Below are 45524 nucleotides of genomic sequence, written 5' to 3'. Positions count from 1 at the left end.
AGCAACTCCTTGACTAATATAAAGGTTTACAGAAAACAGACTAATAACTGCAGGCTTTTTTCGTGATAGTATAGCGCGACAGACAGGGCATCTAAAGTTATCTGCATGCGGGGCTTTTGGCAAGTAAAATAATGTTGCATGGTCGGATGAATGCGGTTTGACTTGTTATGCCTGCAAACTCTATAATCCCATGTCTTTTGCCCCGGCTGTTTCCGTTCGAGAGACGCTTACCGGCTGCAAAACCATTGTTATTCCTGGAGTTGGTGAAATGAAAAGAACTTTTCAGCCTAGTAATCTGAAGCGCAAGCGCACTCATGGTTTCCGCGCACGTATGAAAACTGTCGGCGGCCGTCGTGTTATTAATGCCCGTAGAGCCAAAGGCCGCGCAAAACTTTCTGTTTAATTCTCTCTGTTCTCAGAGGGTGCATGACTTGGCCACTTTCAGCCGAGCCATGAAAATGAATAGCCCGGGAGATTTTACCCGGGTTTTTCGTCAGGGTAAGCGCACTGGTGGCGGTGGTCTGACGATTCTAAGCGTTGAAAACTCTGTCGGGCATCCCCGACTGGGACTGGCTATCGCAAAGAAGCATCTTAAACTGGCCAGTCAACGTAATCGGGTAAAGCGAATCATCCGGGAATCTTTCCGGCAGCATCAATCAGCTTTATCCAATATCGATATTGTGGTGTTATCACGTCCTGATATTAGTCAGCGGGATTCGTCGCAATTATGGGCAGCATTGGAGCGACATTGGTTAACCGTGGTGGCACAATGGCAAACATCCTAATCGCTTTTGTTCGCGCGTATCGCTTTTTATTAAGCCCGTTCATGGGCATGCACTGTCGCTTTCAACCTACTTGCTCCCAATATATGATTGAGGCCATTCAAACGCATGGCTCGCTTCGTGGTGTGTGGCTCGGTTTACGCCGAATCTCATGCTGTCATCCTTGGCACGCCGGCGGCGTGGATCCTGTTCCTGAACTAAAGACAAAAAAACACAATGGATAACCTCAGAACTCTGTTTATTTTTGGCCTGTTAATTGTTTCTCTGTTGTTGTGGGAAGCCTGGCAAAATGACTATGTGCGCCCGCAACAGGTTGCAACGCAAAATAACGCAGACCAGCCTGTTTCAGAAAACGCCCAGTCGCAGGATGATTTACCCGAGTTACCAACAGATACTGCAGATGGCTTGCCTGCAATGCCGGAAAGCGAACAAGCCACAGCGACTTCAGCTAATCAGCTCCGTGTAAAAACCGATGTAATTGAAGCGACAATTGATTTACGTGGGGCGGATATCCGTGAACTGGCATTATTACAATATCCTGTTGATGTAGATTTGCCTGATGAGCCAGTACAGCTTTTAAATGACAGTCGTAAGAATTTCTTTGTTACTCAATCAGGTTTACGAGCCGAAGGCTCGGCACCGACACATTATGAAACCTATACTGCGGAAAAATCCGAATATGTTATGGGGGAGAATGAAAATAGTCTGAGCGTTCCGATGCGTTGGGAATCTGATAACGGGCTGACCGTGATTAAAACCTATACTTTTACCCGTGACAGTTACCTGGTAGATGTCACTTATCAGATAGAAAACCAGTCTGGCGAACGTTTTGCTGCTTATCCCTATGCACAATTTAATCGTAATCAACCTGAAGATGATAGTTTCATGATCTATACCTATACGGGTGCTGTTTTTTCCAGTCCGGGTAATGAATACGAAAAAGTGGATTTTGGTGAACTGGAAAAAAATGATTTTCGTCGTGATGTGAATGGTGGCTGGGCGGCGATGATTCAACATTATTTCGTGGCAGCCTTAATTCCTGCTGAACCATTACAGGAAATCAGTCTTTACGGTAAAGCGATAAACAACACTAATTATACGGCCGGTATCCGTTTTCCTGCGGTAGTCGCCGAAAATGGTGAGCAAGCTCAGGCCTCTTATCAGATTTACCTTGGTCCGAAAGAACATCAACGTCTTGAGCCAATTGCAGATAATCTGGATTTGACCGTTGATTACGGTATTCTGACCATTATTTCCAAGCCGTTATTTATCGTCATGGAATGGCTACATAAATTAACGGGCAACTGGGGCTGGTCCATTGTATTACTGACCATTCTGATCAAACTGGCGTTTTATAAACTGTCAGCAGCCAGTTACCGTTCGATGGCGTCAATGCGTAAATTGACACCCAAGCTGGCCACACTGAAAGAACGCTACGGTGATGATAAGCAAAAATTCAATCAGGCAATGATGGATTTGTATCGCACCGAGAAAATTAATCCGCTGGGTGGTTGTTTGCCGATTCTGGTGCAGATGCCGGTCTTTTTGGCTTTCTATTGGGTCTTAGTGGAAAGTATTGAACTGCGTCAAGCCGATTTCATCCTGTGGATTAATGATTTGACGGCAATGGATCCCTATTTTGTCTTACCAGTGCTGTTTGGTTTATCGATGTGGTTCCAGCAAAAGCTGAATCCGATGCCTCAGGATCCGGCGCAGGCGATGATGATGAAGATCTTTCCGATTGTCTTTACCGTCTTTTTTGCTTTCTTCCCGGCAGGTCTGGTGCTTTACTGGGTGGTCAACAACCTTCTATCAATAGCTCAGCAGTGGTATATCACTCGTAAAATGGGTGCGTTGTAACCCTTTCAGCAGGATAAGCAGAACTCCACTGTTTACAGCTGAGTAAACAGAGTTATTTATGACAGAGCATTACACCGACACTATCGTAGCCATTGCCACTGCGCCCGGCCGCGGTGGTGTCGGTGTTGTGCGTTTATCCGGCCCTGAAAGTGCTCAGATAGCCGAGCAAATCTGCGGCAAACTGGCACAAACCCGTCAGGCAAAATTCACCCACTTTCGAGCAGCCGATAAAGAAATTATCGACAGTGGCATTGCGTTGTATTTTGCCGGACCCGCCTCGTTTACCGGTGAAGATGTCATCGAGTTGCAGGGGCATGGCAGTCCATTGGTGATGGCTAGACTATGTCAGCGAGCAGTTGAACTGGGTGCCAGAATGGCTAGGCCCGGAGAGTTTTCTGAACGCGCATTTCTCAATGGCAAGATGGATCTGGCACAGGCTGAAGCCGTTGCAGATTTAATTGAAAGCTCAACCGAACTGGCTGCTCGTAGTGCAATGCGTTCGTTGCAGGGGGAATTTTCCAAAAAGGTTAATGACTTCTTGCAAGAACTGACCTATTTAAGAATGTTTGTTGAAGCCTCCATTGATTTTGCCGATGAAGAAATCGATTTCCTCGGTGAAGCTCAGGTGGATAAACAATTACAGCAACTACTGGCAACCCTGGCAGGTATTCAAGGCAGTGCCCGACAAGGCCGCTTATTACGCGAGGGCATCAGTGTGGTGTTGGCCGGACAGCCCAATGCTGGCAAATCCAGTCTGCATAATCGGCTGGCGGGCCATGATGCAGCTATTGTGACTGAAGTAGCCGGTACAACTCGTGATGTATTACGAGAGCAAATTCATTTGGGCGGTTTGCCACTGCGTATTTCCGATACTGCCGGCCTGCATGATGCCACCAGTGATATCGTTGAGCTTGAAGGTATCCGCAGAACGCAGAACGAATTGGCACAAGCTGATCATATTCTGCTATTAATTGATGATAAGCTTGGCATGACGGAACAGGATACAAAAATCCTTTCTGCTTTACCGAGCGATAAATCATTTACCTTGATTCGAAATAAGATCGACCAAAGCGGCCATGCTGCTGAAATAACGAATGAAAATGGCATATCAGTGATCTATCTATCCGCAAAAAGTGGCGAAGGGATGGATTTGCTGACACATCATTTATGCGAGGTAGTAGGTTTTCATCCGGAAGAAGAAGGGGTGTTTATGGCGCGTCGTCGACATCTGGATGCTTTGCAGCGCGCTCAACAAGCCATTGAAGCAGGCTATGACTGTCTGACAGGTATGGGCGCGGGTGAATTACTCGCGGAAGAACTGCGTATTGCTCAGTCTGCTCTGGGAGAGATTACCGGGACATTCACGACTGAAGACTTACTAGACCGCATCTTCTCCAGTTTTTGTATTGGTAAATGATCTTTTTGCAGGCATGTCATGTTCCCAAATCAAGACACCCAAATCAGTGATTTGCATGAAGTACGGCATCAACATATCCTCAAATTAGTTCAGCAAAGCGGGGTCAAACAGCTTTTGGACTTAGGCTGTGGCTCAGGTACTTTTCTGTGGCAGCTGTTAAATGAAACGCAGATTGAGCAGGTTATTGGTGTTGAACAATCCAGCTTATCTATTCTGCAGGCGCGTGAAAAACTGGCAGCATACCTTCAGCAAACTCCATCCAGAATAAGGTTAATTAACGCATCATATGCTGAACCGCATCCAGAGCTTTATGGTTTTCCGCTGGCAGTGATGATTGAGACCATTGAGCATATTGAGCCGAGACTGTTATCCAAGGTTGAACAAAATGTTTTTGCAGTGATGCGTCCAAAACAAATCATACTGACAACACCTAACTACGAATACAATCCGCTATACGGGCTATATCCCGGACAGTTTCGGGATCCGGATCATCAGTTTGAATGGACTCGGCAGAAATTTCAGCAATGGGCCAGAGGCGTTGCTGCCCGTCATAATTATGAAGTACATTTTTCAGGAATTGGGCAGGCAGATCTGCAATTAGGTTCACCCACCCAGATGGCAGTATTTCACTAGGGCTTGTTGATCTTTCATCTCACAATAGAGGCGGAGATGAAACCTAGGTCTGAAACTCAACTGTCATGGAATTGCCACTCAAATGCCATAGTCTGAGAAGCATGATATCGTCTTGCGTTACAATGTTTAACCATTCCCTTAGGCAAACCCAAACTAAATAGGAGCCAGCATGCTACGCCTATACAAAATTGCTCATGGCTTAATTAAGGAAATCAAAGTTGAAGGCGAGGTATTGGGGCATCATTTAAAAGAAGCCGACTGGATTGATGCGTTGGAGCCCGATGATGATGAACGCGCATTACTCGCGACTTTGTTCAGCGATGAAGTACCCGATGTCGATGATGTAGAAGAAATTGAGGCCTCGGCTCGGTGCTTTACCGATCAGGATGGTCTGCATGTGCATTCATTATTTCTGGGTTACTCAGAAGGGCGACATCACACGGTTTCGGTCGCGTTTATTTTGCAGCCGGATAGACTTATTGCCATTCGTGATGGTGAATTAAGTGATTTTCGATTATTACGAATGCGAGCTCGCCGTGGGCAGGTGAGTTGTGAGACACCAACGGATTTACTGATCACCCTGTTGGAACAAAAAGTCGAAAATCATGCCGATAATCTCGAAGATATCCATCGCCAGCTAGAACGGGTCAGCCATCTGGTTTTAGAAGATGAAAGTGCTGATCTGGAAGATGCCATCAGTCAGTTAGCGCGTTTGGAAGACAGTAACGGAAAGATCCGTTTATGTTTAATGGATACCCAACGTGATATTTCTTTTTTGTTGCGTCACTTACGAGAGCCGGGTGCATCACGGGAAACCTTATATGAGATATTGCGAGATTTGGAGACATTGATGTCGCATACGACATTTTTATTCGATAAGATAAATTTCTTGATGGATTCCACTCAGGGGTTTATCAATATCCAACAGGCACAGATCATTAAAACGTTCTCGATTGCCGCGGTGGTGTTTCTACCACCAACATTGATTGCCAGCATTTATGGAATGAACTTTAAATATATGCCGGAGCTGGATTGGAGCTTCGGTTATCCATTTGCTATTGGTCTGATGGTGGCAGCAGGCATGGCGCCCTACCTTTATTTCAAACGTAAAGGCTGGTTGTAAAATCTTCATAGGAGTAACACAGATGAGTCGACATTTTGATAAAGCAGAAGGTTTGAGTGAAACGCATGATCCGGCCACACATGATTATGTGTTTAACCAAACAATGTTCCGCATTAAGGATCCAAAACGTACCCTGAAGTTTTATTCTGAAGTGATGGGTATGACACTTATCAAACGTTTTGATTTTCCGGAAATGCAGTTCACCTTATATTTCATGGCGGCTATTTCACCGGAGCAGCGGCAGGATTGGTCGGACGATAATGATGAGCGCATCAAACAAACCTTTGCCCGTCCAGCTATGCTTGAATTAACCCATAACTGGGGAGATGAAGACAAAGATGAGGTGGCTTATCATAACGGTAATAGTGAACCACGGGGCTTTGGTCATATTGGCTTTGCCGTTCCCGACATTGATGCTGCCTGCGCGCGCTTTGAGGAGTTTGGCGTTCCATTTGTCAAACGCCCTAATGATGGCAAGATGAAAGGTATCGCGTTTATTCAGGATCCAGATGGCTACTGGATAGAAATATTTACTCCTGATCGTCAGCCGAATTTGCTGAAAGATCACCTTGCTTAAGTTCTTCAGTTTTAGTTGAGCCGCTTCCAAGTGGTGGGCTGGCAAAAACCTGGATTCTATCAGGCAGCTTTTTAGCCTCGTACATTGCCTCATCGGCATATCGCACCAGTTGCATGGCATTACTGCCATGCAACGGATATACCGCGATACCAATACTGACGCCGATATGCAGGATTTTGCCGTCCACTTCATATGGCAGTCTCAGACACTCGCAGATTTTTTCGGAGGTCTGCTGAGCATTGGCAACATGATGAATATTTTGCAGTAAAACGACAAATTCATCACCGCCAATACGTCCGACAATATCTGCCCCACGTAAACATTGTCGAATACGGTTGGCAACCTGTTGCAGTAGTAAATCACCGATAGCGTGTCCATGCCTATCATTGACCGGCTTAAATTTATCCAAATCCAGAAATAATACTGCGAGGGCCTGTTTCTCACGCTCACTTAATACAATGGCTTGATTTAGATGCTCGGTAAAGCTGGCACGATTGGGGAGGCCGGTCAGGGTGTCGTGATGCGCCATATGCGACATACGCTGCATCATCAGTTTATGTTCAGAGATATCTCTGGCAATTCCGGTAAAGGAATCCACCTCGCCATTATTATCAAATAACGGTGCGGTATTACTGCGATGCCAGCACCAATGCCCATTAAAATGTTTTATCCGGTACTCAATACCACTGTGTTTCTGTCGACTGAGACGTACTTGCTGCAAAAAATTGTGGCAGGCCGAGACATCATCGGGATGAACAAATTGATCAAAATGTCGACCGATAACGTCACTAATTGGATGACCAAGGATTTCGGTCCAATTGGGTGATACATAGGTAAGCAGGCCATCCAGCGACAATGAATAGATAATGTCATTGGCATTTTCAACAAAGGCCCTGAACTTTGACTCGCTTTCGTTCAGAGCTGTCTCGTAGCTTTTACGTTGCGTAATGTCATTACCATAGCCGGTCCAGACAATAGTGCCATCAGCTTCACGTATGGGAGTGTCATAGGCTTCAATCCAGATGGTATGGCCATTTTTAAGGACCATGCGAAATTCACTATGCCAGGCACTGGCGGTTTCAGCAGATTGAATGCTTTCATTGATGACCCGTTGATAATCATCCGGGTGAATCATTTTCAATAATACAGAGGCATCTTCAGCAACCTGTTGCTGGGTTACACCAAATAAAGCTTCTAATCGGGAGCTGGTGTAGGTGTATTGGAATTTACCGTCAGGGGTTAAACAAAGCTGATAAATAAAGCCGGGTAGATAAGATGAAACAGCACGTAAATGATTGAGCAACTCATTATCTGTTGAAGTGGACCGGCTCTGTTTGCCGTCGGGCGGGGAGTGCATCATGCCTAGTTAACACCATTTATTTTTTATTTAATAATAGGCTGATGCATTTACCCATTCAAGTATTTATGTGGCATAGCGCACAGAGGTTCAGTATTTCCAGGTTGCAGGAGGCTCACTTTTCAAATGATCTATAAATACTCTGGTGCGCCTTGATAAATGTCCATAGGGATACATTAACCAGATCGGCAAACTGGGACCATGCCAGTCCTCCAGGCAACGTTGCAATTTGACGGTGTGCTGACTTATGCTCAATTCAGCTAACCAGTTCGGATAAAGTCCCAACCCTTTACCTCTAGCAATGGCATCAGCCTGCATGATGAATTGATCGGCTGAGATCTGGGATTGCTGTGGGGGTAATTGAAATGGTTTTTTATGAGGATGTTTTAATAGAATATTCTGTGTCGAGTGCTCCAGAGTATCAACCCATTTATGTTCAGTCAGTTGATGCGGGTGAAGGATTTCTCCTGCCTGTTGCAGATATTCCGGGCTGGCATAAATACCCTGTGAAAGCTGACCCAGACATTCATGGCGAAGCCCATTCTCTGTTACGGGGCCCAGCCACAAAATGACTGATTCACCAACGGTGGCCTGAGGCAGGTTGAATCCGGTACGCATTTTAAGATGCAATTTTGGATGCTGCGTCATCAGCATTTCTACTTTCTCGCTAAGCCAGCGGCAGCTGAAAGCATTATGAAAGGTGAAATCAAGCGTGCCACTTACCTCAAGTTGCAGAGCATCCAGTGCTAACTGACTTTGCTGGGCAAGATCGATAAATTGCTGACAATACTCGGCAAATATCTGGCCTGCCTGAGTTGGGATAAGTCGATTGGATTCCCGTCGAAGTAATTGCTGACCAACACGTTGTTCCAGTTGGCTGATACGTCTGCTTAACGTGGATTTAGGAATAGCCAGTTGTTCTGCGGTAAACGTTAAACTGCCAGACCGAATGATTTCAACAAAGGCTGTCACCGCTCTCATATCTGGCAAAACTGCACGATCATTCATATGTAAGCCTGTTCAGGTTTATGCAACGTTATGTTTATGATTCAATACTTTTCATTACAAATAATAAGCATTATCATTTGCATTAAAGGTTTGGATTGTAATTGATTAAGTGAATGATCGCCAGGGATTGTATATTTTCATCTTCGAATAAGTCCCAGGCTGATGCGAAATTCACTTGGTTTAAGCATAAAGGGAGCTTGGTTAAGAAAGCATTAACAATAGGGTCTGCTGATCTGTTATAGCTGTCTCTGAAAGATAAACAGACCCTAGGCGCCTTATCTGAAGGTTTGAATGGTTCCCCAATTTATTGTTTGTTTGCCCTTTCCCGATGTTACTGCAAAGTGCATCGGGTTTTTTTTGTCTCTAAATCGTTGTGGATTTTTTATTCATCTCGTTTTCATACTTTTCGTTAAGTTAATGAAAACCTAAAGCAGTGATGAAAAAGAAAGCACAACTAATTTCATCAGCTGGGTGTTTTCAGGTCATTATTATGGATTTCACCTTTGTCATTGAGCATATCGTCATGCTCCTGCATTTTCCATGGCAAAATGCCTGGCGATATATGAATGAAATGCATGTATTTCTCGAATTGATTTAGAATGTCATCAATGACTTCCTGCTGATCAAAGTTAAACACATCATAGGCCGCGCCACCCTCCGCATAAAGACTTCTGCACGGTAATAGCGCTTGTCACCATCTTCACTTCTTGCCATTTGTGGATAAGCAAAGGTGGGCATGGCATAGCCACGCATACGAATTTCATAGATGAAATCCAGTTCTTCTTCTCGAACCACTTCTATATACGCGCGATGCTGGGTGTCATCAAAAAATACAATAACCGGCCAACCTTTCTCTTGCAAAACCGTTTCAACTTTCTGCATGGCCGGATGAGCCGTCGTTTTGATAAATTCTGCCACTTGTTGATAATCCGGATAGTGAATCAACCCTGCCAAACGTTTCTTCCAGTTACCCGGCCGGTGTTGCGAGCTATGCATGAAGGCTGACAAACTGGCTTCACGATGACCTTCAATCGCTAAAGCACGCCACATTCCAATCGCTGCCAGCACCATAATGATGGCAAACGGCAGGGCACTGGTAATACTCATGGTTTGCAAGGCACTTAAGCCACCGGCAATTAGCAGTGCAGCCGCCACCAGACCTTCCAGAGATGCCCAGAAAACCCGTTGCCATACTGGCGTGTTACTGGCGCCACCAGACGCTAAGGAGTCAATGACCAGCGACCCTGAGTCGGAAGAAGTAACAAAGAACGTCATAATCAGAATAACGGTAATAAATGACACTATTGATGTTAGAGGTAATCGTTCATATAGCTTGAACAAGGCAATCGCAGTGTCATTCTGCACTTCCGTAATGAGTGCGGTATACCCCTGATTCATAATCATATTGAGGGCCGTATCCCCAAAAATGGAAAACCAGATAAAGGTAAAAATGGTCGGCACCAGCAGCACGCCAAAGACGAACTGCCGAATGGTGCGACCTCGGCTTATTTTGGCAATAAACAGTCCGACAAACGGTGCCCAGGCAATGGTCCAGCCAAAGATAAATAAAGTCCAGTTACCTATCCAGTCACTCCGGGTATAAGCCTGCAGATTGAAGGTCCGCTCAACAATATTGTTCAGGTAACTGCCAGTGTTTTGTAAAAATGTTTCCAGAATGAAAATACTCGGTCCAGCCAGAAACACAAACAGCATTAATGCAACGGCCAGAACCATGTTGAGAATGGATAACCTTTTAACACCTTTATCAAGTCCAGCCACCACGGATAGAATAGCCAGTAAAGTGATACCGGTTATGGTCACAACCTGAACAAAGGTACTGACCGGGATGCTGGGCCATAAATAATTCATACCAGCATTGATCTGGGCAACGGACAGGCCAAGCGTTGTAGCAATGCCGAATAGGGTCCCTAAGATAGCAATAACATCCACAGTATGGCCGATTGGACCATAGATTCGCTCGCCGATAAGCGGGTAAAGGGCAGAGCGCATTGATAACGGCAAGCCATGGCGAAAGGCAAAATAAGCTAAAACCAGACCGGTTAGACCGTATATGGCCCAGATATGAAAGCCCCAATGGAAAAAGGCAATTTGCATGGCTTGTTTAGCCGCATCAACCGTTTCGGGGGCTCCTTGAGGTGGCGAGGCATAATGCAATACCGGTTCGGCCACCCCGAAGAATAACAAAGCAATCCCGTAGCCAGCTGAAAACAACATCGCAAACCATGCAGGAAAGCTGTATTGCGGTTCGGCATGATCGGGGCCTAATTTGGTTTTTCCCCAACTTGAAATGGCCACGGTTACGATAAAAACAAGAAAGAAAGCCACTGCCAGCATGTAAAACCAGCCAAAGGTTTTGGTCAGATAACTGAGTGTCGCAGCAAAGGCTTCGCCCGCTAATTCTGGATTGCTGATTGTGCCTATTACTAACAGTAACGTAATAATAACGGCAGGAAAAAACACAGGAACCAGAATAGTAGAGGGGATCTTTGAATCAGCTTGCATGCTCAAACTCCGATTTTGATTCGAATGAATCATTAGCGTCATGCAATATTAACGTGAATGGTTTGACCAGATGCTGACAATGCGAAGTGAGAGATAGACGCTTACATCATCGGCATATTGCATGCCGGGTGGTGTTGGGGAAAATCACCGTACAAACCGAATACAGTTTGTACGGTGAAGTATTCGTCTAGCCTTTAGGACCGAGAAAGAACCAAATAATAAATCCTATTACCGGGAAGAACAGTAATATCAAAATCCATAACACTTTGGCTAAGGTACCGGCACCACTTTTCGCTACTTTGAGAATGGCCCAGATAACAATAATCAGCCAGATTAAACCTAATATGCCACCGACTTCTAGATCCATTTTGTCGCTCCTTTGCTAGTTCAGATAAAAATTTAATTCCGTCTTAGCATAACGATAAATCAATTGTTAAACCAACTCTTTTCATGGCGTTGCCGGTTCAATCACCTCGCCGGAGTATGCTTTTAGGCCTCCACCCAATGCTTTATAAAGTGTTAACTGGTTACGTAAACGTGCCAGCCGGGTATCAATTTGAGCTAACTGGGCATCAATATGACTGCGCTGCGCATCCAGAACTTCCAGATAGCTGTCCACCCCGGCATCGTAACGGATTTGAGCTAATTCCAGGCTGCGATTGGTTGCTTTGGTTAAATCCTGTTGAGCATCCAGCTGGGCATCCAGGGTTTCTCTTGCCTGCATTTCATCAAGCACCTCTTTGAATGCCCGCTGAATGGTTTCCTGATAGCGGGCAATATTGATGTCTTTTTCTAACTCAGCGACATCCAGGTTTGCATCATTCACACCCCAATCAAGTAAAGGAACTGATAGCTGTGGAGAAATCTGCCACAAACGATTACCGCTATCACTCAGATCAGAAGGGGTTGAGCCACCAATACCAATGGCGGTTGTCAAACTGATACGTGGAAAAAAGCTGCTCTTGCAGCACCAATATTGGCATTGGCAGCTTTAATCTGATGTTCGGCCTGCATCACATCCGGTCTGGCCAACAACACTTCAGAAGACAGATTCACCGGTAAGTCCTGCAATAACGGATCATCATCTTCCCAATCAGCCTGCCAATGCTGACGATCCAGTCTTTGTCCAACTAACAACTCCAGCGCGGTAAAGTTTTGATTGGCTTGCTGCTGAAAACTCGACTCGGCAATACGCGCTTCATGTAATGCTGTTTCAGCTTGTCTTAACGCAAGTTCTGATGCCAGACCAGACTCAAAGCGTTTGTTGATCAGTTCATAACTTTCTTCCCGGGCTTCGCGTGTGGAGCTGGAAAATTCCAGCTGGGCAACGGTGGCCTGCCAGCTGAACCAGGCATCGGCCACTTCAGAAACTAATGTCAGCTGAATACTTCTACGGCTGGCCTCACTGGCAAGAAACTGTTCCAGAGCGGCTTGCTGCAAACTGTCAATCCGACCAAAAAAGTCGATTTCCCAGGCCGAGATTCCAACACCAATCTGGTATTCCTCATAAATTCCACCGCCACCAACAGTCTGGGTGCCGGAGCTAACGCCTTCAGGTACGCGTTGACGAGTGGCGCTTGCAGTGCCATCGACTGCTGGCAAAAGTTCGGCACGTTGGATTTTGTACTGTGCACGCAATTGCTCTACCTGCAACACCGTGGCCCGAAGGTTACGGTTATTTTCCAGTGATAATGCAATCAGTTGTTGCAGCTGCTCGTCTTGGTAAAATTCCTGCCAGCCTGTATCAGCAGCTAACGAGGCATTAACGACAGCGTCACTGTCTTCCAGCATCACTGGATTCGCAGGACGTTGATAATCGGGAATCATCGAGCAGGCGCTGAGCACTGCTGATAATGTCATTACAGAAATCAGTTTCAATTTGGCATTCATGCCGATTCTCCTTGAGAAACCTGCTGTTTAGCAGGTGTTTTACCAGTAATTTTTTGTGCCAATGTAAAGATCACTACAAAGAACACAGGAATAAAAAATATTGCCAGGCTTGTTGCTGCCAGCATGCCGCCAAATACGCCGGTACCAATCGCATTTTGTGCACCACTGCCTGCACCGCTTGCTAACATCAGCGGAGTCACCCCCAGCATGAAAGTAAGTGCTGTCATGGCAATTGGGCGCAGACGCATTCTGATGGCTTCCAGTGTCGCCTCCGATAGCGACTTACCCTCTTCATAAAGGGATTTAGCAAATTCGACGATTAAAATGGCATTTCGAGCCGATAAACCTATGGTGGTTAATAGGCCAACCTGAAAGTAGATGTCATTGGACATTCCTCTGCTTAAGGCAAACAGCACAGCTCCAAGTACACCCAGCGGAACCACCAGCATGACAGAGAAAGGTACCGACCAGCTTTCATATAAAGCGGCTAAAAACAGAAATACCACCAGAATCGATAACGCATATAAAAGTGGTGCCTGGGCCCCGGATGCACGTTCCTGTAAAGACAGGGCTGTCCATTCATAGCCAAAGCCCTCAGGTAATTGATCAACTAGTTCTTCCATGGCTTGCATGGCTTCACCTGAGCTTAATCCTGCGGCGGCTTGTCCCTGAATGTTCATCGCAGGAACACCATTGTAGCGTTCAAGGCGTGGTGACCCGTATATCCATCGCGAATCACTGATGGCTGATAAAGGCACCATCTCTCCACTAATATTACGCACATACCAGTCTCCTACATCTTCGGGCATCATGCGAAACGGGGCATCACCCTGTACATAGACTCTTTTGACACGACCTTTGTCAATAAAATCATTTACATAAGTGGACCCCCACGCTGTTCCAAAAGTGCTATTGATATCATCCAGCGAGACACCAAAAGCCATGGCTTTTTGATGATTAATATCAATTTTGAATTGGGGGCGATCCTGCAAACCGCTGTGCCTCACCTGATTTAAACGTGGATCCTGATTAGCTTGCATTAACAGAGTGTCTCGGGCTTTGACCAGTTCTTCATGACCCATGCCACCTAAATCCTGCAACATCATATTAAAGCCACTGGCATTACCCAGCTCACGGATGGGAGGAGGGGCAATAGCAAAAGCCACCGCATCCTTAAACTGACTGAAATAGCCCGAAGCACGATTGGCAATTGCCTGAGCACTTTGTTCTGGCGCTGTGCGCTGATCCCAACTTTTTAAATTAACAAAAATCAGACCACTATTCTGCCCGCGACCACTAAAGCTATAGCCGATAACAGAAAACACTGATTCGACGTTATCACCTTCCTGTTCAAGGTAATAATCTTCAATGCGATTCATCACTTCAATAGAACGCTGTTTCGAGGCGTTGACCGGTAACTGCATTTCAGTAAATAAAATGCCCTGATCTTCATCTGGGAAAAAGGACGAAGGCAACTGGGTAAATAAGTAGGCCAGACCTGCCACAATCAATAGGTAAATCAGCATGACGCGTGCAGAACGTTTGATCAGATAGCCAACGGCACTCTGAGTTCCCTTGCTGGTTTTTTCAAAGCTGCGATTAAACCAGCCAAAAAAGCCACGTTTTTTGGCTGGGTCGTGTTTAGCATCTTTTAATAATGAAGCACATAGAGCTGGGGTGAGCGTTAACGCGATCAAAAGTGATAAAGCCATTGCCGCAACAACGGTAATGGAAAATTGCCGATAAATGACCCCGGTTGAACCCGGGAAAAAAGCCATTGGAATAAACACGGCAGAAACCGTTAACACAATACCGACCAAAGCTCCGGTAATCTGATCCATGGACTTACGCGTGGCTTCTTTGGGTGATAATCCATCTTCATGAATAACACGTTCGACGTTTTCCACCACCACGATGGCATCATCGACCAACAGCCCGATGGCCAGCACCATGGCAAACATGGTCAGCATATTAATGGAAAAGCCAAACGCGAAAAGGATGCCAAACGTTCCCAAAATAACCACTGGTACGGCAACCGCCGGGATCAGCGTGGCCCGAAAATTCTGTAAGAACAGATACATGACCAGGAATACCAGAATCATGGCTTCAACCAGAGTCTTGACTACCCCTTCAATGGATATTTTGACAAAAGGGGTGGTGTCATAAGGGTATGTGACTTCCAGGCCTTCAGGGAAAAACGGTTCAAGTTCCGATATTCGGTCACGGATCATTTGAGAGGTTTCCAGCGCATTTGCACCCGACGCTAGTGTAATGCCCAGACCAGCAGCCGATTGTTTGTTGTATTCGGTTTCAAATTGAAAGTTTTCACCACCCAGTGACACATTGGCTACGTCTTTAATGCGGATTTCCGATCCATCCTGGTTGACCCGTAGCAGGATATTTTCAAATTCACTAACCGTTTCCATCCGGGTTTCAACCACGATGCTGGCGGCAATCTGCTGTCCTTCAACGGCTGGTGTTCCACCAATCTCACCCGCTGCAATCTGGACGTTCTGCTCGCGAATCGCGTTAACGACATCTTCTGTGGTTAATTTATAGTTGGCCAGATTGTTGGCATTTAGCCAGATCCGCATCGCATATTGCGAACCGAACAAATTAATTTGCCCAACTCCATTTACCCGGCTGACAGGGTCCTGAATATTGGCCGCCACATAGTCGGCAATATCATAGCGATCCATTTTTCCATTATTGGAAACAAAGCCCAATACCATTAAAAAACCGGTACTGGATTTAGTGATCCGAATCCCTTGCTGCTGAACATCCTGAGGCAATAAAGGCATGGCCGCCTGCAGTTTATTTTGCACTTGAACCTGAGCAATATCCGGATCAGTATCTGCCTGGAAAGTGACCGTAATCTGGCCAACACCACTGGAATCACTGGTGGAGTTGATATATTGCAGATCATCCAGTCCCGTCAGGTTTTGCTCGATTACCTGAATTACTGAATCTTCGACTACTTTGGCTGAGGCGCCAGGGTAGGCGGTACGGATTTCAATCGCTGTTGGGGCTATGCCGGGATATTGTGCTATCGGCAGCTGAAAAATCGACAGCAAGCCAGCCAGCATGATTAATATCGCAATAACCCATGCAAATATCGGATGATCAATAAAAAAGCGGGCCATGATTACTCCTGAGCTTGCTGGAGGGAGTTTTCAGTATCAATCTCAATCTCCACGGCTGAATCGACAGCAATTTTTTGCAAACCTTCCACAACTACTTTTTCTCCACCGGAGAGCCCGTCAGAGACCAGCCATTTATGACCAATGGAGTGTCTGACTGCTATTGGCCGTTGTTCAACAATATTGTCATCGTTTACCAACATTACGCTTGCGGTTCCCTCGCGAGAAAACATCACGGCTTTGTGGGGAACCAAAATGGCGTCAGGCATGGTTCCTTCATTGATTTCAGTTTTCACATACATGCCTGGTAACAGCAGGCCATCCGGATTGGGGAATTTAGCCCTCATCACCAGACTGCCAGTATCTTCATTAACATTAACTTCAGAGAATTGCAGTTCACCTTGATGTTGATAGGTTGAGCCATCTTCCAGCGTTAATTTAACTTGCGCGGTATCTTCTTCTGAAACTCTCCCGGAGAGTAATTGCCGGCGTAAACGAAGCACCTCTTTTGATGCCTGCGATATATCGACATAAATCGGGTCGGTCTGCGTGATGGTGGTTAAAGGTGATTCCTGTTGGGCCGTGACCAGGGCACCTTCGGTCATAGTCGACCGACCGATGCGACCATCTATAGGAGCATTTACCTTGGTATACCGTAAATTTATTTCAGCAGTTTGAATATTCGCCTGCGCCACGGAAACTTCTGCCTGTGCCTGTAAATACGCTGCCTGGGCATCATCATAATCTTGCTGACTGATGGCTTTGTTATCAATCAGTCCTCTAAATCGTTCTGCACGGGCTTTAGTTGATTGAATATTGGCACGGGCTCGGGCCAGTTCTGCTTTAGCCATTTGTAAAGCGGCTTGAAAAGGGGCTTCATCGATTTGATACAACTGTTGACCGGCTTTAACGTCAGCGCCTTCTTCAAACAGTCGGTTTTGAATAATGCCATTTACCTGGGGTCTGACTTCAGCCTGACGGAAAGCTACCGTTCTTGCCGGTAATTCCGTTTTGATCGTGACCGTTTGTGGAATCAGGCTCACCACATCCACTTTCGGAGCAGCTTGCTGTGTATTTTGCTGAGTATCTTGAGAGTCGGAGGATTGGCATGCTGCCATATTGAGCGTCAATAAACTTATCAGCATCAATTTTTTAACAGATAAAAAATGGCGTGGCATTTACTACTCCTGATTGTCTTGTCCGTCAGTATCATCATTCTGTGAAGGTGAGCAGGCGATCGCATCCCAGCTGGCATCAATAATATTAGTCAGGGCATCGTTATCAACTTTGATAACGTCGATTAAATGTTGGCGGGCGAGAAACAGATAGGGTTCAAAACTCAGACTGATCAGAATATCGTCGGATAAGTTTTTAATTTGTTGTGTTGCCCGTCCCTTTTCAAACAAATCCTTAAGCGGTTGCAGCCCATCCCAGGCATGACTACGCTGGCTACGTAAAATATCCGGCGGCAGATGATCAAATTGTGCCTTGCTGTGCGTGATGCAGGGATTTTCGATGCAAAAGCGCCAGAGATTGCAGCACATTCTTCGATATTGTTGTTTGAGTGGTTGCTGCTGATCATGGCCCTCCAGTGTTGCTTTGATAAAGTCATCAATTATGTGGGTATTGAGCTCACGGATCAGTTCATCCCGATCTTTGAAATAAAGATAAATGGTGCCAGTGGCAACACCAGCCTCTTCGGCAAGTTGTTTAATCGAAAAACCATGAAAACCGTAGTTGGAGAGCAACTTTAAGGTGGCACAGAAAATAGCTTCACGTTTATCGGCAGTGCTTTTGGCTGGAGACATAGTTGACTTATTATGAATGAACGTTCATTCATAATATACATGCACTAGGTTAAGGTAAAGTTAAAAAAACGGAAAAAATTATTTTGAATGTTCACTTGCTGTTATGCTTCATAGCCGCCAGCATTGGTGGATATGAAAGATAAACAAGCACCTGAACTTATTTTGTCAATCGATTGTATATCGGCTGTAAAAGTTGCTTTTCTCCATCCAGGACTAATGCATGTTCAGCACGCTGTTGGATAAGTTTGAGATGACGAGAAACTTCTGATCCAAAAACGGCGGGTGAATTATCAGCTAATGCTGCAAGCACTATCTGTAAACGAAGTTGAACTTCGATCATTCCGGCGCCATCTCGACCGATGGGCAAAAATATATCATCAAACAAATCCCCAAGGTTCAGTTCAGGAATCCAGACATTTGGATAAAGCAGTTTGTCTTCAATTTCATCAATTTTATAGTCTTTCCAATGAATCAGAATACGAATGGATCGGTTCAGAATATCAATTGCAGTACCGTGATCATTGACTGCTGGTGAGAGCGCCCGAGAAGCTATTTCGGCTAATACCATTAGACCAAATCTGGGATCCTGAGAAAAAGATCGTTCATCGCCCAAGGTTATTGATGCAACTATTGCCGACTTGGCCTCTTCAGAGTACTTACCTTTAAACCAGGCTTTGGGTTTAGCTGGATGCACAAATTCACCTGGAAGAACCATCACACCAATTTCGGCATCATGATATTTGGCACATTGCTGAAGAGCCCCAACATCAATATGTCTTACATAACCGATAATATCGCAAAATATCGTGGTGGTATCCTCTGGAATTTTATCTTTGTTTTCAAGTCTGCGTCCACCTAACGTCGGATGTTCAACTCTTTGCCGAATAGTCTCCAATGCCGATTTTTCTACTCTACCAGAGGTTTCCCCAAGACGGCCTAATTGCGACAAATGCTCTATCCAGCGCAATATGGTCACCACTATTAGGATAATGACACCAATCGTAACGGAAAACAGAATCAGCCTGCCATTATCATTATATATGTCCGTACTTAAGGCGATAATTCCAACCAAACTGAAAAGGAAGGAACCAATGAATGTTGCCAGTACATTTTGTGTCGTGGTGTCTTGTTGAACCAGTTTAGTGGCTCGGGGAGTCGCACCATTACTGGCTGCAGAATAAGCTGCCACCATAACGCTTAGGGAAAAGGTGGTTACCGCCAACATGCTGGAAGCGAGAATATTCAGGATCTGACCAACTGCATCGGCACCAATATTAAGTGGCAGAGGGCTATTGATAATACTCTGGGCAGGAATGGCGATCAGCGCTGTCACGACAGCAAGCACAGCAAACAAAGCAGCACGAATCCATAAGGTTCGGGTCAGTTGAGACAGCAACCATCGCCACTTGGATATCATCGTAGTGCTTCCCTTATCTCGTGCGAATAAATTATGCCAGTCAAATTAAGGGCAATAAAAAACCGCTATATCATCTACCAATATAGCGGTTTAATGGTGCTCTTTGGAAGGCAGATTATGGAGAAAATGATGATCCGCAACCACATGTAGTGGTCGCATTTGGATTACGAATCACAAATTGCGAACCTTCAACACCATCAGTGTAATCAATTTCCGCGCCTACAAGGTATTGATAGCTGGCCGGATCAATAAGCAAAGTCACACCGGATTTTTCGACTTCGGTATCACCTTCACTGACTTCTTCTTCAAATGTAAAACCATATTGAAACCCGGAGCAACCACCGCCAGTGATAAATACGCGCAGTTTTAATTGATCATTACCTTCTTCGGCAATGAGTTCGCTGACTTTTGACGCAGCCGAATCGGTGAATAGAACTGGACTTGGCATTTCGCTCGTCATGATTTACTCCGTTGATATCTAAGATTGTTCATTTATTATCCAATTCTGACTAAAATAGTCAAGTATTAGGGTCTCTTTATCTTTAAGCGCTACCAATTATTGAGGCCGTTTTTCAGTCAAAACAGAAGCGGCTCTAGAATATCAACAGCCCCTAGGTCTGTTGTTCAAGATTTAAATTGGGATCAGTTTGGGAATGTTCAAGGCTCAAGTCGGTTTCTTCCGCTTCGCCGACATGAATCAATTGTCCGTTGACTTCACTGCCAACTGCCACTTCCAGCAACTTATAAAAAACATTGCCATTGATACGTGCTTTATTAGCCAGTTCAATTTGTTCAACTGCATATAAATTGCCTTTGACATCACCATTGATAATTTGAAATGGCACCCGGACTTCGCCTTCTATGCGGCCTTTTTCACTCAGCGTTAATAATGCGGGCTCACCTTCATCAGCAGTAATATTACCAGTGATTACACCATCTATTCGTAAGCCACCGCTAAAGTGAATATCGCCTTTAAAATGGGTGTTCTCACCAATTAATGTGTCAATACGGGCGGCCTTACGCCGTTTATTTTTTTGCTGCTGAACATGAATTACCTCATTGCCCGACGGGTGTTTCTGTTTGCCAATCAAAGCTGCGTGAAATTAGTATTTTGTCTTTCTGGCGCAAACTGACGCTGATTTGTTCAGGATCTGACAATTCACCAAGGTTGAAGACACCCTCAATAACCTGAACATGACGCAGATTAAGTGGATGCTCGGTGATGTTGAGATCGATCGCTTTGGCTTCGTCGCCTTCACCTTCAGTATTTTGCAATCGGATAATCACCTCACCGGTAATCGGTTCGCTGATATTTTTACCCTGGGTAATGACCAGCCGATAGCGAACCTGATCTGAGTTCTCGGTTTCTGGCCGTAACTGCAAATCGCGGATTTGCAGTTCACTGGTACTGTTACCCTGGGTAATATTTTGATAAAAAAGCAATTCTTTATTTAACTCAATTACTTTCTTTTGCAGTTGTTGCAATCGATTCTGTAATTGCTGGGCTGTTGCCTGATGCATGGCCTGAACTTGTTCCTGGTTTTGCAGCAGCTCCGACTGTTGTATCAGCTCGGTTTTCATTGCAGCAATCTGTTCCTTCATTTGCTGATTTTGCTCGATCAGCTGGGCTGTATTGCCGCTGTCACGATTAAACCAGTACCACTGGAGAAGTCCACTGATAACGATAGCTATTATTAACCAGACAACAAAGCGCAGCGGGCGCTTTGGTTTTATAACGTAACTATCGAGAGGTGAGCTCATCAGGGTAGAGTTGCTATGTGGTTAATGCCAAGACGCTCATCAAGACCGAACATGATATTCATATTTTGTATCGCCTGTCCTGATGCGCCTTTAACCAGATTATCAATAACTGATAACACCACAACAGTATCAGCATTTTCAGGTTGATGTACGGCTATTCTGCAAACATTGGCACCGCGTACACTCCTGGTTTCAGGATGAGAACCTGCGGGCATTACATCAACAAAGGGTTCATCAGCAAAACGTTGCTCAAATAAGCTTTGTAGATCAGTTGATTTGAGTAGCTGGCTATACAAAGTGGCATGGATACCACGAATCATCGGTGTGAGATGAGGTACAAACGTCAGACCCACTTCAGTGCCATGAATCTGATTCAGACCCTGACGTATTTCAGGTAAATGACGATGACCGGCAACGGCATAGGCCTTCATATTCTCGCTGGCTTCAGTCAGCATAGTGCCAAAACTGGCTTTGCGTCCGGCACCGCTGACACCTGATTTCGCATCAGCAATCAAATGTTGTGGATCAATCAGGCCTGCTTCCAGTAAAGGCATATAGCCTAACTGCACAGCAGTCGGATAACACCCGGCAACAGCCACTAACTGTGCTTCGCGAATGGCTTCACGATTGAGCTCTGGCAATCCATAGACGGCCAGTTCTGCTAAATGTGGGCAGGTATGGGGAGTGTTATACCATTTCTCCCACAACGGGATATCCTTCAGTCGAAAGTCAGCTGATAAATCAATCACTCTAACGCCACGATCGATTAACGATGGCACACTGGCCATAGCAACGGTATGAGGGGTGGCAAAGAAAACCACATCACAGGCTGCTAATGCATCGTCATCAGGAACGGTAAAGCACAAATCAACATGGCCGCGAAGGTTAGGATACAAATCACTCACCGGCATACCCGCTTCGCTGCGTGAAGTGATGATCTCCAAAGAGACCTCGGGATGAATGGCTAATAAACGAAGCAGTTCAACACCGGTATATCCCGTGCCACCAACAATTCCTACTTTAATCATACGTATTCTTTGTAATGAGTCAGGTTCCACATCATAAAAGAGCTGCGGCGAAATCTAAAGCTTTACCTGATTAAACTGCTGCTCTAATTCGTATTTGCGGTTCAGGAAAAACAGACTCGAATAAGGTGCCTTAGGCACAAACTGTAATTTATCAATGAAATAAATCGCAGGTTTATGACCCGTATAGTGTTGAAATAATTCAGCCAGAAGCGGAATGAGCTGCGGATCACCGAGATCGGTTTTAACGGTTTGTGACTTCAGGCTTAATGCCAGTTGAGCACCGGTAATCTGCCAAATAACCGAGAACGTTGCTGACTCTGGTCTTGAGGGTTGGATCGGGTTTATTTGCCAACGCTGTTGCTGTCTTAAAAGTTGATAACAATCGCATTGCACTACCGCATCACCCACGCTATTACGAATAAACAGTTTCAACTGGGCAAGGATCTGCGCTTCCGTTAATGATGGATAGCTAAATTGCTGCAGACGTCCGAGTTCATCAATGACATAGATCTCTGTGGTTTCTGTCAGGCGATAGGCAAACAAACTTACTGTCTGCGGTTGTTGATATAGCAGCATCGAATTGAGCAGATTGTCACTATCAAGGTAGCTATCCACGCGGGTCGGCAGGTAATGTTTTTGTTCCTCTGCAAGAGCATGCTTGAGGTCTTTTTCTGCTGCAAACTGTTTTATTTGCAGTTGATCATCTTGCCATTGCAGCTGAGATAGATGGTCTCCCAGCAACATCAGGTAACGTCCTTGCCTTGAATGATATTGATAATGGGTCAATACGGCGTCAAATAATTGCTGCAAACGGGTATTAATCGCCTGACCAAAAAAGCCGGTGGCGCACCAGCATGAAATATGGCTGCTCAGTTGTGCGGTTGGCTGCCATTTAAGTACCTGACTGAGTGCTTTAGTGACCACATTATCGCCATCAAAACGGTAGTGATGCCATTGTCCCCAACTGGTATAGATCAACAGATCCAGACTGCTGACAAGATTCTGTCTGTTTGAGGTATAACTTAAGGGATCATTGTTCAGACTGGCCATCTGTATCGGACCACTTTGCTGGATATCATTACCGGTCGTTTGCAGATTGGCAAACAGCATTAAACGCTCCGCTTTAGCCGGTTGCAGGAATACTTCCTTACTCACGACGCTCTGATGCAACGGTAATGATGATTTCAACAAGTTTTGGGTCAGTTCAAGTACCAGATTAATGTTTATCTGCTGCTTTTGATCTGCCACTCTTAACCAGCTACGTGTGGTCAGAATGTGATTGCGAATGGCCCACACCAGAAGATATGTCAGCGATTTATGCTGTTTCAGGCCAATCTGTTTCGCGTCATTAAGCGGTATTGAGCTGAGTTTCCATTCCATTTGATCAGTGAACCGGTAAAGGTAAAGTTGCTCCGGCCCATCTGTCATTTGTAGCGCAACTGGTAACTGTTCAATAATTGACTCAGTAGTATCCAGCGATAGCGCGAGTGCTTGTTCCAGCACATTGAGCTGACTCGCATCGCTGCCCGGATGCTGTCTGGCAAACTGCTGCAGATCTGAGGCAAATCCATTTAGTTTTTGGCTAAGACTCGACCACCATTGATGACGTTGGGGATAATCCCAGTTCGAACGGCTATCTTCTTTTTTTAACGTTTCGGCCGACCAGTTCCAGTCTTTATAAATGCTTTGCAGGCTATGGCGGCGCCAGGCAAACTGGGGATGTTTTACCTGTTGGGATAAGCGTTCTCCACACAAAACATAAAAAGCCTGCCTTGCTAGTTGTTTCTCATCATTCGCTGCATTTCTTTCTATTTCGGTCAGTTTGAGACTGGCAGGTTCTACTTGCAGACTATCGGTTTCGCCATGTTCGACCTTTTCTTTATAGCGGTCAGACAAATGCACAATCTCAGGAAATAATTTCAATTGAGACTGTATAAAGATTAAATCCAGTAATGCTGTTACATCGCCATCTATAGCTTTGCTAAACATCTGGCAGGCCTGATTAAACAGGTGCTCAGGATGGGGGTAGCGATCAAAACCAAAATTCAGCAAACTGATTTGGGTTAAGCCTCTTTGCGACAATAACCTTTCAGCAATTTGCAAATATGTCTGATGTTCTTCACTGGTAATTAACCACCAAAGCGGGGCGCTGCCGGCAATACACAGACCCTGTAAATAAAATGCTTCTCTTTCGGCACTTGAAATAGTCTCGTTTTGGCACTGTGTTTCATCCAGTAATCGAAATCGCAACTCAATGCCCAGCGTTGCCGCCCACTGAACAATACCTTCAACTTTGTTTTGCAAAATAGCCAGTTGATCAGGTTTTAAGGTGGCATGATGCACCAGCCATAGATCAAAGCTGGCAGGGTCAGGATAGCGGATTTGTCCTGCGGGATTAAGCAAATAGATACCGCGTAATGCATAACGTCTTAATGCTTTGCGGCGATGACTGAAATTTCGATTCAGATTGATAGCACTGTTGAGCGCTTCGCTATCAGGTTGATAATCCATAATGCCAGCCGGGCAGTCATCACTGACATACCCCGGCAGCAGTTTATGGTTGATATGAAATAATAATGGCAACAGGCGATAGAACATCGCCTGTTTGTGTGGTGCCAGCTCTATTAAACGGCTGATTCGGGCGCGGTTATGTGCCTGAAATACACGTAGAGCCTGGGCGCGATCCACAAGTCACTCAAACTTAGTGGCGGAAATGCCGCATGCCGGTAAAGACCATTGCAATACCATGCTCATCCGCTGCAGCAATGACTTCGTCATCGCGCATCGAACCACCCGGTTGGATTACCGCACTGATACCTGCTTCGGCAGCCGCATCAAGACCATCACGGAACGGGAAGAAGGCATCGGATGCCATTACTGCGCCCGGAACAGTCAAGCCTGCATCATTGGCTTTAATTCCAGCAATGCGACTGCTGACCACACGGCTCATCTGGCCGGCGCCAATTCCAACCGTCTGCTGATTTTTGGCATAGACAATCGCATTAGATTTCACAAATTTGGCTACACGCCAGGCAAATAGCAGATCAGCCAGTTGTTCTTGGGTAGGCTGCAGTTTAGTGACAACGTTTAATTCGGCTTCGCTGACAATCTGGATATCACGGTCCTGCACCAGTAACCCACCTGTCACACGTTTGAAATCAAAATCAGTGGCAGGAGTCGTCGGGAAATCACCACTGCACAGCAAACGCACATTGGCTTTGCCAGCGACAACGGCTTTGGCGGCATCACTGATTTTCGGTGCGATAATCACTTCAACAAACTGACGGTCAATAATGGCTTGTGCGGTTTTTCCATCCAGTTCACGGTTAAAGGCGATAATGCCGCCAAAAGCCGAAGTCGGATCGGTTTGATAGGCCAGATCATAGGCTGTCAGCAAATCATCTGCTGTGGCGACACCACAGGGATTGGCATGTTTAACAATGACACAGGCCGGTTTATCGTTAAAGACTTTGACACATTCCAGCGCGGCATCAGTATCGGCGATGTTGTTATAGGACAATTCCTTGCCCTGTAACTGGTTAGCAGCACCGATTGAACCGGTTTCAGCTTGCTTCTCCACATAAAAAGCAGCTTTTTGATGTGGATTTTCCCCATAACGCATCGCTTGTTTGAGGTGGAACTGACTGTTAAAGGTGCGTGGGAATGCGGCTTTGCTTTTATCAGCCTGAATGGTGCCAAGATAATTGGCAATCGCACCATCGTAGTGTGCTGTATGTTCAAAGGTTTTCAGTGCCAGATCAAAACGGGTGTGATCATCCGTTCCACCCTGCGATTGAATCTGTTCAATGACTCGCGAGTAATCAGCCGGATCGACAACAACCGTCACATCAGCATGATTTTTTGCTGCTGCACGCAACATGGTCGGGCCGCCAATATCAATATTTTCTATAGCGTCTTCCAGCGGGCAGTCTTCACGCGCCACGGTGGCTTCAAACGGATATAAATTTACGACTACCAAATCAATTGGAGCGATGTCATGTTGCTGCATGATGTCGTCATCCTTGCCCCGACGACCCAGCAGGCCACCATGAATTTTCGGATGCAGGGTTTTAATGCGGCCATCCATCATTTCCGGAAAACCGGTGTGCTCGGAGACTTCTTTGACGTTCAGGCCGGCTTCGCTAAGTAATTTAGCCGTACCGCCGGTGGAGAGTAGTTCAACGTTCAGATCTTGCAGTTGTTTGGCAAATTCAACAATGCCGGTTTTGTCAGAAACACTCAACAGTGCGCGTTTAATCGAGTTCATCAGGATTCCAGATTGGGATTCAGGCTTGTTTACAAGCCGTATTGCTTGAGTTTTTTCGTAGCGTGCCGCGGTTAATGCCCAGAATTTCAGCAGCGCGACTTTGATTGCCTTGGGTATGGGCCAAGGCGGCTTGTAACAGAGGTACTTCAACCTCGGTCATCAGCATTTCATATAAATTAGCAGGGGAGTGGCCGTCCAGTTGTTCAAAGTAGGTTTTCAGTGCATTGGTGACACATTGATTTAAGGGCGCGTGTTGTTGTTCCGCGGTTACGCCCAGATCAATACAGTCAGCAAATTCGTCGTTCAATGCTTTATTCATGCGGCCAGTGAATCCTTGTCAGCGAGTTGCGCAAAAAATGCATCTGTAAAAGCCAGCTGTTGTTCAGCTTTCTCCAGTGTATTCATTTGTTGGCGAAAGGCATTGCCATTGCGTAACCCTTTGCTGTACCAAGCAATATGCTTGCGTGCCATGCGCACACCGGAATATTCACCATAGAAATCGTACAGCGTGTTGAGGTGACAAATCAAGATTTGTTGCACTTCTGTTACAGAGGGTTCGGCCAAATTCTCACCGGTTTGCAGAAAATGATTTATTTGCTGGAATATCCAAGGGTTGCCTTGGGCAGCCCGACCAATCATCAAACCATCAGCACCGGTTTGCTGTAAAACCAACAAGGCTTTTTCTGGCGTTTCGATGTCACCATTGGCAATGACAGGAATAGCGATACGGGATTTGATTTCAGCAATGGTGTCGTATTCGGCATCACCTTTATAGGCATCGGCACGGGTTCGGCCATGTACTGCCAGAGCCTGAATTCCAGCATCTTCGGCAATTCGGGCAATCCTAACGCCATTACGATTATCACGATCCCAACCGGTACGGATTTTTAATGTCACCGGAACTTCAACGGCATTCACGACAGCTTCCAGAATCTCGCCGACCAGCTTTTCATGTTGCAGCAATGCTGAACCGGCCATCACATTACAGACTTTTTTCGCCGGGCAACCCATATTGATGTCAATAATATGTGCGCCTTCCGCCACATTATGACGTGCAGCTTCAGCCATCATCTGTGGATCAGCGCCGGCAATCTGTACACTGCGCGGTTCTGGTTCACCTTCATGATTGGCCCGTAACAGTGATTTTTTACTGGCCCATAACGCTTTATTGGCAGTGATCATTTCTGAAACCGCCATTCCTGCGCCGAGTTTTCGACACAATTGGCGAAAAGGACGATCGGTGACCCCGGCCATCGGTGCCAGAAACAGATTATTTGGCAAGGTATAAGGACCGATAGATAGCGCTTTATCAGCCATGACGAACTCCGCTTAAACGCACCCATTCTTCCAGCACAACCGCGTTATCCATCTCAAACTCTGCCTGGTAATGCTGGCTAACGGTATCGGCCTGCACATCCAAAATCCCCGATAGCACCAGTTGTGTGTCAGGTCGGGTTAATTCTACAAAGCGTGGCATCAGTTCCATTAAAGGACCCGCCAGAATATTGGCTAGCAGTAAATCACATTCAACCGTTGGGCAATGCTGTGGCAGGTAGGTCTCGATGATCACACCATTACGTTGTGCGTTGGCCTGAGTTGCTTCCAATGCCTGTGGATCAGTGTCAACACCAATCACTTTATTGGCGCCTAACAAGGCGGCGGCTATAGCTAGGATGCCACTGCCACAACCATAATCAATTACGGTTTTACCGGTTAAATCGGCTTTATCCAGCCATTGCAGACATAAAGCTGTTGTTGGATGTGTTCCCGTACCGAAGGCCAGCCCCGGATCCAGTAGAATATTGACGGCGTTGGGCTGTGGCGGTTCATGCCAGCTGGGCACGATCCATAATTTCTCACCGAAACAGATGGGTTTGAAATTTTCCATCCATTCGCGTTCCCAGTCTTTATCTTCAACGGCTTCAATACGATGGTCAGGCAACTCGCCAATCTGGGAGCGAAGGGCAGTCAGCAGTGCTTCTGTGTCTGTCTCGGCATCAAATAGGGCAATGACCGACGTCGCAGACCATAAAGGCGTTTCACCAATAGTTGGTTCGTAGATAGGCTGATCAGCGTTATCCTGAAAGGTAACAGCGGCTGCACCGCATTCAGACAGAGCATCGGATAATGACTCTGCCTGCTGCGGTGAGCTGGTAAAAATAAGTTGGATCCAGGCCATAACGAACGGACTTAAAGTCCGAGTTTCTTTTCAAGGTAGTGGATATTGGTACCACCGGTCTGGAAATGCGTGTCATCCATAATGTCACGTTGCAGTTCAACGTTAGTTTTAATGCCTTCAATACCAATTTCTTTCAATGCAGTACGCATCCGCGCAATGGCTGATTCACGGGTATTACCATAGGCAATGAGTTTGCCAATCAACGAGTCATAATTAGGTGGAACCTTATAGCCACTGTACAGATGTGAATCCATACGAATACCGGCACCGCCCGGAGCATGATAATGGGTGACCAGACCAGGACTTGGCATAAAAGTACGTGGATCTTCAGCGTTAATTCGGCATTCAATGGCATGACCACGGATGATGATGTCTTCCTGGCTGAACGATAATGGCATGCCAGAAGCAATACGAATCTGTTCGGCAACCAAATCAATACCGGTGACCCGTTCAGTGACTGGATGCTCTACCTGGATGCGGGTGTTCATCTCGATGAAATAGAACTCACCGTCCTGATAAAGAAATTCAAAGGTACCCGCACCGCGATAGCCAATGCGGACACAGGCATCGGCACAGACTTTACCCATGCGAGCACGCATTTCAGGGGTAATACCCGGAGCCGGTGCTTCTTCGACTACTTTCTGATGACGACGCTGCATTGAGCAGTCCCGTTCACCTAAATGCACTGCATTGCCATGCTCATCGGCCAGCACCTGAAACTCGATATGACGTGGGTTTTCCAGGAATTTCTCCATGTAAACCATATCATTACTGAAAGCAGATTTTGCTTCACTCTTGGTCAGGGAAATAGCATTGAGAAGATGCGCTTCACTATGCACTTCACGCATACCACGTCCACCACCGCCGCCAGCGGCTTTGATGATAATCGGATAACCAATTTCACGTGCCAGACGCAGATTGGTCTGGTCATCGTTACCCAGCGGGCCGTCTGAACCGGGAACACAAGGTACGCCAGCTGCTTTCATCGCTTTGATGGCTTCAACCTTGTCACCCATCATCCGAATGGTCTCAGAACGCGGACCGATAAAGATAAAGCCGCTTTGTTCAACACGCTCAGCAAAGTCTGCATTTTCAGACAGGAAGCCATATCCGGGATGGATAGCCGTTGCATCGGTAATCTCGGCGGCACTGATCAACGCGGGGACATTCAGGTAGCTGAGGTTTGATGCCGCTGGACCAATGCAGACACTTTCATCAGCCAGTAATACATGTTTCAAATCACGATCCACATCTGAGTGAACAGCAACTGTTTTAATGCCTAATTCCCAGCATGCTCTGAGAATACGCAAAGCAATCTCGCCACGATTAGCGATGACAATTTTATCAATCATGTTGTTTTATCCGCAGTTTTTGGTTTGCTATAACAGCCGAAGCTGGCAGCAAAATTATTCGATAACGATTAATGGTTCGTCATACTCAACCGGGTGACCATCTTCAACCAGGATGGCTTTAACAATACCGCTGCGATCCGCTTCAATCTGATTGAACATTTTCATCGCTTCAATAATGCAAATCACATCGCCAGTTGATACCTGCTGTCCTACTTCCACGAAAGCTGCCGCATCGGGTGATGGAGAACCGTAAAATGTACCAACCATGGGTGAGCGCACAGCATTGGCTTCGTTAGAGGATTTTGTTGCCGCTGCAGCCGTCGCGTTGGTTGCGGCTTCACTGGCAAATGACGGTGTGCTCTGTGCAGCAGGTGCGGGTTGTGGTGCCGCAAAATATTGTTGTTGTGGATAAGCGGAACTGGCGCGGCTGATACGAACAGATTCTTCACCTTCAGAAATTTCGATTTCAGCAACATCCGATTCCTGAATCAAATCAATCAATTTTTTTATTTTACGAATATCCATGATTTAGCCTTAAGGGTTGAGTTGTTTAGTGGCAGCTTGTAATGCCAATTCATATCCCTGAGCACCGAGACCACAAATCACACCAACAGCCAAATCTGAAAAGAAGGACTGTTGCCGGAATGCTTCACGACGATGCACATTGGAAAGATGTATTTCTATAAAAGGTATTGCGACCGCAGCTAATGCATCACGAATGGCTACGCTGGTGTGAGTAAAAGCTGCGGGATTAATTAAAATAAAATCATATTGCTGACGTGCTGATTGTATAGCCGAGACCAATTCATGTTCGGCATTGCTTTGCAGTGAATCAAGTTGATGGCCATCAGCCTGAGCTAACTCAGCCAGGCGGGTATTGATATCGTCTAACGTAGTGGCACCATAAATTTCAGGCTCTCGCTGACCCAACAAATTCAGATTGGGGCCATGCAATACTAGAAATTTCGCCATAATAACAACACACCAACACTGGAAATATAAGCCGAGATTTTGCACCAGCTAACGCTTTATTGTCCAGCTTTTTAACTAAAAATCCGGCTTTTTGTCGCTAATTTCGTCGAAATAGAGAAGTTCTTGCAGTTTTAATTATCTGGACTGAAAATCCGCCAGATGAGCGTTCAACTGGGCGGCTGAGACGTGTCCGACCAGACGATGTTCAGCCGATTCCTTTGCATTTTCGTCAAAAAACAACATGCTGGGTGGACCAAATACCCGCAATGATTTTAACAATGTTTGATGCGCATCCGTATTGTCTGTGAGATCCACTTTCAGCAAAGTAAAATTCTGCAACGTGTTGATGACGTCTGCATCACGGAAAGTCGTTTGTTCCATGTTTTTGCAATCGGTACACCAGTCGGCATAAAAATCGAGCATCACCGGCTTATTACTTTGCTCCAGCTGAGACTGCAGTTCTTCCAGTGAGTTGACATAGGTAAATTGCAGAGCGGGTTGGGGGGCTGTTGTGCCGGGCGAAAGGCTTAATTTATGCAAAGGCTGCAAAATGGATTGTCCGCCGCTGGCACTGCCAATGAGCATTAATGCACCCGTGATAAGTGATAACAGTCCCAGACCTTTCCAGAATTTTTGCCAGCCAGTTGCTTCAATCGGCAGATTGTTGAGGGCACCCAGATACACGGCAGTCATCACCAGCAGGGCGCCACTCATAAACAGAATGGCCCAACCCGGCAGAATGCGATCCAGCATCCATATCGCCAAAGCGAGCAGCATCACACCGAAAAAAGCCTTGATATTTTCCATCCAGCGTCCGGCTTTGGGCAGCAGGGTTCCGGCTGAGGTGCCAATAATCAGTAATGGAATTCCCATGCCGATACTCATCGCAAATAATGCTGCCCCCCTAGCACTGGGTCAGCGTGCTGACTGATAAATAACAAGGCACCTGCTAATGGTGGAGCCAGGCAGGGCCCGACAATTAATCCTGATAGCAGCCCCATCAATGCCACGCCGGCTAGTGTACCGCCCTGCTGACGGTGGCTGAGTTGATGCAACCGTTGTTGCAGAGCATGTGGCAACTGCAATTCATAAAAGCCAAACATCGATAACGCCAGTAATAGCAAAATGCCAACAAAGCCTGATATTACCCACGGATTTTGCAACATGGCTTGGAGATTGCCGCCGAGTAAACCAGTCAATACACCAGCGACTGTATAAGTGACAGACATGGCCAGTACATAAGTAAGTGACAGAATAAACGCCCGGCGGGTCGTAATATGCTCACCCTGGCCGACAATAATGCCGGACAAAATCGGAATCATCGGGAAAACGCAGGGGGTAAAGGCCAGTAATAAGCCGAGCCCCAAAAAACCAAACAGAATTTGCAACAGATTGTCATTTTGCAGACGCTGTGAAATTTCATCCTGCTGACTTACCGGCGTTGAAGATAGTAGTGAGGCCGGGGCCGGGGTTTGTGTCTCAGTGGTTGCAGTCTTGCTTACTACGGTTGTTGCCGGTAACTCCAGATCGAAGGTTTTGCGTGTAGGGGGGTAACAGATGCCAAACGTTTCAGAGCAGCCCTGATAATGGGCCGTTAATGTGATGCTGGTCGGTTCGGACTGAGTACGTATCAGCGGCAGCTTGATCTGCACATCGCTTATATACACCTCGGATAAACCAAAATATGCATCATTTTTCATATGCCCGCTGGGCAAAGTAAATTCACCCAACTGTACAGAGTCATCCCCGATTATTTCGAAGCGAATTTTATTCTGATACAGATAATTTCCTTCCATTATCTGCCAGCCTGCCAATATCGTTTCGGGATCAGTTACTACCGCTTCAAAGTCAAAGGCTTCATCAACTTCAGGAGGAGAGTCTGCACTGTCGAAACCAAATTTCTCCAACAGGCTCGGGCGCGCCTGTGCGGAAAAACTGCTGAGCAGCATGAGCAGGATTAAAAATTGTTTCATTACATTATCGCCACTGATTCATTACATTTAGAGACCATTCTAGCAGTCGAACGTTACACGGGTGAGTGCAACAGGATGTCATGTTGTCTTTAAACTGTAATAATTGGCTTCTTTTTGGCGAAACACAGGTGTCTTGTGGAAATCAAAACCATTCATAAACTTGAAAAACAGGCCTACAAAAAAAGCCATGCCGAATTAGCCCGAATAGGCTTCGCCCTATTTTTCCTCGCTGGCATTCTTGCTTACAGTTTTGCTACCTCCGGTGGTGTTCCCAATAACCTGTTTCTAGCCATTGCCGCCGTGTTCGGTGGTTATATGGCGATGAATATCGGTGCCAACGATGTAGCCAATAACGTTGGTCCGGCGGTCGGCTCCAAGGCGCTGACCATGGGCGGCGCAATTATGATCGCAATGATTTTTGAGGCAGCCGGTGCCTTTATCGCCGGTGGCGAAGTGGTGTCGACTATTAAAGGCGGCATTATTGATATCAAGCAATTTGGTACCGATACCGAAACCTTTGTCTGGGCCATGATGGCTGCATTATTAGCAGCGGCTTTATGGCTTAATCTGGCAACCGTCGCCGGAGCGCCTGTATCAACTACTCACTCAATAGTGGGGGGTAATGGGCGGTGGTATGGCTGCAGCCGGTTTCAATATTGTTGATTGGAACACCATGGGCGCCATTGTCAGTTCCTGGATTATTTCGCCATTGATGGGAGGCATTATTGCGGCCTCTTTTTTATTGGCTATCAAAAAAACCATCATTTTTCGCGACGACAAAATTCAGGCTTCCTATCGCTGGGTACCGATTTATGTTTCGGTGATGGCCTGGGCTTTTTCCACTTATCTGGTGCTCAAAGGGCTTAAGCAAGTATGGGGTCAATTTATAAATACGCTGAATGGACTGCCAATTGTCGATTTAGCTCCGCAAGCCAAGCCCAGTTTTTTGGTTGCTGCATTGATTGGTTTGTTGATTGGGATGCTGGTGTTCTGGATCGTTAAAAAGTCTCTGGCCAGTAACCTGCAATACATGAAAAATGATCGTGCCAGTGTCAATGCACAATTCACTATTCCATTAATCTTCGCAGCGGCCTTGTTAAGTTTTGCCCATGGTGCGAATGACGTGGCAAATGCCATCGGTCCTCTGGCCGCAATAAATGACGCTATTATGTCAGGTGGTATCACCGATAAAGCTGGTATTCCGCTTTGGGTCATGGCTGTGGGGGCGCTAGGTATTGCTATTGGTTTGGGCCTGTATGGTCCAAGACTGATTCGTACCGTAGGCGGTGAAATTACCGAGCTGGATCAGATGCGAGCCTATTCAATCGCTATGGCTGCTGCTTTGACCGTCATCATTGCCAGTCAGCTCGGTTTGCCGGTCAGTACAACGCATATTGCGATTGGTGGGGTATTCGGGGTTGGATTCCTGCGTGAATGGCTGGATGAATCAAATAAAATCGAACGCCAGATTGATCGCGAAAAAGCCGAAATCAAAGATGATAAAAAGATGCTCAATGCACTACGCGGGGAATTGAAAAAGCTGGAGAAAAAACCCTCCAAAACCGTGGATGAATATCAACGTATTACCGAGCTTTATCGGCTGATTGAAGAGGAAGAGTCCGCGCTGAAAAAAGCCAAAAAAGTCCTCAAAAAAGAAAAGAAAAACCTGTTCGTTAAACGCGATATGGTGAAAAAGATTGTCACAGCTTGGGTGGTAACCGTTCCAGCAGCGGCAACCTTGTCAGCCTGCATCTTCTTTATGATAAAAGGCATCATGCTGTAATCAAATCTTCATTAAACTGACATATTATTTTCAGCTTATTTGTCAGGATGATTTGAACATGCTGAATAAACTTAAAGCATTGCCCATTGCGATTCAGCAATATCTGGTAGTGACTTTCAGCTACTGGGCGTTTACCGTGTCCGACGGTGCATTACGCATGTTGGTTGTATTGTTTTTCCATCAACTGGGTTACAGCCCGCTTGAAGTGGCAATGCTGTTTGTTCTGTATGAGTTCTTCGGCATAGTGACAAACCTGGTCGGTGGCTGGCTGGCCGCCAGATTAGGGTTAAACGTCACTATGCATCTGGGCTTGTTATTACAGGTCATTGCATTGGCAATGCTGCTGGTGGATCCGCAGTGGCTCACCGTGGCTTATGTCATGGTCGCGCAGGCGCTCTCCGGTATTGCCAAAGATTTGAATAAAATGAGCGCCAAATCCAGTATCAAAATGCTGGTGGCTGATAATGCGCAATCAACCTTATTTAAATGGATATCCATCCTTACCGGCTCCAAAAATGCCCTGAAAGGGGTTGGCTTCTTTGTCGGTGCGGCCCTGCTTTCCTGGATCGGTTTTCGTGGCGCCATACTGGCTATGGCGGTTGTGCTTCTGGTAGTGTTGATTTTCAGCATCGTCATGTTGCAACGCGACTTGGGTAAAGCCAAAAACAAACCAAAATTCAGTGATATCTGGTCAAAAAGTCCGCCGGTTAATCATTTATCGTTGGCACGGTTCTTTTTGTTTGGTTCTCGAGATATCTGGTTTGTGGTGGCCTTGCCGGTGTTTTTGCATGCCCAATTACAGTGGTCACCTATTTATGTCGGTGGCTTGCTGGCGGCTTGGGTAATTGCTTACGGTATTGTGCAAGCGCTTGCGCCTAAACTGACTGGCTTTTCCAGGCAAAACGCTCCTGATGGCTATCATGTCTGGCTATGGTCCTTACCCCTCTTTGTGTTGCCGTTATTGATTGCCGCCTCGGTATATTTTGAATGGGCTGTCATACCGGCTTTAACTGTCGGCTTGTTAATTTATGGCGCTATCTTTGCGATCAATTCTGCAATCCATTCCTATCTTATCGTGTCATATGCTGATGCGGCTGGGGTGTCGCTGGATGTCGGTTTTTATTACATGGCTAATGCGGCTGGAAGATTGTTTGGTACATTATTATCTGGCTGGGTCTATCAGGTTTCCGGGTTAGCAGCATGTCTGGTCATTTCTGCCTTAATGATTCTGTCCGCCAGTTTTATTTCAAAAATGTTACCGCGCAAAGACCAGACTGTATAAAGCTTTCAGCGTTGTTATCAAATTGTCATATTTAGCCGTTAAGCTTTACTCTTAGAAAAATAGTTCAGGAAAAAATCGGATATGAGCATATCAGTATTACTGGTTGAAGATGACGCCGCCATTCGTGACATGATTAATTTCAGTCTGCGTCAGGCGGGATTTACCTGCGAAGCAGTCAAGGATGGCGAAACGGGTCTGGATTGGTTAAAAAATCAACAGCCAGACATGATTTTGCTGGATTGGATGTTACCTGGAATTGATGGCATCGAGTTTATCCGCCGTCTGCGTGCCAATGAGTTTTTAGCATCCATTCCCGTGATCATGCTTACCGCTAAGGGTGAAAGTGAAGATATGGTGAAAGGTCTGAGCGTCGGTGCTGATGACTATATAAATAAACCGTTTTCCCCACCTGAATTAATTGCACGAATTAAAGCGGTTTTACGTCGTTGTCGTCCGATGGAAGATGACGAAGCACAGAAACTGCAGATGGGTGAACTGGTCATGGATACCAAAAGTCACCGGGTATCGGTGAATGGTGAACGCATTGAATTGGGACCGACCGAATTCCGTTTACTACACTTTTTTATGAAAAACCCAGAACGCGCTTATAACCGTTCCCAGCTGCTGGATTTTGTCTGGGGCGATACCGTATATATAGAGGAGCGCACAGTGGATGTGCATATTCGTCGTCTGCGTAAGGCGCTGGAACCCAGCGGCCATGACAACCTGGTACAAACCGTTCGCGGTGTCGGTTACCGTTTTTCTGCTGAATAGCAGGATCGTCTGATGCAATGGGATTATTGGCGTTTACTGACGGTGCTCAGCCTGGCCGGTTTTATTGGATTGGTCTTAGGTCATATGTTGGCCTTCATGTTTGTTGCCGCGCTTATATACATCTTCTGGATGCAGAGTAAATGGAACCAGTTGCAGGCATGGCTGGATAAACCTAAGAAAAACAGTTCTCCGCAAGCCGAAGGGGTTATTGATGACGTGTGTCGGCAGATAGAACAGATGCGCGCACAAAACAGCAACCGTAAAAAAAGCTCACCGGTTATTTAAAACGTTTCCAATCGGCCACTGCGGCTTTACCTGATGCGGTGGTGGTAATGGGCGAGTTTGGCCAGGTCAGTTGGGCCAATACCTCAGCCATGACGTTATTGGGAATCAACTGGCCGCATGACAATGGCGTCAGAGTCAATAATCTGGTTCGCGACCCGGCATTCCAAAAATTACTGGAACTTGATGGTGATGCCGAGGAATCGGTTATAGCCGTTTCACCGATGAATGATCGCATTCAGCTTGAATTCAAAGTCGTTCGGTATGCCAGCAAGGACAGGTTGCTGATCGCCAGAGATATCACCCAGACACAGAAACTGCAGCGTATGCGGCGTGATTTTGTGGCCAATGTATCGCATGAATTGCGTACACCATTGACGGTTTTACGGGGGTATCTGGAAACCTTGACCACGGAAAGTGATCAAGAGCTCTGGCAACAGGCATTACCGGTAATGCAGCAACAAAGCCAGCGAATGCATCTGATGATCAAGGATCTGCTGGCGTTATCCCAATTGGAAACCGGTGAAAAGCCGCTGCAACACCGACCTACAGATATCTGCAAGTTGCTGCATAGCGTTGTTGAGGATGCCAAGCGATTGGAACATTTTCATCAGCATCAGATCAACCTGCACTGCCTGAGCGAAAAATGGTTGAAGGCAGATGCTGATGAACTTCGCAGTGCAATCTCCAATCTGGTGTTTAACGCGGTCAAATATACCCCAGCAGAAACCCAGATCGATGTCAGATGGGATATCGAAGGTGAGTTTGCTGTTATTGAGGTAAAAGATACCGGTGAAGGTATCGCCCAACATCATCTCGACCGCTTAACAGAACGCTTTTATCGTGTTGATAGTGGTCGTGCCAGGGAAACCGGTGGTACAGGACTGGGGCTGGCTATCGTCAAGCATGTGTTGCAACGACACAAAGCTGAGCTGATGATTCAGAGCGTTATTGGTGAAGGATCAAATTTTAAGTGCTGTTTTCCCGCCAAAAGTGTGATGGATAAAATAGACATTTAGCCTTACTGACTACTGTTTTCGGTCATGTCACAGTATTGTCATATTTCTTTCATATCCTTGTCACAGTTAATCGCGATACTGCTCGGGTGCTCAACGCGGTAAGCGTTGGAACTTATTTTTAACCCAAGGAGTTAATGACTCATGTTCAAGAAAAAATTTGCTTTATACGGCGCCGCTTTGGCAATGACGTTTTCCGCTGCCAGCTTTGCAGACGTCGATCCAAACCTGCCAGAGTATGAAAAAACAAGCGGTGTTTCAGGTAGCTTATCAAGCGTCGGTTCTGACACATTAGCTAACTTGATGACCTTGTGGGCAGAAGAGTTCAAACGTGAATATCCTAATGTCAGCATCCAGATTCAAGCGGCTGGTTCTTCAACTGCGCCTCCTGCGTTAACTGAAGGTACATCAAACGTTGGGCCGATGAGCCGTGAGATGAAAGACAGCGAAATCAAAGAATTTGAAAACAAATACGGTTACAAACCAACAGCTATCCCTGTTGCTATCGATGCCCTGGCTGTTTATGTGCACAAAGACAACCCAATTGAAGGCATGACTATCCCTCAAGTTGATGCGGCTTTCTCAGCAACACGTAAGTGTGGTTATTCAGAAGACATCACTGACTGGTCACAATTAGGTGTTGAAGGTCTGGGTTCAATCCAGTTATACGGTCGTAACTCAGTATCAGGTACTTACGGTTACTTTAAAGATAACGCTTTGTGCAAAGGTGACTACAAAAACACTGTAAATGAGCAACCAGGTTCAGCTTCAGTTGTTCAAGGTGTGACTAAATCAACCAATGGTCTGGGCTATTCCGGTATCGGTTACAAAACATCAGGCGTAAAACTGGTTCCGTTAGCAAAAGAAGCTGGCCAACCTTTCATTGAAGCAAGTGGTGAAAATGCTGCTGATGGTTCTTATCCAATGTCACGTTTCCTGTGGGTTTATGTGAACAAAGCACCAAACAAACCTATGTCACCAATTGATCGTGAATTCATGAAAATGATTCTGTCTAAAGTGGGTCAAGAAGTGGTTGTTAAAGATGGCTATGTACCACTGCCAGCTAAAACAGTTGCAAAATATATGGAAATGCTGAAGTAATATTGCGAATTAAAATCACCCCGCACATTGCAGGATGTGCGGGGTTTTTTTATCTAATAGCGTTAATCAATTTGTCTGCAGATTGATTAGCAGTATTAAAATTAAGCAATCATCATGTTGCGTGCGTATTTCTTAAGTGGAAAGCAAATCAGATTATGGCTGAGCAAACTATTGAAAACAGCGTTATAGCTGCTGCTAATTCAAAAACGGCCCGCCGTCGGCGAAATTGGCGCGAGTTTAAAGATAAATTAGCGCGGGTCGTTGTAACAGGTGGTGGCATCATGGTGATTGTCGCCATCGTGCTGATCTTCTTTTATCTGTTATATGTGGTCATTCCACTATTCAATAGCGCCGATCTGCGAACCGAACAACAATTTAAACAAGAGCCAATCAATAATGTTCATCTGACCCTGGATGAATATAATGAAGTGGTTTTGTCGCTGGACGATAAGGCAAATTTACGCTTTTTTAATGCGCATAATGGCAATGAAATAGCCACTTACGACTTACCCATTCCGCCAGCAAATACCATCAGCAGTTTCTCTGCAGGCACGGCCTCTACCGGAGTGTTTGCTTATGGACTGGACAATGGTCAGGCGATAGTCTTTCAGGAAGCCTACAAAATCAGTTATCCGCAGGGAACACAGCGACTGATTACACCAGAGATCCAGTATCCCATTGGTGAAAACCTGGTTGAAGTGGACCCACAAGGACAGCCGCTGCAGATGCTGACGGTTCAAAGCTATGATGATCTCACCACCTTGGTGGCACTCACTGCTGATAATCGACTGGTTATGTCGCGGATTACCAAGGATGTGAACTTTCTTGATGAAACCGACTTTACATTGGACAGCGAAAACCGCGAAATCCTATTGGATAGTAATGCTCCGGTGTCGAAGATTCGGCTAGATATCGATCAGCGTGAGTTATATGTCATTCACAATAATGGTGATATTGCCTATTACGACGTACAGAACATAGACGATGTCAGAATGCTGCAGCGGGTCAGCGCAGTACCTGAGGATGTTGAAATTACAGCAGCAGAATTCCTGACTGGCGGTATTTCAATATTAATAGGACGCAGTGACGGACAGATTGACCAGTGGTTTCCTGTGCGTGATGCTGACAATAATTACTCCATTGAGCGGGTCAGAAGCTTCTCTGAACAAACAGCACCTATCCGCAGCATCCTGGCTGAACAAGCTCGTAAAGGCTTTGTTGCGTTGGATGATACCGGTGATATCGGTATTTATCACACTACAGCAGAGAGAAATCTGTTAGTTGAGAACATTCTGGACGACGCCAATGCCAAAATGGCCCTGTCACCCCGGGCAAATGGCCTGATAACGGTTGCAATGAATGGTGAAACGCAGTTTCATGAAATTGAAAATGAACACCCTGAAGTTTCCTGGCATTCTTTATGGGAAAAAGTCTGGTATGAAAGTCGTAGCGAACCTGAGTATCTTTGGCAGTCTTCGTCTTCCAGCAATGACTTTGAACCGAAACTCAGTCTTACCCCATTAACGTTTGGCACCATTAAAGCGGCATTTTACGCCATGATGGTCGCAGTACCGCTGGCCATTATGGGAGCGATTTTTACGGCCTATTTTATGTCGCCACGGATGCGTAATCTGGTCAAGCCGACCATTGAAATCATGGAAGCTTTACCAACCGTTATTCTAGGGTTTCTGGCCGGTTTATGGTTGGCCCCGCTGGTGGAAAACAACCTGCCTGGTGTTTTCAGTATTCTGATCCTCACTCCCATTATGGTGTTGCTCACAGCCTGGCTATGGACCAAATTACCTAAATCATTGCGCCAGCGAATTCCAGATGGTTGGGAGGCGGCGATTTTAATTCCAGTCGTTATTTTGGTCGGTATTGTTTCGATGAAATTAAGTCTGCCATTGGAAAACCTGTTATTTGATGGTGATATGCCAGGTTGGCTGGAATCAACCGGTATCGGGTATGACCAGCGTAACTCGTTAGTCGTCGGTATGGTAATGGGCTTTGCTGTTATCCCAACCATTTTCTCGATCACCGAAGATGCCATTTTCAGTGTGCCCAAACAATTGACCATCGGCTCACTAGCTTTGGGTGCAACACCTTGGCAAACCTTAACAAAAGTGGTGTTACTCACCGCCAGTCCGGCGATTTTTTCGGCCGTTATGATCGGTCTGGGGCGTGCGGTAGGTGAAACGATGATTGTATTGATGGCGACTGGTAATACGCCAATTATGGACTTCAATATTTTTGAGGGATTCAGAGCCTTATCAGCCAATATCGCGGTAGAAATGCCTGAAGCAGCAGTCAACAGTACCCATTATCGTGTGCTGTTCCTTGCAGCGCTGGTGCTGTTCTCAGCGACCTTTGTGTTTAATACCCTTGCAGAGTTGGTTCGCCAGCGTCTGCGTAAGAAATATAGCAGCCTTTAAACAGAGATCAGCATGTCTAATTCAACATTTAAATCCTGGTATCAAAGTGGTAGTCCGTGGGTCTGGCTGAATGCCGGTGCGGTTTCCATCAGTCTGATCGCGGTTATTGGTCTGGTCTTATTGATAGCGGTTCGTGGCCTGAGTCATTTCTGGCCAGCAGATATTATGTCGGTGGAATATAACGAGCCTGGTTTGGAGCCGACGGTTTTAATCGGTGAAAGAGTAGATCATGAAGTGGTTCCTGCCGAAAGAGTACCTTCTGATTACCAGCTAAAAGAAGGTCAGATTAGTGTTGAGCGTTACCTGCTGAAAATCGGTAATCGCGACCAGTTCGGCCTGGATTTCCGCTGGATCAACAAAGACTGGATGGGGGAGGTCAGCTACCCGCAAGATATCCTGTCTATTGAACGTCGTGAATGGGGGCATTTCTATGGTTATCTGCTGTCCGTGCAGCAACAGGGCGAAACGGTAGCCGATGGTGAACAGGCCTGGCCAGAGTTTCAGCAACGGCTGGACCGTAGCAATAACCTGGTTGCTGAAATCAAATATATTGAAAAGATCGAAATCGGCAAAATAAATCAGGCACTTGAATCTTTGCGTCTGGATGAGCGGCGTCTGGAGCTGGATAACGTACCTGAAGATAATGCTGCCTATGCCGAGATTGAAGCTGCAAGAGCGGTACAAAATGAAAAATACGCAACATTACAAACCCGTCTCAGCGAGTTAAGCCAGGCTTTGATACGTGATCAGGTGGTCATGCAAATGTCCAATGGCGATGAAGTGGTCATTCCAATGGCGAAAATCGTCGATGTTGTGAAGCCGAACGACATGAATCGTTTCGAAAAACTGCAGCACTATTTTCATGAAGTATGGAAGTTTATTTCCGGCGAGCCACGCGAAGCCAATACTGAAGGCGGGATTTTCCCGGCGATTTTCGGCACCGTGATGATGGTATTGATTATGTCTGTAATCGTCACGCCTTTTGGTGTCATTGCCGCAATTTACTTGAAAGAGTATGCAAAACAGGGTTTTATAACCCGAACGATTCGTATCGCGGTCAATAACCTGGCCGGTGTTCCATCAATCGTATACGGTGTATTTGGTCTGGGATTCTTTGTCTATTTCCTTGGTGGCAATATTGATGAAATATTCTTCCAGGCTAAATTACCTTCCCCAACCTTTGGTCAACCCGGTTTGATGTGGGCGTCGCTAACCCTGGCTATTCTCACCGTGCCGGTGGTTATCGTGGCAACCGAAGAAGGTCTGTCACGTATTCCACGAGCGATGCGTGAAGGCAGTCTTGCTTTGGGTGCCACTAAAGCAGAAACCTTATGGCGTACAGTTATTCCAATGGCGGCTCCGGCTATGATGACGGGGTTAATCCTGGCGGTCGCCCGAGCTGCGGGTGAGGTTGCTCCGCTGATGATGGTGGGTGTGGTGAAACTGGCACCAGCGTTGGCGGTAGATTCTGTTGCGCCTTATCTGCATCTGGATCGTCAGTTTATGCATCTGGGCTTCCATATTTATGACGTGGGTTTTCAGAGCCCGAACGTTGAAGCAGCACGTCCACTGGTATATGCCACAGCATTTCTGTTGTTGCTGATAATTGTAGTGTTGAATTTAACGGCGATTAGTATCCGTAATCGTCTGCGTGAAAACTTTAAAGCGAGTGATAACTAATGGAAGCAGTCAATCAACAAAAAAACGCGGCGCGTGGCATTGATATCGAATCAATGAATCGTGGCCCGAAACTGAATATGGCTGATGAAACTGCCTGTATTGAAATTAAAAATTTCAATCTGTTTTATGGCGACGCTCAGGCATTAAAAGATATCAACCTGACCATTCCGCGTCATAGAGTAACGGCTTTTATTGGTCCAAGTGGTTGCGGTAAATCAACTTTCCTTAGATGTTTCAATCGAATGAATGATTTGATTGATAACGTCAATATTCAGGGACAATTACTGCTGGATGGCGAAGAACTGAACTCGCCGGCAGTCAACGTATCTGATTTGCGTCGTAAAGTTGGCATGGTATTCCAGAAGCCGAATCCATTTCCAAAAACAATTTATGAAAATGTTGCCTATGGCCTGCGTTTGCAAGGTGTGAACGATCGCCAGACGCTGGATAAGGTCGTGGAAAAATCGCTGAAAGGCGCTGCATTGTGGGATGAAGTAAAGGATCGATTGCAATCCTCAGCAATGGGGCTGTCCGGCGGTCAACAGCAAAGACTGGTGATTGCCCGTGCCATTGCTATTGAACCGGAAGTATTATTGCTTGATGAACCGGCCTCAGCTCTGGATCCTTTATCTACGCTTAAAATCGAAGAACTAATTTACGAGCTGAAAGAAAAATACACCATCGTCATCGTCACACATAACATGCAACAGGCGGCGAGGGTCTCAGATTACACCGCGTTTATGTATATGGGTGAATTAATCGAATTTGGTGCCACGGATGAGTTATTTACCAATCCAGGCAAAAAACAAACGGAAGACTATATTACCGGCCGTTACGGCTAGGCTGCAGGTTCAGGAGATCCTTTATGGCTACAAATCAATCACAACATATTTCGCAACAGTTCGAAAAAGAGCTTCAAGATATCCGCAGCCGCGTTTTAGCCATGGGTGGTATGGTCGAAAAACAGGTTTCGGAGGCAATGGAAGCTTTGATTACGGGGGATGCCGATCTGGCTCGTCAGGTAATCAGTGGCGATGAAGACGTTAATAAACTGGATGTCAGCATTGATGAAGAATGTATTCAGATCATTGCACTGCGCCAGCCCACTGCCAGTGACTTGCGTCTGGTGACCGGTATTCTGAAAACCATTACCGATCTGGAACGCATTGGCGACGAAGCAGCACGCATTGCCAGAATGGCACTAAATCTTGCTGAAAAAGATCGGCCGAAAAAGAATTATCGTGAACTGCACGCCTTGGGCCAGCATGTGTCGGGAATGCTACATAACACTCTGGATGCCTTCGCTCGATTTGATGTGGATGCTGCCTTGCAGGTAGCACATGAAGATCGTCAGGTTGATGCTGAATACGAAAGCATTATGCGTCAGTTGATGACATATATGATGGAAGATCCCCGTACTATCAGCAGAGTGATCGACATGATGTGGTCAGCGCGTTCGCTGGAACGGATTGGGGATCATTCACGTAATGTTTCTGAACACATTATCTATCTGGTCGAAGGCAAGGATGTCAGACATTTATCCGTCGAAAAAATGGAAAAAGTAATTAAAGGCGGCGAATAATTTCTCTCGGTGCGATTTAGGCCCGTTTCCATTATGGAAGCGGGCTTTTTTTGAGTATAAAACGCAAAGTTCATAGCATCGATGGCCTTAGTCAGGCAAAATGCCATCACCTTCGTATAAGCAAGCTGAGTTTATGGAAACACCCGAAGATTATGATGTACTTGCCGCTGTAGATCTTGGTTCTAACAGCTTTCATATGATTATTGCCCGCCTGAGGGATGGACATTTCCAGATCATGGATCGACTGCGTGAAATGGTGCAGTTGCGTGCCGGGTTAAATAAGCAGAATGTCCTCTCTGATGAGGCCCAGACACGTGCCATTGCCTGTTTGGAGCGATTTGGTGAGCGTATTCGCCATTTACCGGCAGGCAAGGTGAGGGTCGTTGGCACCAATACTTTACGCATCGCTGAAAACAGTCGTGAATTTCTCCGCAAAGCCCGTCAGGCCTTGGGACATCCTATTGAGATCGTCACTGGTGAAGAAGAAGCCCGACTGATTTACATGGGCGTTTCCCGCTCACTGGC

Annotated in this window: 40 protein-coding genes and 3 pseudogenes (1 of these 43 only partly in view); 19 read left to right on the top strand and 24 right to left on the bottom strand. The window is 46.1% G+C overall.

Annotated elements, in window-relative coordinates:
- Positions 1–268 precede the first annotated feature (268 nt).
- The 8 genes from rpmH to gloA all read left to right on the top strand — a co-directional run bounded on the left by rpmH (position 269) and on the right by gloA (position 6392).
- Positions 269–403: a 50S ribosomal protein L34 gene (gene rpmH, locus AC08OG_RS15245; protein ID WP_036311011.1), complete on the top strand. Its 135-nt coding sequence runs from the start codon at positions 269–271 to the stop codon at positions 401–403.
- Between the two features lie 28 nt (positions 404–431).
- Positions 432–785 carry a ribonuclease P protein component gene (gene rnpA, locus AC08OG_RS15240; protein WP_292358401.1) on the top strand — a complete coding sequence of 118 codons (354 nt, stop codon included), beginning with the start codon at positions 432–434 and terminating at the stop codon, positions 783–785.
- Positions 728–1006, top strand: a complete 279-nt coding sequence (gene yidD / locus AC08OG_RS15235; protein ID WP_349676190.1) for a membrane protein insertion efficiency factor YidD — start codon at positions 728–730, stop codon at positions 1004–1006. The genes rnpA and yidD overlap by 58 nt, the downstream gene beginning before the upstream one ends.
- The gene (yidC, locus tag AC08OG_RS15230) at positions 999–2642 is read left to right on the top strand and encodes a membrane protein insertase YidC (protein ID WP_292358398.1); all 1644 of its coding nucleotides are present in this window, start codon (positions 999–1001) and stop codon (positions 2640–2642) included. The genes yidD and yidC overlap by 8 nt, the downstream gene beginning before the upstream one ends.
- A gap of 58 nt (positions 2643–2700) precedes the next feature.
- Positions 2701–4059 carry a tRNA uridine-5-carboxymethylaminomethyl(34) synthesis GTPase MnmE gene (gene mnmE, locus AC08OG_RS15225; protein ID WP_292358396.1) on the top strand — a complete coding sequence of 453 codons (1359 nt, stop codon included), beginning with the start codon at positions 2701–2703 and terminating at the stop codon, positions 4057–4059.
- Between the two features lie 18 nt (positions 4060–4077).
- Positions 4078–4692: a methyltransferase gene (locus tag AC08OG_RS15220; RefSeq protein WP_292358394.1), complete on the top strand. Its 615-nt coding sequence runs from the start codon at positions 4078–4080 to the stop codon at positions 4690–4692.
- Positions 4693–4861: 169 nt separating this feature from the next.
- Positions 4862–5815, top strand: coding sequence for a magnesium/cobalt transporter CorA (corA, locus tag AC08OG_RS15215; RefSeq protein WP_292358392.1), 954 nt, complete (start codon positions 4862–4864; stop codon positions 5813–5815).
- Positions 5816–5837: 22 nt separating this feature from the next.
- Positions 5838–6392, top strand: coding sequence for a lactoylglutathione lyase (gene gloA / locus AC08OG_RS15210; RefSeq protein WP_292358390.1), 555 nt, complete (start codon positions 5838–5840; stop codon positions 6390–6392).
- Here gloA and AC08OG_RS15205 read toward each other — a convergent pair.
- From AC08OG_RS15205 to dsbD, 24 genes and pseudogenes are all read right to left on the bottom strand, one after another.
- Positions 6346–7752, bottom strand: coding sequence for a sensor domain-containing diguanylate cyclase (locus tag AC08OG_RS15205; protein WP_292358388.1), 1407 nt, complete (start codon positions 7750–7752; stop codon positions 6346–6348). The genes gloA and AC08OG_RS15205 overlap by 47 nt on opposite strands.
- Before the next feature lie 87 nt (positions 7753–7839).
- Positions 7840–8757 carry a LysR family transcriptional regulator gene (locus AC08OG_RS15200; protein ID WP_292358387.1) on the bottom strand — a complete coding sequence of 306 codons (918 nt, stop codon included), beginning with the start codon at positions 8755–8757 and terminating at the stop codon, positions 7840–7842.
- 463 nt (positions 8758–9220) lie between these two features.
- Positions 9221–11280 (bottom strand): annotated as a pseudogene (locus AC08OG_RS15195) (BCCT family transporter).
- A gap of 187 nt (positions 11281–11467) precedes the next feature.
- Complete coding sequence (locus tag AC08OG_RS15190) at positions 11468–11647, bottom strand: PLDc N-terminal domain-containing protein (protein WP_292358383.1); 180 nt, start codon at positions 11645–11647, stop codon at positions 11468–11470.
- A gap of 81 nt (positions 11648–11728) precedes the next feature.
- Positions 11729–12217 (bottom strand): TolC family protein, encoded by a 489-nt coding sequence (locus AC08OG_RS15185; RefSeq protein ID WP_482929853.1) that lies wholly within the window; start codon positions 12215–12217, stop codon positions 11729–11731.
- Positions 12214–13170: a TolC family protein gene (locus AC08OG_RS15180; protein WP_482929852.1), complete on the bottom strand. Its 957-nt coding sequence runs from the start codon at positions 13168–13170 to the stop codon at positions 12214–12216. The genes AC08OG_RS15185 and AC08OG_RS15180 overlap by 4 nt, the downstream gene beginning before the upstream one ends.
- Positions 13167–16313, bottom strand: a complete 3147-nt coding sequence (locus AC08OG_RS15175; RefSeq protein WP_292358380.1) for an efflux RND transporter permease subunit — start codon at positions 16311–16313, stop codon at positions 13167–13169. Before AC08OG_RS15175 ends, AC08OG_RS15180 begins: the two co-directional genes overlap by 4 nt.
- Positions 16314–16315: 2 nt before the next feature.
- Positions 16316–17488: an efflux RND transporter periplasmic adaptor subunit gene (locus AC08OG_RS15170; RefSeq protein ID WP_292358378.1), complete on the bottom strand. Its 1173-nt coding sequence runs from the start codon at positions 17486–17488 to the stop codon at positions 16316–16318.
- A 3-nt stretch (positions 17489–17491) separates the two neighbouring features.
- Complete coding sequence (locus AC08OG_RS15165) at positions 17492–18118, bottom strand: TetR/AcrR family transcriptional regulator (RefSeq protein ID WP_292358376.1); 627 nt, start codon at positions 18116–18118, stop codon at positions 17492–17494.
- A gap of 157 nt (positions 18119–18275) precedes the next feature.
- Entirely contained in the window at positions 18276–19535 is a 1260-nt protein-coding gene (locus tag AC08OG_RS15160) for a DUF2254 domain-containing protein (RefSeq protein WP_292358374.1), read from the bottom strand.
- Between the two features lie 115 nt (positions 19536–19650).
- Positions 19651–19995 carry an iron-sulfur cluster insertion protein ErpA gene (gene erpA / locus AC08OG_RS15155; RefSeq protein WP_292358372.1) on the bottom strand — a complete coding sequence of 115 codons (345 nt, stop codon included), beginning with the start codon at positions 19993–19995 and terminating at the stop codon, positions 19651–19653.
- Positions 19996–20146: 151 nt separating this feature from the next.
- The gene (locus AC08OG_RS15150) at positions 20147–20626 is read right to left on the bottom strand and encodes a bactofilin family protein (RefSeq protein WP_482929851.1); all 480 of its coding nucleotides are present in this window, start codon (positions 20624–20626) and stop codon (positions 20147–20149) included.
- Positions 20592–21296 carry a DUF6776 family protein gene (locus AC08OG_RS15145; RefSeq protein ID WP_292358368.1) on the bottom strand — a complete coding sequence of 235 codons (705 nt, stop codon included), beginning with the start codon at positions 21294–21296 and terminating at the stop codon, positions 20592–20594. Before AC08OG_RS15145 ends, AC08OG_RS15150 begins: the two co-directional genes overlap by 35 nt.
- Positions 21296–22324 carry an N-acetyl-gamma-glutamyl-phosphate reductase gene (argC, locus tag AC08OG_RS15140; protein WP_292358366.1) on the bottom strand — a complete coding sequence of 343 codons (1029 nt, stop codon included), beginning with the start codon at positions 22322–22324 and terminating at the stop codon, positions 21296–21298. The genes AC08OG_RS15145 and argC overlap by 1 nt, the downstream gene beginning before the upstream one ends.
- A gap of 54 nt (positions 22325–22378) precedes the next feature.
- Positions 22379–25012, bottom strand: coding sequence for a class I adenylate cyclase (locus tag AC08OG_RS15135; protein WP_482929850.1), 2634 nt, complete (start codon positions 25010–25012; stop codon positions 22379–22381).
- A gap of 13 nt (positions 25013–25025) precedes the next feature.
- A complete protein-coding gene (gene purH / locus AC08OG_RS15130) occupies positions 25026–26591 on the bottom strand; it encodes a bifunctional phosphoribosylaminoimidazolecarboxamide formyltransferase/IMP cyclohydrolase (protein WP_318989516.1) in 1566 nt (521 codons plus the stop codon).
- A gap of 19 nt (positions 26592–26610) precedes the next feature.
- Entirely contained in the window at positions 26611–26910 is a 300-nt protein-coding gene (locus AC08OG_RS15125; RefSeq protein ID WP_482929849.1) for a helix-turn-helix domain-containing protein, read from the bottom strand.
- The gene (dusB, locus tag AC08OG_RS15120) at positions 26907–27908 is read right to left on the bottom strand and encodes a tRNA dihydrouridine synthase DusB (RefSeq protein ID WP_318989517.1); all 1002 of its coding nucleotides are present in this window, start codon (positions 27906–27908) and stop codon (positions 26907–26909) included. Before dusB ends, AC08OG_RS15125 begins: the two co-directional genes overlap by 4 nt.
- Positions 27901–28770, bottom strand: coding sequence for a 50S ribosomal protein L11 methyltransferase (gene prmA / locus AC08OG_RS15115; protein WP_482929848.1), 870 nt, complete (start codon positions 28768–28770; stop codon positions 27901–27903). Before prmA ends, dusB begins: the two co-directional genes overlap by 8 nt.
- An 11-nt stretch (positions 28771–28781) precedes the next feature.
- Positions 28782–30122, bottom strand: coding sequence for an acetyl-CoA carboxylase biotin carboxylase subunit (gene accC, locus AC08OG_RS15110; protein ID WP_292358356.1), 1341 nt, complete (start codon positions 30120–30122; stop codon positions 28782–28784).
- A 54-nt stretch (positions 30123–30176) separates the two neighbouring features.
- Entirely contained in the window at positions 30177–30647 is a 471-nt protein-coding gene (accB, locus tag AC08OG_RS15105) for an acetyl-CoA carboxylase biotin carboxyl carrier protein (protein ID WP_318989519.1), read from the bottom strand.
- A 9-nt stretch (positions 30648–30656) separates the two neighbouring features.
- Complete coding sequence (gene aroQ / locus AC08OG_RS15100; RefSeq protein ID WP_318989520.1) at positions 30657–31094, bottom strand: type II 3-dehydroquinate dehydratase; 438 nt, start codon at positions 31092–31094, stop codon at positions 30657–30659.
- 135 nt (positions 31095–31229) lie between these two features.
- Complete coding sequence (locus AC08OG_RS15095) at positions 31230–31517, bottom strand: thioredoxin fold domain-containing protein (RefSeq protein ID WP_482930559.1); 288 nt, start codon at positions 31515–31517, stop codon at positions 31230–31232.
- 372 nt (positions 31518–31889) lie between these two features.
- Positions 31890–33043 (bottom strand): annotated as a pseudogene (dsbD, locus tag AC08OG_RS15090) (protein-disulfide reductase DsbD); the annotation flags it as partial.
- A gap of 159 nt (positions 33044–33202) precedes the next feature.
- Here dsbD and AC08OG_RS15085 point away from each other — a divergent pair.
- The 11 genes and pseudogenes from AC08OG_RS15085 to ppx all read left to right on the top strand — a co-directional run.
- A pseudogene (locus AC08OG_RS15085) lies at positions 33203–34850 on the top strand (inorganic phosphate transporter).
- Between the two features lie 58 nt (positions 34851–34908).
- A complete protein-coding gene (gene arsJ, locus AC08OG_RS15080) occupies positions 34909–36132 on the top strand; it encodes an organoarsenical effux MFS transporter ArsJ (protein WP_482929847.1) in 1224 nt (407 codons plus the stop codon).
- A gap of 81 nt (positions 36133–36213) precedes the next feature.
- Positions 36214–36906, top strand: coding sequence for a phosphate regulon transcriptional regulator PhoB (gene phoB, locus AC08OG_RS15075; protein ID WP_318989524.1), 693 nt, complete (start codon positions 36214–36216; stop codon positions 36904–36906).
- Between the two features lie 12 nt (positions 36907–36918).
- The gene (locus AC08OG_RS15070) at positions 36919–37191 is read left to right on the top strand and encodes a DUF3329 domain-containing protein (protein WP_482929846.1); all 273 of its coding nucleotides are present in this window, start codon (positions 36919–36921) and stop codon (positions 37189–37191) included.
- Between the two features lie 47 nt (positions 37192–37238).
- Entirely contained in the window at positions 37239–38207 is a 969-nt protein-coding gene (gene phoR / locus AC08OG_RS15065) for a phosphate regulon sensor histidine kinase PhoR (RefSeq protein ID WP_482929845.1), read from the top strand.
- A gap of 141 nt (positions 38208–38348) precedes the next feature.
- Positions 38349–39305 carry a PstS family phosphate ABC transporter substrate-binding protein gene (locus AC08OG_RS15060; RefSeq protein WP_318989526.1) on the top strand — a complete coding sequence of 319 codons (957 nt, stop codon included), beginning with the start codon at positions 38349–38351 and terminating at the stop codon, positions 39303–39305.
- A 155-nt stretch (positions 39306–39460) separates the two neighbouring features.
- Positions 39461–41737, top strand: coding sequence for an ABC transporter permease subunit (locus AC08OG_RS15055; protein WP_482929844.1), 2277 nt, complete (start codon positions 39461–39463; stop codon positions 41735–41737).
- Positions 41738–41749: 12 nt separating this feature from the next.
- Positions 41750–43417, top strand: coding sequence for a phosphate ABC transporter permease PstA (gene pstA, locus AC08OG_RS15050; protein WP_482929843.1), 1668 nt, complete (start codon positions 41750–41752; stop codon positions 43415–43417).
- Positions 43417–44259 carry a phosphate ABC transporter ATP-binding protein PstB gene (gene pstB, locus AC08OG_RS15045; RefSeq protein ID WP_292358339.1) on the top strand — a complete coding sequence of 281 codons (843 nt, stop codon included), beginning with the start codon at positions 43417–43419 and terminating at the stop codon, positions 44257–44259. The genes pstA and pstB overlap by 1 nt, the downstream gene beginning before the upstream one ends.
- 23 nt (positions 44260–44282) lie before the next feature.
- Complete coding sequence (gene phoU / locus AC08OG_RS15040; RefSeq protein WP_292358337.1) at positions 44283–44999, top strand: phosphate signaling complex protein PhoU; 717 nt, start codon at positions 44283–44285, stop codon at positions 44997–44999.
- A gap of 133 nt (positions 45000–45132) precedes the next feature.
- On the top strand, positions 45133–45524 hold the beginning of the coding sequence (gene ppx, locus AC08OG_RS15035) for an exopolyphosphatase (protein ID WP_318989631.1). 1114 nt of this gene lie beyond the right edge of the window; 392 of the gene's 1506 nt are visible here — the first part of the coding sequence; its start codon is at positions 45133–45135; the stop codon falls past the right edge of the window.

It is taken from the genome of Methylophaga sp. F7 (assembly GCF_056863975.1).
This window is presented reverse-complemented; position numbering and strand designations above follow the sequence as displayed.

Bases quoted from the DNA above. Each gene is read 5' to 3' on its own strand.
- yidD (WP_349676190.1), top strand. From the start codon at position 728: ATGGGCAGCATTGGAGCGACATTGGTTAACCGTGGTGGCACAATGGCA.
- AC08OG_RS15145 (WP_292358368.1), bottom strand. From the start codon at position 21,296: ATGAGCTCACCTCTCGATAGTTACGTTATAAAACCAAAGCGCCCGCTG.
- AC08OG_RS15175 (WP_292358380.1), bottom strand. From the start codon at position 16,313: ATGGCCCGCTTTTTTATTGATCATCCGATATTTGCATGGGTTATTGCG.
- AC08OG_RS15125 (WP_482929849.1), bottom strand. From the start codon at position 26,910: ATGAATAAAGCATTGAACGACGAATTTGCTGACTGTATTGATCTGGGC.
- AC08OG_RS15220 (WP_292358394.1), top strand. From the start codon at position 4,078: ATGTTCCCAAATCAAGACACCCAAATCAGTGATTTGCATGAAGTACGG.
- AC08OG_RS15190 (WP_292358383.1), bottom strand. From the start codon at position 11,647: ATGGATCTAGAAGTCGGTGGCATATTAGGTTTAATCTGGCTGATTATT.
- mnmE (WP_292358396.1), top strand. From the start codon at position 2,701: ATGACAGAGCATTACACCGACACTATCGTAGCCATTGCCACTGCGCCC.
- erpA (WP_292358372.1), bottom strand. From the start codon at position 19,995: ATGACGAGCGAAATGCCAAGTCCAGTTCTATTCACCGATTCGGCTGCG.
- dusB (WP_318989517.1), bottom strand. From the start codon at position 27,908: ATGGCTGATAAAGCGCTATCTATCGGTCCTTATACCTTGCCAAATAAT.
- AC08OG_RS15205 (WP_292358388.1), bottom strand. From the start codon at position 7,752: ATGATGCACTCCCCGCCCGACGGCAAACAGAGCCGGTCCACTTCAACA.
- purH (WP_318989516.1), bottom strand. From the start codon at position 26,591: ATGAACTCGATTAAACGCGCACTGTTGAGTGTTTCTGACAAAACCGGC.
- AC08OG_RS15060 (WP_318989526.1), top strand. From the start codon at position 38,349: ATGTTCAAGAAAAAATTTGCTTTATACGGCGCCGCTTTGGCAATGACG.
- prmA (WP_482929848.1), bottom strand. From the start codon at position 28,770: ATGGCCTGGATCCAACTTATTTTTACCAGCTCACCGCAGCAGGCAGAG.
- accB (WP_318989519.1), bottom strand. From the start codon at position 30,647: ATGGATATTCGTAAAATAAAAAAATTGATTGATTTGATTCAGGAATCG.
- AC08OG_RS15165 (WP_292358376.1), bottom strand. From the start codon at position 18,118: ATGTCTCCAGCCAAAAGCACTGCCGATAAACGTGAAGCTATTTTCTGT.
- pstA (WP_482929843.1), top strand. From the start codon at position 41,750: ATGTCTAATTCAACATTTAAATCCTGGTATCAAAGTGGTAGTCCGTGG.
- AC08OG_RS15160 (WP_292358374.1), bottom strand. From the start codon at position 19,535: ATGATATCCAAGTGGCGATGGTTGCTGTCTCAACTGACCCGAACCTTA.
- AC08OG_RS15070 (WP_482929846.1), top strand. From the start codon at position 36,919: ATGCAATGGGATTATTGGCGTTTACTGACGGTGCTCAGCCTGGCCGGT.
- AC08OG_RS15055 (WP_482929844.1), top strand. From the start codon at position 39,461: ATGGCTGAGCAAACTATTGAAAACAGCGTTATAGCTGCTGCTAATTCA.
- rpmH (WP_036311011.1), top strand. From the start codon at position 269: ATGAAAAGAACTTTTCAGCCTAGTAATCTGAAGCGCAAGCGCACTCAT.
- phoB (WP_318989524.1), top strand. From the start codon at position 36,214: ATGAGCATATCAGTATTACTGGTTGAAGATGACGCCGCCATTCGTGAC.
- AC08OG_RS15200 (WP_292358387.1), bottom strand. From the start codon at position 8,757: ATGAATGATCGTGCAGTTTTGCCAGATATGAGAGCGGTGACAGCCTTT.
- AC08OG_RS15180 (WP_482929852.1), bottom strand. From the start codon at position 13,170: ATGAATGCCAAATTGAAACTGATTTCTGTAATGACATTATCAGCAGTG.
- corA (WP_292358392.1), top strand. From the start codon at position 4,862: ATGCTACGCCTATACAAAATTGCTCATGGCTTAATTAAGGAAATCAAA.
- AC08OG_RS15170 (WP_292358378.1), bottom strand. From the start codon at position 17,488: ATGCCACGCCATTTTTTATCTGTTAAAAAATTGATGCTGATAAGTTTA.
- yidC (WP_292358398.1), top strand. From the start codon at position 999: ATGGATAACCTCAGAACTCTGTTTATTTTTGGCCTGTTAATTGTTTCT.
- aroQ (WP_318989520.1), bottom strand. From the start codon at position 31,094: ATGGCGAAATTTCTAGTATTGCATGGCCCCAATCTGAATTTGTTGGGT.
- accC (WP_292358356.1), bottom strand. From the start codon at position 30,122: ATGATTGATAAAATTGTCATCGCTAATCGTGGCGAGATTGCTTTGCGT.
- phoU (WP_292358337.1), top strand. From the start codon at position 44,283: ATGGCTACAAATCAATCACAACATATTTCGCAACAGTTCGAAAAAGAG.
- gloA (WP_292358390.1), top strand. From the start codon at position 5,838: ATGAGTCGACATTTTGATAAAGCAGAAGGTTTGAGTGAAACGCATGAT.
- phoR (WP_482929845.1), top strand. From the start codon at position 37,239: ATGGGCGAGTTTGGCCAGGTCAGTTGGGCCAATACCTCAGCCATGACG.
- arsJ (WP_482929847.1), top strand. From the start codon at position 34,909: ATGCTGAATAAACTTAAAGCATTGCCCATTGCGATTCAGCAATATCTG.
- pstB (WP_292358339.1), top strand. From the start codon at position 43,417: ATGGAAGCAGTCAATCAACAAAAAAACGCGGCGCGTGGCATTGATATC.
- argC (WP_292358366.1), bottom strand. From the start codon at position 22,324: ATGATTAAAGTAGGAATTGTTGGTGGCACGGGATATACCGGTGTTGAA.
- AC08OG_RS15095 (WP_482930559.1), bottom strand. From the start codon at position 31,517: ATGCTCGATTTTTATGCCGACTGGTGTACCGATTGCAAAAACATGGAA.